Consider the following 54238-nt stretch of genomic DNA (forward strand, 5'->3'; position numbering starts at 1 on the left):
GTAGTCGTAGCCCGTCGTGCCGGAGACGAAGACATAGTCCCCGTCGACGACGGCGCGCGAATAGCCGAAGGCGTGCTCGAAGGGCGAGCCGGTGGAGATCAGGCGACGCGTTTCGCTCATGATTCAGCGCCCCCGCAGCGCGCGCAGGACCTTCTCGCCCGGCCGCCCGGTCGGCGGCATGCCGAGCCGGCCCTCGACGTCGTGGATCGCGGCGCGGGTCAGCGAGCCGACCGCGCCGTCGGGCTCGCCGACATCGTAGCCGCGGGCGATCAGCAGGCGCTGCAGCTCGCGGCGCTGCTCGCGCGAGAGCGGCAGGTCGTCGGTCGGCCACTGGCCCTGCACGCCGGGGCGACCGCGCAGCCGGTCGGAGAGCAGCGAGATCGCCAGCGCATAGGAATCGGCGCCGTTATAGCTGAAGGCGGCGTCGTAGTTCTTGAAGACAAGGAAGGCCGGGCCGTTGCGCCCAGCCGGCATCAGCAGCCCTGCATTGCCGCCACCCGACAGCGCCGAGCCGTCGAACTTCACGACGCCCTGCCCGGCCCAGTGGGAGACCGGGCGCTTCGGGTTGCGGCCGGTGCCGCCGGAATAGCTGCCCGGCACACGGACCTCATAGCCCCAGCTGGCGCCGGTGACCCAGCCGGCCCGGCGCATGAAATTCGCGGTCGAGTGCAGCGCATCGGGGATCGAATCGACCAGGTCGCGCCGGCCGTCGCCGTCACCATCGACCGCCAGCCGCATATAGGTCGACGGGATGAACTGGGTGTGGCCGAAGGCGCCGGCCCAGGAGCCGACCAGCTGCTCCAGACGCAGGTCGCCGCGCTGGACGATCTGCAGGGTCGAGATCAGCTCGTTGCGGAAGAAGGCGTTGCGCCGCGGCGCCAGGCAGGCCCCGGTCGAGAGCGCCTGGACCAGCGGCCAGCGCCCGCGCGCCTTGCCGAAATCGCTCTCCACGCCCCAGACGGCGACGATCGTGTGCCGGTCGACGCCGAAGCGCTTCTCGGCCGCCGCCAGCGTGCCGGCGTGCTGGCGCAGCATGCGGCGGCCCTCCGCCACCTTCTCGTCGTCGACCAGCGTGCCGAGATAGTCCCAGATCGGCGTCTTGAACTCGGGCTGGTTGTTCATCGCCTCGATGATCTTCATGTCGGGCGTGACGCCCGACATAGCCCGGTCGAAGGTGGCGGCGCTGACGCCCTTCGCCATCGCGGCCGAGCGCAGCCCTGCGACGCAGGAGGCGAAATTCGCCGATGCGGCCGAGGCAGCGAAGACGACGGGCAGGGCGAGGATCAATGCGCGCATGGGTCCACCTGAACGAGACAATGCCGCCAAACTACGGCGCGATCCTTAAGAGAGGTTAACCATGCGGGGCGAGACGCACCGCGCCTGGATGCGCTATGTAACCGTGAAGCGACACGATTCCGCCTTTTCACCGCCATGACCGCAGCGCTCTGTCCGCGATCCGGCCCGCCTCCCCCGGCCGGACGACGCACCGCGACAGAGCGTCGCCCCTCCGATTCTCCCTCTCCCTCCGTCAAGGGTCTCCCGCCATGCCGGCCCTGAGCTCCGCCCATCTGCTGCCCGTCCTCATGCTGGTCGGGTCGAACATCTTCATGACCTTCGCCTGGTACGGGCATCTCTCCTACAGGGGCGCCGCGCTCTGGATCGTCATCCTGACCAGCTGGATGATCGCGCTGCCGGAATACATGCTGGCCGTCCCCGCCAACCGGATCGGCTACGGCGTCTATTCGGCCGCCGAGCTCAAGACGATCCAGGAAGTGGTGACGCTCACCGTCTTCGCGCTGTTCTCGGTGTTCTGGCTCAAGGAACAGCTCACTTGGAGCCATGCCGTCGGCTTCGCGCTGATCGCGGCCGGCGCCTTCTTCATCTTCCACGCCAAGGCCTGACCAGCCACCCGATCGGACCCGCCGCCCCTCGCCGGGGCCGCGGGGGCTTCGTCACGCCCTGACCCCGCCCAGGAACAGCCCATGCCCAACCGCCTGCCGCTCTCGCTCGCCCTCGTCCTCTGCGCCGCGCCGGCGCTCGCCGGCCCGACCTGCGCGCCGGCCGATTCCAGCGCCCAGATCCTCGCCTCCGCGACGATCGACGACGTCCATCCCGACTGGCGCAGCCGCAAGGTCGGCTATGGCTGGTCGGTGCAGGTCCGCCGCGACGCCCATGACGATGCCGGCATTACCTATCATGTCGGGGATCTCTACGACACGCGCGGCAAGCTCGCCGCGCGCAACGTCTTCATCGTCGAGCACCAGTGGGATTGCGGCCCCTGAGAGGACCATCGCCTCACGGGGCGGGGCGCACCCGCAGCACGCGCCCCTTCGCATCGTCGCTGAGCAGGTAGAGATAGCCGTCCGGCCCCTGCCGCACGTCGCGGATGCGCTCGCCGAGCCCGTCGAGCAGGCGCTCCTCGCCGGTCACCGCCTCGCCTTGTGTCGAGAGCCTGACCAGCATCTGCCCGGCGAGCCCGCCGACGAAGAGCGAGTTCTTCCAGCCCGGCCAGCGCTCGCCGGTGTAGAAGGCGGCGCCCGAGGGCGCGATCGAGGGATCCCAGTAGAACAGCGGCTGCTCCATGCCGGCCTTGGCGGTGCCTTCGCCGATCTTCAGCCCCGAATAGTCGACGCCATAGGTGATGACGGGCCAGCCATAGTTCAGCCCGGCCTTGGGCGTGTTGATCTCGTCGCCGCCGCGCGCGCCGTGCTCGGCGGTCCAGAGCTGGCCGCTCTGCGGATGCAGCGCCGCGCCCTGGACGTTGCGATGGCCGATCGACCAGATCTCGGGCTGCCAGCCCGGCTTGTTGGGATTGTCGGCCGGCACGCTGCCGTCGGGCCTGATGCGGATCACCTTACCGATATGGTTGGCCGGGTTCTGCGCCTCGTCGCGCTGGCCGTAGCGGTCGCCCGTGGTGACGAAGAGCGCGCCCGTCCGGTCGAAGACCAGCCGCGAGCCGAAATGCATGTTGCTGTTGATCGTCGGCATCTGCCGGAAGATCACCGCGACCTGCTCCAGTGCCGTGTCGGCCTGGTTCAGCTTGCCGCGCGCCACGCTGGTGCCGTTGCCGCCGGCGCGCGGCTCGGCGAAGGAGAGATAGATCAGACGGTTGCCGGCGAAATCCGGATCGAGCGCCACGTCGAGCAGGCCGCCCTGGCCGCGGCCGGTGACATTGGGCGTATTGGCGATGGCGGCCGAGAGCTTGCCGTCGGAAGAGACCAGCCGCAGCCGGCCGGCGCGCTCGGTGACCAGCATCCGCCCGTCCGGCAGGAAGGCGAGGCCCCAGGGGTTCTGCAGCCCCTCGGCAACCGTCTCGACGACGAGGTCGCCGGCGCTGGACTTGAAGCGTTGCTGCGCCTGCGCGGGGAGCGCGGCGAGGCACAGTGCGAGAGCGGCGACGAAGGCTGGGCGCATTCCGGTTCTCCTCCCTGGACGGCCACAGGCTCGCGCGGCTTCGTGACGACAGCGCGGCAGGCGCCGCGCCGTCGTGCTGGTCGTGCTCAGGCCGGCTGGACGCCCGCCTCCTTGATGATCTTCTCCCAGGTGGCGATCTCCTGGAGGTGATAGGGCTTGAACGCTGCCGGATCGCGCACCTTGAGCGTGAAGCCGAGCTTCAGGATCTTCTCGCTGATCTCCGGCTTGGACAAAGCCGCCATCACCGATTTCGAGAGGGCGTCGAGCACCGGCGCCGGCACCGCGGCAGGCGCGAAGAAGGCGGCCCAGGAATCGGCGTCGGCATCGCTGACGCCCTGCTCGCGCAGCGTCGGAATGTCCTTGGCGCGCGGATTGCGCTCCGGCGAGGCCAGCGCCAGCGCCCGCATCGTGCCGGCATTGATCTGCTCGAGCACCGAGGGCAGCGTCGAATTGGCGATGTCGATGCGCCCGCCGACGAGCTCCTGCACCAGCGGCGCCGCGCCGCGGAACGGCACATGCGTCATCTTGATGCCGGTGCGCTGCATGAACAGCTCCATCGCCAGATGCGAGCCGGAGCCGACGCCGGTCGAGCCGTAGTTGAGCTTGCCGGGCTCGGCCTTGGCCAGCGCCACCAGCTCGGCGATCGACTTGGCCGGCAGGTCGTTGCGCACGACAAAGGCATGCTCGAAGGCGCCGACGCCGCAGACCGGTGCGAAGTCCTTCACCGCGTCGTAGCCCGGGTCCTTCAGCAGGAACATGTTGTTCCCGTGGGTCTGGTTGTTGCCGAAGATGAAGGTGTGCCCGTCCGGCTCGGCCTTGGCGACGGCGCGGGTGCCGACCGCGCCCGAAGCGCCGGCCCGGTTGTCGACCACGACGTTCTGGCCGATCGTGCCGGACATCTCCTGCGCCACGAAACGGGCGATCGCGTCGGTCGGCCCGCCGGCGGGATAGGGCACCACCAGCGTGATCGGCCGCGACGGGAAGCTCTGCGCCCGCAGCACGGACGGCGCGAAGACGGCCCCGGCGACGAGGCCGAGCGTGGTACGGCGGGTGAACGACATCGAGATCCTCCCTGGGCCCGCCGCTCATGCGGCGCGGCTTTGCTCGCGGCGAGGATTACGGAGAAAGCGCCGGCCCGTCCAGCCGAGGGCCGAAAGGCACCCGCGCGCGCCCGTTTCAGGCGCGCAGCCCGGCCCGCTTCAGCCGCTGCACCGCGACCTCCAGCGCCTGGAGGAAGGCGGAGCGGTCTCGGGGCGAGAACGGCTTCGGCCCGCCGCCCGCCATCCCCATGGCGCGTAGATCCTCCATCATGTCGCGCGTCGCCAACGCCATGCCGATCGAGGCGTCGGTGAAGGGCTTGCCGGTCGGGCCGATGACCTCCGCCCCGGCCTTCAGGCAGCGATCGGCCAGCGGGATGTCGGCAGTGATCACGATGGCGCCGCGCGCGGCCCGCTCGGCGATCCAGTCATCGGCCGCGTCGAAGCCGCCCGAGACCGTCACGCGCTCGATCCCCGGCTCGCGCGGCACCGCGATCATGCTGTTGGCGACCACGAAGACGCGCAGCCCGTGCCGGCCGGCGACACGGTAGATCTCCGGCTTCACCGGGCAGGCATCGGCATCGATATAGATCGCGATGCGGGGGCTGTTCTCGTCCATGGCTGGGCCATCGCAGCCGGAGGGCTCGGACGCAAGCCGCGCGACGCGAAACCTGCCCTCCCGATGCATGCCCATTCGCTTCCTTTCTGGCTGGTATCACCGGCTCTGGCTTGCGGAGCCGTGCTCGTAAGCCTAAACCACGCCCGCGCCGGAGCAGGCGCCCCTCATTCCCGGAGATCTGGACCATGGCTTTTCTTGCCGACGCCCTGAAGCGCGTGAAGCCGTCTGCGACCATCGCCATCACGCAGAAGGCCCGTGACCTGAAAGCGCAGGGCAAGGACGTGATCTCGCTCTCCGTCGGCGAGCCGGACTTCGACACGCCGGACAACATCAAGGAAGCGGCCATCGCCGCCATCCGCCGCGGCGAGACGAAGTACACGCCGGTGGCCGGCATCCCGCAGCTGCGCGAGGCGGTCGCCCGCAAGTTCAAGCGCGAGAACGGCCTCGACTACAAGCCGTCGCAGACCATCGTCTCGACCGGCGGCAAGCACGTCATCTACAACGCCCTGCTCTCGACGCTGAACCCCGGCGACGAGGTGATCTGCGTTGCGCCCTACTGGGTCAGCTACCCGGACATGGTGCAGCTCTGCGGCGGCGTCGCGACCTTCGCCCACACCACGATCGAGAACGACTTCAAGCTCCAGCCGGAAGAGCTCGAGCGCGCGATCACGCCCAAGACCAAGTGGGTGATCATGAACTCGCCCTCGAACCCGTCGGGCGCGGCCTATACCCGCGACGAGATGAAGAAGCTCACCGACGTGCTGATGCGCCATCCGCATGTCTGGATCCTCTCGGACGACATGTACGAGCACCTGGTCTATGGCGACTTCCAGTTCGTCACCCCGGCCCAGGTCGAGCCCGGCCTCTACGAGCGCACGCTGACCATGAACGGCGTCTCGAAGTCCTACGCCATGACCGGCTGGCGCATCGGCTACGCGGCCGGCCCGCAGCATCTGATCACCGCCATGGACACGGTGCAGGGCCAGCAGACCTCGGGCACCTCGGCGATCTCGCAATGGGCCGCGGTCGAGGCGCTCGACGGCACGCAGGAGCACATCCCGGTGTTCAAGAAGGCGTTCGAGCGTCGCCGCGACCTCGTCGTCTCGATGCTGAACCAGACCCGCGGCCTGAAGTGCCCGGTGCCGGAAGGCGCCTTCTACGTCTACCCGGACTGCTCGGAGCTGATCGGCAAGACCATGCCGAACGGCAAGAAGATCGAGACCGACGAGGACCTCGTCCTCGGCCTGCTGGAGACCGAAGCGGTCGCCGCCGTGCACGGCTCGTCCTTCGGCCTCGGCCCGAACTTCCGCATCTCCTACGCCACGGCCGACGAGACGCTGGAAGAGGCCTGCCGCCGCATCCAGCGCTTCTGCGCCGAGCTGCGCTGAGACCTACTCCTCGGGAAGCGAGCGCCTGATCTCCGCGGTCAGGCGCTCGACCCGGGCGAGATAGTCCCGCGAACCGGAGCGGCGGAAGGTCTCCGCCGCCTCGACCAGCACGGCGAGCGCGTCCCTGCGGCTCCGCGCCGCGACCGCCGAAAGCTCCGCCCGCCGCGTCTCCTCCTCGGCCGGCACCTGCCCCGCCAGCCTGTCCGCCGTCTGCGCCATCTGCGACAGGCCGAGCGCCAGCCGATAGCGGCCATAGGCGGCGTCCAGCCGCTCCTCCCCCGCCTCGAAGGCCGCGATCGACTCGCGCTGCTCGCGCAGCCCCTGCTCGTGGATCGCGAGATCGGCCGCCGCCAGCCCGAGCTGCCCGCGCGCCGCGCCCATGTTCGACATCGACCGCGCCCAGGAACTCCGGTTCCGCGTGCGGTCGAACAGCGGCAGGCTCTTTTCGTAGAGCGCGAGCCCGCGCTCGAAATCGCGGCGATCGCCGGTCAGCACGCCGCGATCGACATAGGCCGCGCCGAGATTCTGCCAGAGCTTGCCGGAGTCGAAGGACGGCGCCTGCGCCTCTGCATAGGGCAGTTCCGCTTCATACGCGGCGATCGCCCGCGCGATCAGCGGCACGCGCTGCTCGGGTGCCGCGAAAGTCGAGGCGTAGCTGTAGGCATTGCCGATATCGTTGGCGAGGTCGAAGCGGTCCGCCGCCGCGATGGGCGTGCGCATCGTCGCCTGCGTCGAGGCCAGCAGCTCCGCCGCCGCCTGCAACCGCCTGGCATCGTTGAACCAGCGCCCGGCCGCGACGAGGCTGCGGCCGGCCGATTGCAGCGCCACCATACGGCAATCGTCGTCGTCCTCGTCACACAAGCCGGCGCTCGCCTGTGCCAGCTCGGCGGCGATCTCGTGGACGCGCCCGTTATCCGCCTGGTCCGCCACGCGGCCATAGGCGAAGGCCGGCAGGTTCGGCGTACCGGCGAAGGCCCCGCTGCGCAGCCCCATCAGCACGAGCCCGTTGGCGTCGCGCAGGCGGGCGAGGCGCTCGGCCGGGTTCGCCTTGCCCGCGCCTTCCAGCACGACAGCGGCCTGCAGCAGCGCCGCATCGCCCGGCGGGAAACCCGCCACGACGCGGCCGCAGGCATTGGCGCGCCCCTCGTCGGAAGACTCGGTGCAGAGTTCCTCGCGCGGCGTCGCGCCGAAGCGCTGGAGCGCGTCGAGCCGCAGCAGATGGGTGCGGCCGGCGATCGTGATGCGCAGCGGCTCCGGCTCGGCTAATCTGGGCGGCAGCGACGGGCGCGACTGGCCCGGCACCGCATGCCACAGCTTCGTCAGCAGGCGCCTGGCGTCGTGCGGCGCGATGGCGGCGATCAGGACGGCGGCGAAGGCGATGTACAGAAGCAGACGCATGCAGGATCACCCTAGCACGACGCGGCGCCGGTTCGTCTCGGGCCTCGCCGCGCTGCCCCTCGCCGCGGGAACGGCATCCGCACAGGCTCCGGCCTCGCTACCGGTGCGCGAGGCGCTGGCCGCGGCCGAGGCCGGCCGGCTGACGCTCGTCGACATCCGCACGCCCGACGAATGGGCCGATACCGGCGTACCCCGCGGCGCGCGCCCGCTCGACGTGACAGGCTCCGCCTTCGAGGTCCGGTTGGCGGGCTTGCGGCTCGATCATCCCGGCCGGCCGATCGCCCTGATCGACCGCAGCGGCGCGCAGTCCTCCGCCACGGTGCGCAAGCTCGCCGGGCGCGGCTGGCGCGATCTCCTCGCGGTGCGCGACGGCATGCTCGGCCCCGCGGGCTGGCTCGCCGAGAAGCTGCCGGTGACGGCCTATCCCTGATCGCGGTCGAGCAGGTCGGGCCGGCGCGTCCGGGTGATCGCCTCGGCCTGCTCGCGCCGCCAGCGCGCGATGCGCGCATGGTCGCCCGAGAGCAGCGCCTCGGGCAGGCCCCGCCCCTCCCATTCGCGCGGGCGGGTGTAGTGCGGATATTCGAGCAGCCCGTTCTCGAAGCTCTCCTCCTCGCCGGAAGCCTGCTTGCCCATCACGCCGGGAATCAGGCGGACGCAGGCGTCGAGCAGCACCATGGCGGCCATCTCGCCGCCGGAGAGGATGTAGTCGCCGATCGAGACCTCGGTCAGGCCGCGCCCCTCGATCACGCGCTCGTCGACGCCCTCGAAACGCCCGCAGACGATGACCACGCCGTCACCCGCCACATAGTCGCGCACCATGGCTTGGGTCAGCGGCCGCCCGCGCGGCGACATCAGCAGGCGCGGGCGGGTATCGCCATCGGGCACGGCCGCGTCGATCGCCGCCGCCAGCACGTCGCAGCGCAGCACCATGCCGGCGCCGCCGCCGGCTGGATTGTCGTCGACCTTGAGATGCCGGCCGATGCCGTGCTCGCGGATCTGGTGCGCGGCAAGCGACCACAGGCCGGTGCGAAGCCCCTCCCCCGCCAGCGAATGGCCGAGCGGGCCGGGGAACATCTCGGGATAGAGCGTGAGGACGGAGGCGCGAAACGACATGCGCCTCTTCTGGCACGAAACGGCGGCCGCGTCACCCGTGCAACACGGCCGCCGCGCCCGGCTCAGCCCGGCTGGACGTGCGTCGTCCAGTAGGCGTGCAGCCCGTCGACATCGCCGCTGGTTAGGAGCGGCATCGCGCCGCGCAGGGCCTCGTCGCTCCAGTCCCACCAGGCGAGGTCGAGCAGCAGCGCGATATGGCGGTCGTCGAAGCGCTTGCGGATCGTCTTCGCCGGGTTGCCGCCCATGATGGCGTAGGGCTCGACGTCGCGGGTGACGAGCGCCCGCGTGCCGATCACCGCGCCATGGCCGATACTGACTCCCGGCATCACGATCGCCTCGGAGCCGATCCAGACATCGTTGCCGATCACCGTGTCACCGGCGGGCAGATAGCCGTCGCGCGCGCCGGCGAAGCTCGGCTCGTCGGGCAGGTAATGGAACGGAAAGGTGCTGATCCAGTCGTTCCGGTGGCCCTGATTGCCGGCCATGATGAAGGCCGCACCCGAACCGATCGAGCAGAAGCTGCCGACGATCAGCCGGTCCGCGCCCTCCTGCGGCAGCAGGAAGCGGGCGCAGTCGTCGAAGCCATGGCCGTGATAATAGCCGGAGTAATAGCTGTGGCGCCCCACCATGATATTGGGATGGCGCACCTGCGCGGTCAGCGGAATGCCCTTGAAGGGGCTCTCGAACACATTGGTCATTGGGGACAACTCGCATCGGCGCGCCCGCCGCGAGGCAGGTCGTCGCCATTCAGACATGAGGAAGGGCGGGCGCCCGGTGCGACCGGGGCCCGTCAGGCCTGGCGTCCGGCGCCTCAGGCGAGGCGGGACGCGATGGAGCTGGTACAGTGGGCCTGCTTCATGGTGCGGGCAGTCTAGCGGGCGGCCCGGCCGCCCGCAATGCGCGGCGGTTCAGGCGAAGGAGAGCGCCGGCAGATCGGCAAGCGCGGTGAAGTCCTGCGCGGTGGCGATCACATTGGGGTAGCCGGCGAAGGCCTCGGCCGGCAGCATGGTCAGCAGCGCGACGGCGCGCATGCCGGCCCGGCGGGCGGCTTCGACGCCGTTCGGCGCGTCCTCGAAGACGATGCAGTCCTGCGCCGCCACGCCCATGCGCTCGGCGGCCGCCAGGAACAGGTCGGGATGCGGCTTGCCGCGGAAACCCTGGCTCGGCGAGACGATGGTGGCGAAGCGCTCGCGGATCGCCAGCGTGTCGAGGATCAGCCCGATATTGGCCGGGGCCGCGGCGGTGCCGACGGCCATCGGCACGCCATGTCTGCGCGCCTTGTCGAGCAGCGCCGGCAGCCCGCCGAGCGCCGCGACATGCGGGCGATAGGTCTCGCGATAGAGCGCTTCTTTCTCCTCGGCGAGCCGGTCGAGCTCGGCCGCGTCGGCGGCGGGGAAATGCGGGCCGATGATGTCGGAGATCGCCATGCCGGCCGTGCGCGCCGAGAAGGTCTCGCGCTCGAAGGGCAGGCCGTAGCCGCGATACCAGCTCTCCCAGGCATCGTCGTGGAAGCGCATATTGTCGACGATGGTGCCGTCCATGTCGAAGATCAGCGCGCGCGCCGGGGTCTCAGCCTTCATCGTCGTCCTCGAACAGACCGGCGGGCGGGTCCGCCTCGATACGCTTGCCGGCGATGTCGATGCGCGGTGTGCAGGCCTTGGTGAAGGGCATCAGCACCGAGCGCCCGTCGGGCGTCGCGATGTCGAGCAGGTCGCCGGCGCCGTAATTGGCGACGGCGGAGACGGTGCCGAGCACGGCACCATCGAGGCCGACGACCGTGCAGCCGACGAGATCGGCCTGCAGGAACTCGTCCTCGTCCTCGGGTGGCGGCAGCTTGGCGCGGTCGACCAGCAGCTCGACGCCGGTCAACGCCTGGGCGGCCTCCCGGCTGGTCACGCCCTTGAGCCGCGCGACGACCACCTCCTTGGCGGGGCGGATCGCGGCGATCTCGAAGCGGCGGCCCTGGCGGTCGACCAGCGGGCCGTAATCGGCCAGCGAAAGCGGATCGCCGGTGAAGGCCTTGATCCGCACCTCGCCATGGACGCCGTGCGGCGCCCCGACGATGCCGAGCAGGACGAGGGTGTCCTCAGCCATGGGCGTCATGCCGCGGCAAAGCCCCGGCATCTCCCGACGAGAGCTTCACCGGCCCGCGCACAGCGCAGGCCGGGAACGACGACCATGTCGGCACGGACCTCACTCGGCGGCGGCTTCGCCGGCACCGGCCTTCTCGGCGCGGGCAGCGGCGCGCTCCTTGGCCTTCTCGCCGGGCTCGGCCTTCTTCGGGTTGTTGCGCGAGGGGCGCTTGGCGATGCCGGCGGCATCAAGGAAGCGCAGCACGCGGTCGGTCGGCTGGGCGCCCTTGGCGAGCCAGGCCTTGGCCTTCTCGACGTCGAGCACGACGCGATCCTCGGCGTCCTTGGCCTTCATCGGGTCATAGGCGCCGATCTTCTCGATGAAGCGGCCGTCGCGCGGCGAGCGGGCGTCGGCGACGACGATGCGGTAGTACGGGCGCTTCTTGGCGCCACCACGGGTCAGGCGGATCTTGAGAGACATGGTCTGTTTCCTTATGCGTCGTTCAGTCGTTTCATTTCGGCGATAGCCGCTTCCAGCTCCGCCTCTCCTTGCATCGGCGTCGACTTGAAGACCTCGAAGTCGAGATCGCCGTCTTCGCGAATGTCGATTTCCCACTTCTCTCCCGGCACGTTCGCCACGATCGAAACCGCGTCGTACCGGTAGACGACCAGGGAATGGTCGATCTGGGCAGCCTTCAGCTTGGCCTGGAGGCTCCAGAGCTTTTCCAGCATCGCCTCGGCGCTGATGGAAGGGCTCACTTCTTCTTCCCCCCGAACGGGCCTCCGAGGCCCGGCAGGCCGCTCTTGCCGCCCAGTCCGGGCAGCTTCGGCATCATGCCCGCCGGGGGCGTCACGCCCTTGGGCAGACCGGGCAGGCCGCCGGGCGGGAAGCCGGGAAGGCCGCCGCCACCGCCGCCGAGCTGCTTCTGGAGCTCAGCGAGCTGTGCCGGGTCCATCTTCGACGGGTCGGGCATGCCGGCCGGCAGGCCGCCCATGCCGCCCATGCCGCCCATGCCGCCGCCGATGCCGAGCATCTGGCCGAGCTTGCCGAGCATGCCGCCCTTCTGCCTGGCCATCATCTTCATCATGTCCGCCATCTGGCGGTGCTGCTTGAGCAGCCGATTGATCTGTTCCGGCGAGGAGCCCGAGCCGGCGGCGATGCGCTTCTTGCGGCTGTTCTTGAGCAGGTCGGGGTTCTTGCGCTCGGCCGGCGTCATCGAGTCGATGATCGCGATCTGGCGCCGGATCATCTTGTCGTCGAGCTTGGCGTTGGCGAGCTGGCCCTGCATCTGCTTCATGCCGGGCAGCATGCCCATCACGCCGCCGAGGCCGCCCATCTTCTCCATCTGCTGGAACTGGGCGCGCATGTCGGCGAGGTCGAAATTGCCTTTGGCGAGGCGCTGGGCGACCGCCTGGGCCTGCTCGGCGTCGATGGTCTGCGCCGCCTTCTCCACCAGGCCGACGATGTCGCCCATGCCGAGGATGCGGTTGGCGACGCGCGAGGGATGGAACTCCTCGAGCGCGTCGGTCTTCTCGCCGGTGCCGACGAGCTTGATCGGCTTGCCGGTGACGGCGCGCATCGACAGGGCCGCGCCGCCGCGCCCGTCGCCGTCCATGCGGGTCAGCACGATGCCGGTCAGGCCGAGGCGGCCGTCGAAGGCACGCGCGGTGTTGACCGCGTCCTGGCCGGTCAGCGCGTCGGCTACCAGCAGGACCTCGTGGGGATCGGTCGCCGCCTTGACCTCGGCGACCTCCGCCATCAGCGCTTCGTCGAGCGTGACGCGGCCGGCGGTATCGAGCATCACCACGTCGTAGCCGCCGAGGCGGCCGGCCTCCATGGCGCGCCGCGCGATCTGCACGGCGGACTGGCCGGCGACGATCGGCAGCGTCTGCACGCCGACCTGGCCGCCGAGCACCGCGAGCTGCTCCATCGCGGCCGGACGGCGCGTATCGAGCGACGCCATCAGGACCTTCTTCTTGTCCCGATCGGTGAGTCGGCGCGCGATCTTGGCGGTCGAGGTGGTCTTGCCCGAGCCCTGCAGGCCGACCATCAGGATCGCGACCGGCGGCACCGCGTCGAAGGAGATGACCTCGCCCTCGCCGCCGAGCGTCTCGATCAGGACGTCGTTGACGATCTTGATGACCTGCTGGCCGGGGGTGACCGACTTCAGCACCTCGGCGCCGACGGCGCGCTCGCGCACCTTGTCGGTGAAGCTGCGCACGACCTCGAGCGCGACGTCCGCCTCGAGCAGCGCGCGCCGCACCTCGCGCAGCGCGGCGTTGACGTCGTCCTCGGTCAGCGAGCCCCTGCGGGTCAGGCCCGAGAGGATGCCGGAGAGTCTGTCGCTCAGCGTGCCGAACATGCGGCCCCTTGTCGGTTGCGGTTGGCGCCCGGCCCGGCATCACCGTCACGCATCCGTCCAAGCGGTTTCGCGCCCGAGGGCGCAGCGCGCTGTCGGGCGTTGACCTCCGGGCTCGTGAAGCTGCTGGCAGCGGCCCGGTCGGCGGATGGGGTTTCGGCGATGTCGGCGAAACGAATGCCGGGGTTTAAGCGGGAGAATGCAGCAAAAGTCAAGATTGCCCGCTCGCACCCGCGCAGGGGCGGAGACAATCGCGCCATGATCGTGCTCTAGGGCGGGTCGTTCGTCCATCCCGCCGCACCGCCCGCCCAGGACTTCCGGACCGCGCATGAAACTCGCCCTGCCCGCCGTCATCGCCCTCCTGCTCGCCGGCTGCGCCGGAACCCAGCGCGAGACGACACAGCCGAATCCCCGCACCGTCCAGCGCCTGGCGAGCGTCAGCGTCGATCCGGCCGAGGCCGTGCGCATCCTCAACGCCCACCGGGCCGGCCGCGGCCTCGGCCCTGTCAGCCTCGACCCGACGCTGACCGCGATGGCGCAGAGCCAGTCGGACGCGATGGCGCGCGCCGATTCCCTCTCCCACAGCGTCGGCGGCAGCTTCGGCTCGCGCGTCCATGCCGCCGGGCTCGACGCCGGCTACTCGGCCGAGAATCTCGGCGCCGGCTATTTCTCGACGCAGGAGGCCTTCGACGGCTGGAAGAAGTCGACCGGACACGCCGCCAACCTCGTCATGCCGCAGGTCACCCGCATCGGCATCGCGCTCGCGAAGAACCCGCAGACCCGCTACGGCGCCTGGTGGACGCTGGTCCTGGCGGGCGAGGCGGCGCCGCGCCGCGAGCTCTCGACGGGCCCGCTGGCTCCGGCCGGCGGCCGCACCACCTTCCGCTGGGGCTCCTGAGCCCTTTACAAATCCGGAGCCTTGGTGATGGCTGGTGCCGGGATAGCAGCATCTTCCGGACAGAGAGGCCGTCATCATTAGCATCGAAACCTGGCTGGCCTTCGCGGGCGCGAGTGCCGTTCTCCTCGTCATTCCGGGGCCGACCATCCTGCTGGTCGTCTCCTATGCGCTCGGCCAGGGCTGGCGCACCGCCATGCCGATGGCGGTCGGCGTCGCGCTCGGCGATTTCACCGCGATGACGTTGTCCATGCTCGGGCTGGGCGCGCTGCTCGCCACCTCGGCGACGGTGTTCACGGCGCTGAAATGGGTCGGCGCCGCCTATCTGATCTATCTCGGGGTCAAGCTCTTCCGCGCAGGCGGCGAGCTCGACGCCAAGCCGCGCCATGACGCCACCTCCGCCGCGAAGATGCTCGGCCATGCCTGGCTGGTCACGGCGCTGAACCCGAAAAGCATCACCTTCTTCGTCGCCTTCCTGCCGCAGTTCCTCGATCCGGCCGCCGATTTCTGGACGCAGATGCTGATCTTCGAGACGACCTTCGTCTGCCTCGCCTTCGCCAACGCCTTCGGCTACGCGCTGATCGCCTCCCGCGCCCGCTCGGTGGTCCGCAATCCGCGCGCCATCGCCCGCTTCAACCGGGCCGGCGGGCTGGCGCTGATCGGCGCCGGCATCGCGACGGTGGCCGTCCGCAGCGGCAAGTCCTGATCTGCGCCGGAAGATCCCGTGCGACAGCGACTAGCCCCGAGGACACGAGACTATGCCGACCGACGAGACACTCGGGTTCTACGCCCGCGAAGCCGAGGCCTATGCGACCCGTGCCCGCGAAGCGGACATGGAGCGGCTGCGCCGCTTCGCCGGCGCGATCCCGCCGGGCGGGCGCGTGCTGGAGCTCGGCTGCGGCGGCGGCCATGACAGCGAGGAGCTGATCCGGCTCGGGCTCGACCTGTTGCCGACCGACGGCTCGCCCGAACTGGTCGCGCAGACCGCGCGGCGGCTCAGGCGGCCCGCCGAGCTATTGCTCTTCGAGGACCTCGCCGACGAGAACCTCTATGCCGGCATCTGGGCCAATGCCTGCCTGCTGCACGTGCCGCGTGCGGCGCTGCCGGGGATCCTCGCCCGGATCCACCGGGCATTGCGCCCCGGCGGGCTGTTCCAATCGAGCTACAAGGCCGGCGAGCGCGAGGGTCACGACCGCTTCGGCCGCTTCTTCAACTATCCCTCGGCGGACTGGCTGCGCGGCGTCCACCGCGACGCAGACTGGGCCGCCGTCACGATCGAGGAGGATCTCTCCTCCGGCTATGACGGCGAGCCGACGCGCTGGCTGCACGTCACCGCGGTCAAGAGGGCGTGAACCGGGCGGCCGGCTCTGACGCCGGCGCGGTTTCGGACTACATCTCCCCTGCCATGAACCGTCGCAAGCTCCTCCGCGCCCTCGCGCTTCCCGCCCTTCTCGGCGGCTCCGGCGTCGCCTGGGCCTCCTATCGCCGCAGCAACAATCCCTATTACCAGGGCCCCGTCAGCGACCATTTCAACGGGGTGGTGTTCAGCGACGGCCGGCCGATCCGCAAGGGCCTCACCGATTTCCTGCGCTGGCAGATCAATCGCGCGCAGGAGGCTTTCCCGGCGCAGTATCCCACCCCGCCGCAGGACCGGCCGCCGGCCCGCGTCGCCGGCGCCCGCCTGGTCCATCTCGGCCACGCCTCCTTCCTGCTGCAGGCGGGCGGCCTCAATATCCTGATCGACCCGGTCTATTCGGAACGGGCGAGCCCATTCTCCTTCTTCGGCCCGAAGCGTGTGAATGCGCCGGGCGTCGCCTTCGCCGACCTGCCGCCGATCGACGTGGTGCTGGTCAGCCACAATCATTACGACCATCTCGACGTCGAGTCGCTGGCGCGGCTCCACACCCGCGACCGGCCGCGCATGATCATGCCGCTCGGCAACGACACCATCGTCAAGGCGCGCGATCCGGCGATCCGGGCCGAGGCGCATGACTGGGGCGCCAGGCTCGCGCTGTCGGACGATGTCGCAGTCACGCTGGTGCCGAGCTATCACTGGTCGGCGCGCGGGGCCTTCGACCGGCGCATGGCGCTGTGGTGCTCATTCGTCATCGAGACACCGGCGGCGAAGCTCTTCCATGTCGGCGACACCGGATTCCATGACGGCTCTCTCTACGAACGCCTCGGCCGCGAGCACGGGCCGTTCCGCCTCGCCGTGCTGCCGATCGGCGCCTATGAGCCGCGCTGGTTCATGGGCGACAACCACATGAATCCGGCCGAGGCGGTCGAGGTGATGCGCCTGCTACGGGCCGAGCAAGCGCTCGGCCACCATTGGGGCACCTTCCAGCTGACCGACGAAGGCATCGAGCGGCCGATCGAGGCGCTCGCTTCGGCGCTCGACGCCGCAGGCCTGCCGCAGGAGCGCTTCAAACCGATGCGGCCGGGGCTGGTCTGGGAGGCGTAACGGCGCGCCCGTGCCCGCCGCCGTCTCAGCGCGGCTGGACGTAGACGTTGATCTCGAGATTCGGGTCGCCCGGATCGGTCAGCTCGCCGACATATTCCTCCAGGAACGCGTCCTTCACCGTGATGCCCTTGGCGTCGAGATAGGCGGTGATGGTCTCGTAGGTGGAATCGATGTCGTCATAGGGCGCGACATGGACGAAGCGCAGCGAACGCCCGGCCGGTGACTGGCCCTGGCGGATGCCCTCGCCCAGCGTCGCCGCCGCGGCCGGATCGAGCACGCGATCTACCGGCAGCATCGCCTCGAAGCGGAAGCCGTTATCGTCGGTCTCGACGAACAGGGTGAGCGGCCGGCCGGCCTGCTTGAGCCCGGCCTTTTCGGCGGCGGCGCGCAGGCGTGTCGCGCTCTCCGAAAGCTGCTTGAAGCCATCGTCCCAGCTGGCGCGGCCCGCCAGCATCAGGACGGTGCGCGGCTTGAGGTCGACCTCGTCAACGTCGGAAGCGTCGCCCGGCTTGCCGGCCAGTGTCGATTTCGGATCCGGCGCGCCGCTCTGCTGCTGTACCGGTGGCGCCGGCGGCGGGGCGGTCAGCGGCGGCGCCGGAGGCGGCTGCACCGGCTGCGGCTCGAGCGGCACCTGCGGCGTCGGCGGCGGCTTCACAGGCTCGGGCATGGCGGGAGCCTGCAGGGTCGGCGCCGGCTGGACCGGCTGCGGCCCGCCGGGAACCGGGGCCGGCGGCGTCGCGGGCTCGGAAGGCGCAGGTTCGGGCTGGGCGGGCGGCGACACGGTCTGCGCGATCGCGGCGGGCGCGACGGCGGCCATGGCCAGCGTGAGGACGACGACGCGAAGAGAGGACCGCCGCATGGCTGACATTCCCGAAAGGGCACGATCGATTCGCACCGCCATTGGTGACGATACGCCGAACGCCGCTCGGCAAGAAGATCGCGAAGGGTGGCGTTTTTTCGACGGTTCAGTCATAGAGCCGCATCATCAAGGACCTGTGACATGAACGCCCTGGCCAATCGCCGGTTCCTCGCCATGAACGGGCTCGGCAACGAGATCACCGTGCTCGACCTGCGCGGCAGCCGGCATGTCGTCAGCGCGGCGGAAGCCCGCGCCATCGCCGCCGCGCCGGGCGGCCATTTCGACCAGCTGATGGTCCTGCACGATCCGCGCACGGACGGCACCGACGCCTATGTCCGCATCTACAACACCGACGGCTCGGCCGCCGGCGCCTGCGGCAACGGCACGCGCTGCGTCGCCTGGGCGATGACGGCCGATTCCGCCATGGCGATCCCCGGCCGGGAGCGGCTTCTGCTGGAGACGAAGGCCGGCCTGCTGCCCGCCACCCGCGAGGCCGATCTCGTCTTCACGGTCGACATGGGCGCGCCGCGCCTCGCCTGGGACGAGATCCCGCTGGCCGAGCCCTTCGCCGACACCAGCCGCATCGAGCTGCAGATCGGCCCGATCGACGATCCGGTGCTGCACACGCCCTGCTGCGTCAGCATGGGCAATCCGCACGCCGTCTTCTTCGTCGACGATCCCTATCGCTTCAATCTCGCGCAAATCGGCCCGCTGCTCGAGAACCACCCGATCTTTCCCGACCGCGCCAATATCGGCCTCGCCGCCGTCACCGCGCCGGACCACATCGAGCTGCGCGTCTGGGAACGCGGCGCCGGCATCACCCAGGCCTGCGGCTCGGGCGCCTGCGCGGCATTGGTCGCGGCCGTGCGCCGCGAGCTCAGCGACCGCAAGGCCACCGTCAGCCTGCCGGGCGGCGACCTCGTCATCGCCTGGCGCGAGAGCGACGGTCATGTGCTGATGACCGGCCCGGTCACCTTCGAGCGCGAAGGCAGGCTGGATCCTGCCCTCTTCGGCGCGCTGGGCTAGGATGGGCGTCGAGGTCCGCACCTTCGGCTGCCGGCTCAACCTCGTCGAGGGCGAGGCGCTGGAGGCGCAGGCCAAGGCCGCGGGCCTGCGCGACCTCGCGGTGGTCAACAGCTGTGCCGTCACGGCCGAAGCGGTGCGCCAGGCGAGACAGGCGATCCGCCGGCTCAAGCGTGCCGCGCCGCAGCGCCCGGTCGTGGTCACCGGCTGCGCCGCACAGATCGATCCGAACGCCTTCGCCGCCATGCCGGAGGTGACGCGCGTGCTCGGCAACACCGAGAAGCTCGACCCCGCCCAATGGCGCGCGCTGGCCGGCGCCAACCGCCCGCCCGACGATGCCGCGGCACCGGCGGACAAGCTCGCTGTCGGCGACATCATGACGGCGCGCGGCGCGAGCGCCTGGCGCACGCGCCCGCTCGCCGACCATACGCGCGGCTTCCTGCAGGTGCAGAACGGCTGCGACCATCGCTGCACCTTCTGCGTCATCCCGCTCGGCCGCGGCAATTCCCGCTCGGTCGCGCTGGCCGACGCGGTGGCACAGGCCCGGCTGCTCGTCGCGGACGGGGCGCGCGAGATCGTCCTGACCGGCGTCGACCTGACCAGCTATGGCCGCGAGGACGCGGCAGCGCCCGGCCTCGGCACGCTGGTCCGCGCCATCCTCGACGCCGTCCCCGAACTGCCGCGCCTGCGCCTCTCCTCGCTCGACGCCGTCGAGATCGACGACGAGCTGCGCGCCCTGATCGCCGGCGAGCCGCGGCTGATGCCGCATCTGCATCTCTCGCTGCAATCGGGCGACGACCTCATCCTGAAGCGGATGAAGCGCCGGCATGGCCGCGACGATGCCGTGGCCTTCTGCGCCGAAATGCGCCGTCTGCGGCCGGAGATCGTCTTCGGGGCAGACCTGATCGCCGGCTTCCCCACCGAGGACGAGGCGATGTTCGCCCGCACCCTCGCGCTGATCGAGGATTGCGGGCTGAGCTATGTCCACGGCTTCCCCTACTCGGCCCGGCCGGGCACGCCGGCCGCCCGCATGCCGCAACTCCCGGCCGCGCTGGTGCGCGAGCGCGCGGCCAGGCTGCGCGAGGCGGCGGATGCGGCGCAGGCCCGCCATCTCGCCGCCCGCATCGGCCGGCCGCTCACCGTCCTGACCGAGCGCGGCGGCACCGGGCGGGCCGAGGATTTCACGCTGGTGCGCTTCGCCGCCGCGCCGCCGCCCGGCCGAATCGTGCCCGTCACCGCCGGCGATTGGGCCGGCAAGGCTCTGCTCGCGGCTTGACGCTGCGCCCGCGAGTGACCATTCAGACCGTCACCGGCGTCTCGCCGAGGCCGCAATTCGGGACTAGCGCATCGCCATGACCAGCAGACTTCGCATGTCCGCCCTCCTCGTCGCCGCTCTCGCGGCCGGCCCCGCCCTGGCGCAGTCCTATGGCGACGCCGCCACCGGCCTATCGATCTCGCCGCCGGCAGGTTTCGCCGCCAAGGTGGGCAGGGCGCGCGGGCAGTACGACGCCGCGATCGACATCTCCGCGACCGGCGCGGGCGCGCCAAAGCCGTCCGGCCGCGACGGCGTGCTCTGCACGCTGGGCTTCAAGGCCGGCCCGCAGAACGCGGAGGTCACCCGCGAGGCGATCAACGAGCAGATGCTGCGCCCGGAATGGCAGCAGCTCTATCGCGACATGTTCGGCAAGATCGGCACGGTCTCGGAGCTGGTCGCCTTCGAGCACCAGGGCTTCAACGGCATCGAGGCGGTGGTGACCCCGCAGGTCGACGGCAAGCCGGCCCCCAGCCGCCTCGCCGTCTTCGCGCTGGAGACCCCGCGCGGCCGCACCGTCCTGAGCTGCGGCCTCGACGCCGCGGGCTTCGACAAGGCCCTGCCGCAGCTGCGCCAGCTGCGCGAGACCATGCACGCCCCGGAATGAGGCTCAGACGCCGCGGCTGCGTTCCGCGGCGACCTCCTCGCGCAGCGCGCGGCGCAGCACCTTGCCGACATTGGTCTTAGGCAGGCTGTCGCGGAAGATGATCTGGCGCGGCACCTTGTAGCCGGTCAGCTCCTGCTTGCAGAAGGCGCGCAGCGCATCGGCCGTCACCGCCGGATCGCGCTTCACCACGAAGGCGGTGACAGCCTCGCCCGAATGCTCGTCCGGCAGGCCGATCACCGCCGATTCGCCGACGCCCGGATGCGCGGCGAGCACATCCTCGACCTCGTTGGGATAGACGTTGAAGCCGGAGACGAGGATCATGTCCTTCATCCGGTCCACGACCTTCACCTGGCCGTCCGGCTGCATGATGCCGACATCGCCGGAGCGGAAGAAACCGTCCGGCGTCATCACCTTGGCCGTCTCGTCCGGCCGGTTCCAGTAGCCCGCCATCACCTGCGGCCCGCGGATGCAGATCTCGCCCGCCTCGCCGAGCGGCATGTCGTTGTTCTCGGCGTCGCGGATCGCAATGTCGGTCGAGGGCAGCGGGAAGCCGATCGTGCCGGTGAACTCGCCAATGTCGGGCCGGTTGACCGAGGCCATGGGCGAGGTCTCCGAGAGCCCGTAGCCCTCGATGATCGGCTTGCCGGTCACGTCCTTCCAGCGGCGCGCCACGATCGCCTGGGTCGCCATGCCGCCGGCCACCGCGAAGCGCAGCTCCGAGAAGTCGACCTCGCGGATCTGCGCATGGCCGGCCAGCGCGTTGTAGAGCGTGTTCACGCCCGAGAAGAGCGTGAAGCGGCTCGACTTCAGCGTGCGGATGAAGCTGGTCAAATCGCGCGGATTGGCGATCAGCAGGCATTTCGCGCCGATGCGCTGCATGAACAGGCAGCAGCAGGTCAGCGCGAAGATGTGGTAGAGCGGCAGCGCCGTGACCATGACGTGCTGGTAGTCGCTGCGCCCGAGCGGCGGCTCCATCGCCCAGCCCAGCCAGAGATTGGCCTGCTCGACATTGGCGGCGACGTTGCGATGCGTCAGCATCGCGCCCTTGGCCACGCCGGTGGTGCCGCCGGTATATTGTAGGAAGGCGACGTCGTCGGGGGCGATCGCCACCGATTCGGGCGTATCGGGCCCCACCAGCACGCTCTTCAGCGTGATCGAGCCCGGCAGCGCGAAGGGCTTGACGATCTTCTTGATCCGCCGGGCGACGAAGTTGACGATCGCGCCCTTGAAGCCCATCAGGTCGCCGGCCGAGGCGACCACGATGGCGTCGAGCTTGAGGTTCGGCCGCGCCTCCTCGACGACATGGGCGAAGTTCTCGATGACCACGAGCACGCGCGCTCCGGAATCGGCCAGCTGGTGGGTCAGCTCGCGGGCGGTGTAGAGCGGGTTGACGTTGACGACCGTGTAGCCGCCGATCAGCGCGCCGAAGAGCGCCGCCGGATAGGCCAGCACGTTCGGCATCATCAGCGCGATGCGGTCGCCCTTGCGGAAGCCTTGCGCCTGCAGCCAGGCGCAGAAGGCACGCGCCGCCCGGCCGGTCTCGGCGAAGGTCAGGTTCTTGCCGAAGCTCTCGAACGCCTGCCGCTCGGGATAGGTCTCCCAGGCGGAGCGCACCAGCTCGGCAAGCGTGCCGGCCCTGGCGTCGTCGATGGTCGCAGGTACCGCCATCGGATAGTGCGCCAGCCAGGGACGAGCGTCTGCGCCTGCCGGCTTGGCGGAATTCGCCGTCATCCTCGTCCTCCCTCGGGTCCCGACGCCCTGTGACCGGGCTTTCTCGGGCTCACCATCGACGCCTCCCCGCGCGGACCTGCCGGCGGGACGCGACCATCAGCCATCGTCATCGCCGTCCAGAGTGGAAGAAGCCCGCCTCCGGCGCAAGCTCCGGGCGCATCGGCACGCGGGAGAAGCGCGCCGATGCAAGCAAACCGGTCGTCGTAGCCGCGCCGGAACGCCTCCGGCGCGCTCAGCGGCCGTGCGCCGACACCACAGCCTCCGCCTGCCGCCCCGCCAACTCGGCGAGATGGTCGAAGCGGCTGCTGAACGAGCCGACGCCGGCGGTGGCCGAGCGCAGTTCGACGATCAGCCCGGCGGTCTCCGCCTCGGGTATCAGCGCGCTGATCCGGTCCCAGCCGCGCCAGCCCGGCCGCGCATCGTAGCTCTGGATGCGTCCGCGTCGGGCCGCGACCAGGGCCGAGGCGCGCGCCATCGCCTCGGACGGCACGACGATCTCGACCGCGAGCACCGGTTCCAGCAGCACCGAGCCGGCCTGCGCACAGGCCTCCGTCATCGCCAGCCGCGCCGCTTGCCGGAACGCCATGTCGGAGGAATCGACCGTGTGATAGGAACCGTCGGTCAGCGTCACCGCGAGGTCGACCAGCGGGAAGCCGAGCGGGCCACGTGCGCAGTATTCGCGCACGCCCGCCTCCACCGCGCCGATATACTGCTTCGGCACGACGCCGCCGGTGATGCGGTCGACGAAGCGGAGACCCTCGCCGCGCGGCAGCGGCGCCACCTCCAGCACCACATCGCCGAACTGGCCGTGGCCGCCACTCTGCTTGCGATGGCGCCCGCGGGCGGAGGCCGTGCCGCGCAGGGTCTCGCGATGGCCGACCGCGGTCACGCCGCCCTCGACCGCGACGCCGTAGCGGCCGCCGAGCCGTTCCAGCGCGACGCGCAGATGCATCTCGCCCTGCCCCGCCAGCCGCATCTCGCCGATCTCGGGCAGATGAGCCAGCACGAGCGCCGGATCCTCCTCGACCAGCCGCGCCAGGGCCGCGGCGAGGCGGACATCGTCCTTGCGGTCGCGCACCGCGATCGCCAGCGCATGCACCGGCTCGGGCGGCGCCACCGCGCTGATCGCGTCGGGCCGGAGCTTGCCAGCGGCGATCGCATCGCCGGTCCTGACGCTGTCGAGCCGCGCCAAGGCGACGACCTCGCCCTCCTCCGCTGCCGGACGGCGCTGCTGCTCGGCGCCCTTGAGCGCCAGCACGCCGCCGATGCGCGCCTCGGTCCCGCCCGAGGAGACCACCGCATCGCCCTCCGCCAGCCGCCCGCGCAGCACGCGCGCCAGCGAGAGCTTGCCACCCTGCCCGGCGTGCCAGGTCTTCATCACCAGCGCGAGCGGCGCGCCGCCGTCGACCACGCCGTTGCGCGCCCGCGTCGCAGCGAGCCCCGGCACCTCGTGGCGCAGCGCCTTGAGCAGCCGCGTCACGCCGTTGCCGCGCTCGGCCGCCCCGATCAGCACCGGCACGACATGGCGTTCGCGCAGCTCGCGGGCGAGATCGTCGAAGACGAGATCGCGCGGCGGCTCGATGTCGCCGAGCAGGTCCTCCATCAGCGTGTCGTCATAATCCGCCAGCCGCTCCAGCATGGAGAAGCGGGCGTCGCGCTCGCGCTCGATCTCGTCGGTCGCCAGCGGCACCACCTCGCTCGGCGCGTGCTCGCGGTAGATGAAGGCCCGTTCCAGGGCGAGATCGATGAAGCCGACCGCGATGCCGTGCCGCCAGATCGGGATCTGGCGCAGCAGCAGCGGCGTGCGCGAGGCGCGCTGCAGCAGGCCGAGCGTCTCGCGCACCCGGCGCGCCGCGGCGTCGATCTTGTTGAGGAAGAGGAAGCGCGGGATATCCGCCTCTTCCAGCTCGCGCAGCACGAGCTCCAGCGCCGGCGCCTTGCGGTCGTCCGCCTCGCAGACCACCACCGCGGCATCCACCGCCGGCAGGACATGGCGCATCTCGTGCAGGAATTCGATCGAGCCGGGACAGTCGATGAAGGTGAAGCGCTCACCGAGAAACTCGACGGTGGCGACGTTCGGCTCCGTGCTCATCTGATGGGCGCGCGCCTCGGCGGAGGCATCGCCGCAACTGTTGCCGGCCTTGACGGCGCCGGGGCGCGAGATCGCACCACAGCGGGCGAGCAGGCTCTCGAACAGGGTGGTCTTGCCGCTCTGGAAGGGGCCGACCAGCGCGATGCAGCGCGGCCCCCCCGATCTGGTGCCGGGGGACCGTGCCTCCTGGCCGGACGCTTCTGCCATCTCGTCCTCCTTCGTCTGCTGCCGCAGCCACGAGGGGCGAGAGGCCTCCCGTCGCCGCGGAGGTGGACCGGCAGGCCGGCGCGAAGCGGCCATGCCGGGAAGGCGGCGGTCGCTCCGGCCCGACGAGGTCGGGCGGCCGTCGAAGAGGAAAGTCGGGGGCAGGTTCGCGCCGATGGCGAGCCGGCGCAAGGGCAAAACGCTGCTGACGCCCGCGGGCTGACGGCCGGCTAGGAGAGGCGCCAATCAGGACCAGCAACACGGGAGCCGGAAGACGACATGCTCAAGGTGATCGCACGCGACTTCATCAAGCCGGAGGCCATCGGGATCGTGACCCCGCTCTATGACGAGCTGGTCCGTCTCACCCGGATGGAGGAGCGCTGCATCGCCTACGACCTCTTCGTCGACCAGGATGATCCGGGGCATTTCGTCTTCGTCGAGGAATGGCCGGATCGGGCGGCGCTCGAGGCGCATTGCCGCAGCGAGCACTTCACCCGCCTCGTCCCGCAGATCGACGCGCACCAGCGCCAACCCGGGCGCTACATCCTGATGGAGCCCTTCGCGGCAGCGGTGCCCGGCTGAGGCCGGGCACCGTCAGCGGGTCTCAGCGGTTGCGGCGCTGGCCGCGCAGGGTCGGCAGGCCGATACCGACGGCGTCGAAGCCGCCATCCACGGCGAGCACCTGGCCGGTGACGTAGCTCGCGCGCTCGCTGCACAGGAAGAAGATCGACTCGGCAAGCTCCTCCTCCAGCCCGTAGCGGGCGAGCGGGATGGCGTCGTGATAATCGGCGCGGATCTCGGCGCTGTGCACGGCCTTGGCCATCGCGGTCTCGACCGGTCCGGGCGCCACGGCGTTGACCCGGATGCCGAGCCCGGCGAGCTCGGCCGCCTGCTGCTTGGTCAGATGCGCCAGCGCCGCCTTGCTGGTGCCGTAGGCCACCCGCAGCGTCGAGGCGCGCAGGCCAGAGATCGAGGTGATGTTGACCACCGCCCCGCCGGCTCCGTCCGCCATCACCGGCGCCACGGCCTGGGTCATCAGGAAGGGGCCGTCGAGATTGACCTCCATCACCCGGCGCCATTCGGCATGGGTTGTCTCCAGCAGCGGCTTGAACACCGCGGTGCCGGCATTGTTGACCAGCGCGTCGATCCGCCCGAAACGCGCGACCGTGGCGTCGACGGCGGCCGAAACCTCGGCGGGAACCGCGACGTCGCAGGTGATCATCATGGTGGCGCTCGGCGCGTCGAGCGCGGCCATCGCCCGCGACAGCTCCGGCCCGTCGATGTCGAGGAGCACGACGCGCCAGTCGTCGGCCAGGAAGCGGCGCGCGGTAGCAAGCCCGATGCCGCGCGCGGCACCGGTGACGAGGGCGACCTTGAGATGATCCATAGGCATGACGATGGAGCGTTTCCCTGACGTTATGAGGCGGCGAGGTTAGGCCGCCTCGCCCGGCGAAGGAAAGCCCGGCGCTCGACAAATGCCCCCGCCTCGGCTATGGCCACGGCCTCAACTGAAAACAGCGAGCCGTAACGCCCGCGCCCAGCGCGAACACGGCCATGGAGAGACCCATGAACATCATCGAGCAGATCGACCAGGAGCAGATCGCCAAGCTCCTCGACGGCAAGGAAATCCCGCATTTCCAGCCCGGCGACACGGTGCAGGTCAACGTCAAGGTCAAGGAAGGCGAGCGCAGCCGCGTCCAGGCCTATGAGGGCGTCGTGATCGCCCGTGACGGCGGCGGGCTCAACGAGAGCTTCACCGTCCGCAAGATCTCCTATGGCGAGGGCGTCGAGCGCGTCTTCCCGCTCTATTCGCCGAACCTCGATTCCATCAAGGTCGTCCGCAAGGGCAAGGTGCGTCGCGCCAAGCTGTATTACCTGCGCGATCGTCGCGGCAAGTCGGCCCGTATCGCCGAGCGCATCGACGCCAAGCCGGCCAAGGGCGCCAAGGGCAAGTGATCGGCTGAGCGATCGCGGACGGCGGTCTTCGACACCGCCGCATCCGCCCCTTACGGCATCGGATTTGACGAACGCGGCCCCTGCGGGCCGCGTTCTGCGTTTCAGGCCTCAGCCGGCATAGCGCAGGATCGCCGCCAGCGTCTCGGCGCCCTCCGGCAGGTCGGCCTTGCGCACGGCCAGAACCCGGCCACCGGCCGCCAGCACGCGCCCTGCGATCTCGTCCACCACGCCATAGGCGACCGCATCATCGGTCTCGGCGAAGGCGACGACGCCGTCCTCGTCGACCGTGCCGGGCACCACCGCATCCATGTCGACCATCAGCACGTCGATCTGGCCGCGCGTCGCCGCGCGCGCCGCGTCGGAGATGTCGGTCATCGCCCGGCCCTGCCCGTCGCGCTGGGCGAAGAGATCGCACAGGCCGGACAGCTCGGCCGCATAGGCGTTGTCGAGCAGCGGGATCGCCGCCTGGGCCAGCTCGGCATCGCTCATATGGTCCGGGCTCTGCCGGATCACCTCGGGCAGCAGCCCGTCATAGCGGTTCACCGAGGGGTAGACCTGCCCGAGCGGATCGACCGCCGCGACGATCAGCGGGATGCCGCTGCCGCCGATGACGGGGCGCAGCGCCGAGTCGATCGCCCGGCAATACTGGATATGCAGCCGGCGATTCGATTCTGAGCCATGGCTCTTGCTGATCGAGGACAGGCGCGCATGGCTGGCGGCGTCCTTGGGCAGACCCTCGACCTTCACCGGCTCGGGCGGCAGGTCGGAGGAGATCTCGATCAGCCGGACATGGTTCTCCGACAGCGCCAGGATATAGGCCTCGTGCGCGAAGGTCACGGCCCGCAGTAGCGGCTTCAGGTGGAAGCGGTCGGAGACCTGCACCATCTCCGGCAGGCGGTTGGCGAGGCGGTGGACCCGGATCGTCTCCGGCGTCGCGAACACGGCGAGGCTGTGCGCCATGTGCCGCCAGAGCGCGTCGTCCTCCGCCACGGCGTCGAGTTCCTCCTGCAGCGGCCAGATCCGCCGCTTGTCGAGCCCGCCGGCCTCGAGCTGGCCGATCGCCTCGCGCACCAGGTTGCGGAAGGCGATGCGGCTGGCGCCGACCTCCTCGGTCAGGGGCGTGGTCGGCACGTAGATCGACACGCAGGCGTCGGAACGGGCCCCGTTGAGCCTGACGATCTCGGCGTGGCTGGGCGTGTCGACATAGAGCATTGCGCATCCTCCTGTGCTTCGGTTGCCTAAGGATAATGCACGGAAGCGCCGCCGGTTCGCGACGCTGCGTCACCGTGACGCCTCCGGCGATTGTTTCTCGCCGGACTCGCTGATATGAAGACGAGCCAGTTTGGAACCGATAGAACGAACCCATGACGACGGGACGGCAGGAACGGGGGGCAGTTCGCAGTGTGGTGCGCCGCACGCTGAACCCGCGCCGTTTTCCGACCACACAGGGTTTCGCCGCGCTGCACGACCATGCCCGTCTGCCTTGGCGCTTCTTCGGACGCTTCACCGCATCGCTCGCAGCGGGCCTTAGCAGGGCCTGAGACCGGCCGTCCGGCCGGCCGAAGGCCCGCTCACGCTCCGCACCGGGCCGCCTCGGCCCCATCGTCATTCCCACGACAGAAGACAAGAAGCCATGACTGCGTCCAAAGCTCCGACCACCTTGTACGACAAGATCTTCGAGGATCACGTCATCGACCGGCAGGAAGACGGCACCTGCCTGCTCTATATCGACCGCCATCTGGTCCATGAGGTCACAAGCCCGCAGGCCTTCGAAGGCCTGCGCATGACAGGCCGCAAGGTGCACGCGCCAAGCAAGACCCTCGCCGTCGTCGACCACAACATCGAGACGACCGACCGCTCGAAGGGCATCCAGGAAGAGGAAAGCCGCATCCAGGTCGAGGCGCTGGCGCGCAACGCCAAGGACTTCGGCGTCGAGTACTTCAACGAGCTCGATATCCGCCAGGGCATCGTCCACATCGTCGGCCCCGAGCAGGGCTTCACGCTGCCCGGCACCACGATCGTCTGCGGCGACAGCCACACCTCGACGCATGGCGCCTTCGGCGCGCTGGCCCACGGCATCGGCACCTCGGAGGTCGAGCACGTGCTCGCCACCCAGACGCTGATCCAGAAGAAGGCCAAGAACATGCTCGTCCAAGTGGACGGCACCCCGGCCCCGGGCGTCGGCGCCAAGGACATCACGCTCGCCATCATCGGCGAGATCGGCACCGCCGGCGGCACCGGCTCCGTCATCGAGTACGCCGGCGAGGCCATTCGCGGCCTGTCGATGGAAGGCCGGATGACGGTCTGCAACATGTCGATCGAGGGCGGCGCCCGCGCCGGCATGGTCGCGCCCGACCAGAAGGCGTTCGACTATCTGAAGGACCGTCCGCGCGCCCCCAAGGGCGAGGCCTGGGCGGCCGCGCTGCGCTACTGGGAGACGCTGCGCACCGACGAGGGCGCGCATTTCGACCGCGTGGTGAAGCTCGACGCCAGCAACCTGCCGCCGATCGTTTCCTGGGGTACCAGCCCCGAGGACGTGATCTCGGTCGCCGGCGTCGTGCCGGATCCGGAGCAGATCGAGGACGAGGTCAAGCGCGCCTCGAAGAAGCGGGCGCTCGACTATATGGGCCTGACCGCCGGCACGAAGATGACCGACATCCCGCTCGACGTGATCTGGATCGGCTCCTGCACCAATGGCCGCATCGAAGACCTGCGCACCGTCGCGAAGATCGTCGAGGGCAAGAAGGTCCATGCGAGCCTGGACTACGCCATGATCGTCCCGGGCTCCGGCCTGGTGAAGCAGCAGGCGGAGGCCGAAGGCCTGGACAAGATCTTCCTGGCCGCCGGCTTCGAATGGCGCGAGCCGGGCTGCTCGATGTGCCTCGGCATGAACCCCGACCAGCTCAAGCCCGGCCAGCGCGCCGCCTCGACCTCGAACCGCAATTTCGAGGGTCGCCAGGGCTATCGCGGCCGGACGCATCTGGTCTCGCCGGCCATGGCGGCGGCGGCGGCGCTGACCGCCCGCTTCGTCGACGTGCGGACGCTCGGCTGAACCGGCGGGTGCGCGGGAGGCGGCGATGACGAACGACCCCCGCGAGACGGCCCGCTCCACCGAGGCCGACGCGGCGCTCGGACGCGTGAAGCGCGATTCCGAGAGCCTGCTCGGCTCCTCGATGGGGCGTGCCGCCGATCACTTCGCCGGCCGGGATGCGCCGGAGGACGACCGGATCGAGCTCTGGGGGCGGCGGATCGGCCGCGCCCTCTCGCTGGTCGCCTTCATCGGCCTGTCCTGGTGGCTCGGGCATCAACTGAAGTTCTGGTGATGGGCAGCAGCGTTCCCCCGATCAGGCGCTCCAGCGCCGAGGGCCCCCTCGACCAGGCCGCGTGGGACGGCCTGCGCGCGCCTTCGGTCGATGCGCTGGAGGATCTCGCCCAGGCCGCCTTCGACCGGCTGCCGGCCGAGTTCCGCCAGCTCTGCGCCGATCTGGTGATCAACGTCACCGACTTCCCGGAGGACGAAGTCCTCAAGGAGCTCGAGGCGGAGAGCCCGTTCGACCTGCTCGGGCTCTTCTCCGGCGTCGGCCTGCCGCAGCAGGGCTTTGCCCCGCAGACCGGCCAGATGCCCAACACCATCCATCTCTACCGCCGGCCGATCCTCGACTACTGGGCGGAGCACGACGAGAGCCTCGGCGCCATCGTCACCCATGTGCTCGTCCACGAGATCGGCCATCATTTCGGTTTCGACGACGACGACATGGACGCCATCGAGCGCGCGGCGGGCTAGCCCGCGCCGCACCGCGTCCGCCCCGACAAGGAGCAAGAGACATGCAGCCCTTCACCACTCTGACCTCGACCCCTGCCCCGCTGAAGGTGATCAATGTCGACACCGACATGATCATCCCCAAGCAGCACCTGAAGACGATCAAGCGCACCGGCCTCGGCACCGCGCTGTTTTCGGAGATGCGCTATCGCGAGGACGGCTCAGAGAACCCGGACTTCGTCCTGAACCAGCCGGCCTACCGCCAGTCGCAGATCCTCGTCGCCGGCGACAATTTCGGCTGCGGCTCCTCGCGCGAGCACGCGCCCTGGGCCCTGCTGGACTTCGGCATCCGCTGCGTGATCTCCACCAGCTTCGCCGATATCTTCTACAACAACTGCTTCAAGAACGGCATCCTGCCGATCAAGGTCAGCCAGGAAGACCTCGACAAGCTGTTCGACGACGCCGATCGCGGCGCCAACGCCACGCTGACGGTCGACCTCGAGAATCAGACGATCAAGGGCCCCGATGGCGGCGAGCTGCATTTCGAGATCGACCCGTTCCGCAAGCACTGCCTGCTGAACGGCCTCGACGACATCGGCCTGACCATGGCCAAGTCGAGCAAGATCGAGGCCTATGAGGAGAAGCTCAAGGAGCGCGCCTGGGCCTGATTCCCGCGCGTCCCTCGGGGCGCGGCATAGACATGACGAAAGGGCCGCTCGCGCGGCCCTTTCGCATTTCGGTTGGCCGATTGGCACCTCCGGCCTGCGCGCCGCGTGACGGGGCGGGCGCCGCTCAGGCCACCAGACCCTGCATCGGCGCCAGAGCGCCCGTGCCGGGGAAGACGCGCTCCGCCAGCACCGGACCCGAGAGGCCGAACAGGTCCGAGACCACGCCCTTGGCGACGGCGCGGATATCGGTCGTCGGACGCAGGTCGCGCTGCTCGTGCAGTTGTGAAAGCTTCAGCCCCGGCCAGTCGGCGATCACCCGCCGGCCGCGCACCGCCCCGCCGACGAGGAAAGCCACCGTGCCGGTGCCGTGATCGGTGCCGACCGTGCCGTTCACCCGCGCCGTCCGGCCGAACTCCGTCACCACCATCACCACCGTGTCCTTCCAGACCGACTTCAGCCCCTCCTCGAAGGCGGCGAGCGCGCCGTCCAGCCCGCCGAGCAGGGTGCCGAGCCGCCCCTTGGCGCCGCCTTCATTGGCATGGGTGTCCCAGCCCTCGAAGGCCAGCGCCGCGATGCGCGGCCCGTCCTCGGCCGCGACGATGCGCGCTGCGCCCTCCGCGATGCGGCGCATGCCCTCGGCGGTATCCGGCCCGCCGCCGCCGCGCGGCCGCTCCATGCCCTGCCGGTTGGCGATCGTCTCGGTCTCGACCGCGCGCGCCAGAGCCTGCGCCAGCCCGGGATCGCGCTGGCCGTAGAGATCGCCGAGGCGCTGCACCAGGTCGGAGCCGGCCCGCGCCATGCGCGGCGGCGCCCAGCCGAGAACCGGTGCCTCGCCCCGCACGATCAGCGGCGGCACCACGCCGACGCCGAGCGCGCCATGGCGCGCCACCGCCTCGCCCGGCGGCAGCGCCGCCAGCAGCCGGTTGAGCCAGCCGCTCTCCGTCCGGCCAGGACCGCCCTGCCCGCTCTCCAGCACGTCCTGCCCGTCGAAATGCGAACGCTCGCGATAGCCGGTGGCGCTGGCATGGACGATCGCCGCCTGCCCGCCGGCATAGAGCCGTGCCAGCTGCGGCATCGCCGGATGCAGGCCGAAGAAGCCGTCGAGCGGCAGGGCCGCGTCCGCGCCGTCGCGGCTCAGGGCGATGCCCTCGCGTAGGCCGACATAATCGGGATCGCCGAGCGGCGGCACGGCGGAGAGCCCGTCCATGGCGCCGCGCAGCACCACCAGCAGGAAGCGGCAGTCGCGCGCGCCGGCCGCATGCGCGAAACGCGGCATGCAGGACCAGGCGAAGAGGGCGCCCGCCGCGCCGAGCACCGCCCGGCGCGAAGGGGTCATGCGTTCGCAGTCGTCATCGTCGGCGGCCATGCTCACCTCCGCTGGAATTCGGGCGACATCAGCAACAGCGCGATCGCCTGCGGCTTGCTCTCGGCACGGGCGACGGCCTGGCGCGTCTCGGGCGAGGCGAGCGGCCCCAGGATCGTATCGAGCAGCGCCCGCGGGTCCGGCACCGTCTCCGCCGCCTGCCGGCCGAGCGCGGCCGCGACGTCGATGCGCGTCTTGATGCCCTCCGGCGTCGCCCAGGCGGCATTGCCGTCCGGATAGCCGTCCGGCCCCGAGGGCTGCCAGAAGGGTTGTCCCATCGCGCCGAGCGGCCCGGCGATCTGGCCGTAATCCGGCTTGCGGGCGAGCGCCCGGAAGGCCGCGAGCAGGAACTCCTGCGGCGAGCGCAGCTTCTGGGCAGGCGCTTCCCAGGAGGCCGGCGCGGTCAGGAGCGTGCGCGCCAGCGCCGCGAGATCGCCCTGCGTCTCGAGGAAGGCCCGCTCCAGCGCCGCGACCAGCGGCTTCGGCGGATCGTCGGCGATGAAGTGCCGGGCGAGCTTGCGCGCGACGAAGCGGGCGGTGCTGGGATGGCGGGCGAGATCGGCCAGCGCGGCCAGCCCTTGCGTCCGTCCCTCCTGCCGGTAGACGCGCCCGAGCAGGCGCTGGCCACCGGGCTCGTGCACGCCGGGATTGAAGGCGAAGGAGCCGGGGAAACCGAGGCGCCCGTCGCGCCCGGCCACGCCCCAGCCGGTGATGATACGCGCCAGGCTGGTGACATCCGCCTGGCTGTAGCCGCCCGAGACCCCGAGCGTGTGCAGTTCCATGATCTCGCGGGCGAGGTTCTCGTTCAGCCCGCGCCCGCGCCGCCGCCCGGCCGGCGAGCTCGGCCCGACCGAGAGCTGGTTGTCCAGGAAGGTCAGCATCGCCGGATGGCTCTCGACCGCGACCAGCATGTCCTCGAAGCGGCCGAAGACATGCGGGCGGATCGCCTCGCGCTCGAAGGCACCGGCCATCGCCCGGACGAAATTGCCCTTGGCGACCGAGACGCAGAAATGGTTCGACCAGAAGGCGACCAGCCGCTCGGTGAAGCCGCAATCGGCCTCGAGCGCCACGGCGACGCGGGCGACCATCTCCTCGCGCAGCACCCTCTGCGGGAAGGGCGGCTCGGCCGGCGCCTGCTGGCGCGGCGGCTCCGATGGACCGGTCGGCGGCGGCACCTGCGCCAGCTGCACGCCGGCCGGCTTGCCGGCCTCGGCGACGCGCCGTTCCCGCGCGGCACGTTCGGCATCCTCGAAGGCATACAGCGCACGGCCGATCGGCGCCGCGCCGGAAAAGCTCACCGCCGGCGCAGGCGCCCCGCCCTCCCGGCCGATCTCGGCGAGCAGCCGCTCGCGGGCCTGCGCCGCGGAGGCGCGCTCGTCGCGGCGCGGCCCCAGGCCGAAGCGCCGCAGCGCCGCCATGTCGCCGAAAGCCTGGTCACTGAGATTCGGGTCGGACCGATCCGCCATGATCCCGCTCCCTTGGAGAAGCTAGGCTCAAGGTTTCCCCGCACTATGGCGAAAGCCGGACCGACCGGCGGCTTTTGTTCGGACGGCCCGGGCAACTCCTCGAGGCCGTCAGACCACCACGGTCACCGTCTGCGCCGCCCTAGTCAACCCGGTATAGAGCCAGCGGTCGCGATGCTCGCGGAAGGCGAAGCTCTCGTCGAACAGAACCACGTCGTCCCATTGCGAACCTTGCGCCTTGTGGACGGTCAGGGCGTAGCCGAAGGTGAACTCGTCGGTATGCCGGCGCAGCTCCCAGGCCACCTCCTCCTCCGTCCCGTCGAAGAAATTCGGCAGCACCGAGACCTTCACCGGCTTGCCGCCGGTATCGTCCTCCGGAGTGACCCGCATGGTGACGAGGCCCTTCTTCGAGGTCTTGAGCTCCTGCACGATCCAGGCGCCGCCGTTGAGCAGGCCCTTGCTCTTGTCGTTGCGCAGACAGACCAGCTTCTCGCCCACCGCGGGCACCGTGCCGACATGCCCCATCAGTTGGCGCATACGGGCATTGTAGAGGCGCCGGGTCTTGTTCATGCCGACCAGCACTTGATCGGCGCCGAGCACGATCTCGGGCGTGATCGCGTCGCGGCGGATCACCCGGCTCTCGCCATAGTCGCCGAGCGCCAGCCGCCCGCCCTCGCGCACCGTCATCGACATCCGCACGATCGGGTTGTCGGCCGCCTGGCGATGGACCTCGGTCAGCATCACGTCGGGCTCGTGCTCGGTGAAGAAGCCGCCGCCCTTGACCGGCGGCAGCTGCGCCGGGTCGCCCAGCACCAGCACCGGCGTGCCGAAGGAGAGCAGGTCGCGACCCAGCTCCTCGTCGACCATCGAGCATTCGTCGATTATGATCAGCTTGGCCTTGGCCGCGGCGCTCTCGCGGTTGATCACGAAGGTCGGGCTTTCCTCGTCGACCCCGCGCGAACGGTAGATCAGCGAGTGGATGGTCTGCGCGCCTGCGCACCCCTTGTCGCGCAGCACGAGGGCGGCCTTGCCGGTGAAGGCGGCGAAGACCACCGGCCCGTCGACGCCCTCGGCGAGATGGCGGGCGAGCGTCGTCTTGCCGGTGCCGGCATAGCCGAACAGCCGGAAGACCTGGGGCGAGCCGGTCGCCAGCCAGGCGGAGACCGCTTTCAGCGCGCCATCCTGCTGCGGGGACCAGCTCATCGGAAGATCGAACACGTCGCGAACATGGCCGCCAGAAGGGCCCTGAGTCGCCGCCGGACGCAACCCCGCTCAGGCCGCCCGCAGCCGCCGCGCGAATTCGTCGGCCTCGCTGCGCAGCGCGGTGATGCGCTCGTCCAGCCCGCGGGCGCCGGAAGCCCCCTGCGCCGCGCGCTGGACCGAGAGCACATTGGCGTCGGCGATGGTCGACATCGCGCCAACCGCCTCGCCCGTCACCTCGGAGATGCGCGCGATCGTCTCGCCGAGCGATTGCAGCAGCCGCGAATGCGAGCCCACCATCGTGGCGATCTCGGTGCTGGCCTGCTCGACCGCCTCGACGCGCCCGACGATGTCGGAGATGCCGGTCGCGGCCTGCGACAGCGCCGCCTCGACCGCCGCGATGCGCCGGGCGATCTGCCCCGTCGCATCGCCCGTCTGGGCCGCCAGCGCCTTGACCTCGCCGGCCACCACGGCGAAGCCGCGGCCATGGGCGCCAGCCCGCGCCGCCTCGATCGTGGCGTTGAGCGCCAGCAGGTTGGTCTGCCGCGCCACCGCATCGATCAGCTCGACGACGCCGCGGATCTGCCCGGCATTCTCGGTCAGGCGCCCGACCAGGCCGACCGCCGCGGTGGCGTCCCGGGTGGCGAGCGCTGCGGTCTCCGAGACCCGCCCGATCTCACGGCTGATCTGGTCGACCACGTCCTCCAGCCGCACCGCCGCATCGCTGATCCGCTCCGCCTCGGCGCCGGCATGGGTGACCGCGCCGGCCGCCGAGCCGCTGCTCTGCGAGATCTGCTCGGCCTGCACCGCCGCGTCGTCCAGCGCCGCGCGCAGCCCCTCGCTGACCGTCGCGATCTCGGCGAGCAGCCGGCCGATCCGGCTCTCGAACGTCTCGGCGATCCGATGAAGCTCCTCGGTGCGGCGCTGCCGGTGCGTCTCCGCCAGGGCGGCCTGCGCCTCGCGGGAGGAGAGCTGCGCCCGCACCTCGCTGAGCGCCCGTACCGTGCGGGCGAGCTCGCCGATCTCGTCGCGGCGCTTGCGATGCGGCACCTCGACCACGGCGTCGGTCGAGGAAACCCGCTCGATCGTCTGCATCAACTGGCGCAGCGGCCGCGTCAGATGCACCCGCAGCAGGATGATCGCCAGGAGCGCGCCGGCGAGCGGCAGGCCGATCGCGATGAGCTGGACGCGCCGGCGCACATCCGCGGCCAGGATCTCGGCATCGGCGGCGGCGCGGCGTGCCGACTGGTCGAAGGAATCGCGCAGGGCGCCGGTGATGCCGATGATCTGGCGCACGTTCTCGCGCGCCGCCGAGGCTTCCGCCTCGATCAGCGCGGCCTTGGGCGAGACCCGCCGGCCGATATCGACGATGCCGGTCTGGAAGGCGAGGAAGGTGCCGATATGCGCGTTCAGCGCCGCGTTGTCCTTATGCAGCCGCGCGGGCAGCGCCGAGATCAGGCTGGCGCGGGCCGATTCGACCAGCGCGATCGCCCCATCGAGCTCGTCGATGGTACGCGCGATCTCCCGGTCGCCGGCTTCGGCCGGCAGGCGGCTGAGCAGCGAGGCCTGCGCCACGCGGCTCGACAGCAGCGCCGCGCTGTTGGCGAGGCGCTGGCCGGCGATCGCGTCGGCGTCGATGCGGTGGACGGCCTCCAGCCCACGCACCGCGCTGGCGAGCCCCAGCGCCGCCGCGATCCCGAAGAGCGCGAACAGCAAGGTGATCTTCGCCGTCAGTCCGAACCGCCGCATGCCGCCCCCGTCAAAGCCGAGCGGGGGCGTTTTCGCAGGCGAGAACGAACAGATGCTTAACGAAGCCAGCTAAGCATCTGTCATAATTGGCCTTTCGGCCGGATCAGGCCGAAACCCTCACCAGGGGATCGCCTGGCCGCGCCAGTCGCGGAAGCTGTTGCTCTGGGCCATGCCGGAGGCGTCGATGGTGCCGATCAGCCCGGCCGCGCTCTCCCCGGCGGCGATGTCGGCGCCCTCCCCGCCCATCTCGGTGCGTACCCAGCCGGGATGGAAGAGCAGGATCGCGATCTCGCGGGCGCGCAGCTCGTTGCCGAAGGCGACCATCGTCATGTTCGCCGCCGCCTTTGAGGAGCGATAGGCGATCATGCCGGAAGGGTTGGAGCCGATCGAGCCCATGCGGCTGGAGATGGTGACGATCTTGCGGCCGCTGCCGGCTTCGACATTGGGCAAGAAGCCCTGCGCCACGCGCAGCGGCGCATAGACGTTGACCTCGAACACGTTGCGCCAGGCGTCGAAATCCATGTCCTCGGCCGACTGGTGGCCGCGCGGGCCGAGCAGGCCGGCATTGTTCACCAGCACGTCGATCGGCCGGCCAGCGAGCGAGGCCTTGGCCGCCGCGACGCTGGCTTCGGAGGTGACGTCGAGTTCGAGGCCGGTACAGGCGCCGGGATAGGCCGCCGCCAGCTCGGCGAGCGCGCCGCCCCAGGGGTTGCGGGCCGCGGCGATCACCCGATCGCCGCGGCGCAGCAGTTCCATCGTCAATGCGAGGCCGATGCCGCGTCCGGCACCGGTGATCATCCAGGTCTGGGCCATGGGCGTCTCCTGATAGGAGACTCCAGCTAAGCCTCAGCCCTTCGGCTTTCCATACCCCCCGGCCGTCGGCGTGATCACCGTCACCGCCTCGCCGGCCTCCAGGAAGGTCTGGTCGGAGGGCTGCAGCTCCTCGACCGTGCCCGTCAGGCGCCGCACCAGGGTGCGGCCGAGCTCGCCGGCCTCGCCGCCCTTGATGCCGAAGGGCCTCACCCTGCGATGCGAGGCGAGGATGGCGCAGTCCATGCCCTCCCTGAAGCGGATGGTGCGGCTGGTGCCGTCGCCGGCGCTCCATTCGCCCTTGCCGCCGGAGCCGGCGCGGATGTGGAAGTCCTCCAGCACGACCGGGAAGCGCGACTCCAGGATCTCGGGATCCGTCAGCCGCGAATTGGTCATGTGGACATGGACGCCTGAGGTGCCGTCGAAGCCGGGCCCGGCCGGCGAACCGGAGCAGATGGTCTCGTAATACTGGTAGCGGTCATTGCCGAAGGTGAGGTTGTTCATGGTGCCCTGCGAGGCGGCCATCGCCTCCAGCGCGCCGAACAGCGTGTTCGTCACCGCCTGCGAGACCTCGACATTGCCGGCGACCACCGCCGCCGGATAGCGCGGCGCCAGCATCGAGCCCTCGGGCACGATGATCCTGATCGGGCGCAGGCAGCCGGCGTTCATCGGGATCGCGTCGTCGACCATGACGCGGAAGACGTAGAGCACCGCAGCCCGCGTCACCGGCGCCGGCGCGTTGAAATTGTCCTCCCGCTGCGGCGAGGTGCCGGTGAAGTCGACCGTCGCCTCGCGCGCCTCGCGATCGATCGAGATCTTCACCTTGATCGCGCAGCCCTGGTCCATCGGATAGGTGAACTCGGCGTCGTGCAGGCGCGTCAGCAGGCGCGCGACGCTCTCGGCCGCATTATCCTGGACATGGCCCATATAGGCCTGCACCACGTCGAGCCCGAAGGAGCGGATGATCTTGCGCAGCTCGGCGACGCCCTTCTCGTTGGCGGCGATCTGCGCCTTGAGGTCGTTGACGTTCTGAACCGGGTTGCGGGCCGGCCATTGCGCGCCGGTCAGGAGCCCGACCAGCTCGCTCTCGCGGAAGCGGCCCTGATCGACGATCTTGAAGTTGTCGATATAGACGCCTTCCTCGTCGATATTGGTGGCGCGCGGCGACATCGAGCCCGGCGCCGTACCGCCGACATCGGCATGGTGGCCACGGCTCGCCACCCAGAACAGGATCTGCGTCTCGGCATCGTCGAAGACCGGGGTGCAGACCGTGATGTCGGGCAGGTGCGTGCCGCCATTATAGGGCGCGTTGAGGCAGAAGACGTCGCCGGGGCGGATCACCGGGTTGTTGGCGATCACGGTCTCGACCGAGCGGTCCATCGAGCCGAGATGGACCGGCATGTGCGGGGCGTTGGCGACCAGCGCGCCGGTCTGGTCGAACACCGCGCAGGAGAAGTCGAGCCGCTCCTTGATGTTCACCGAATAGGCGGTGTTCTGCAGCGTCACGCCCATCTGCTCGGCGATCGACATGAACAGGTTGTTGAAGATCTCGAGCATGACGGGATCGGCCCTGGTGCCGATCGCCGCCTGCTGGACCAGCTCCTTCTCGCGCGTCAGCACCAGATGGTCGCGCGCGGTCAGCCGAGCGCGCCAGCCATCCTCGACCACGACCGTCTGGTTGGCCTCGATCACGATGGCCGGACCGGCGATGCTCTGGCCCGGCGTCATCGCCTCGCGGCGCACCACCGCCGCGTCGTGCCACTGCCCCTTGGCGAAGAAGCGGGTGCGCTCGCTCGGCTGCGGCTCGCCGGCGCCCTCGGCCAGCTCGGCCTCGGTGAAGCGGGCGCCGCCGCCGATGGCCTCGACCTCGACGGCCTCGACCACCAGCGCCTTGCTCTCGTCCATGAAGCCGAAGCGCGCCTTGTGCGCGGCCTGGAAAGCCTCGCGCATCGCCTCGGAAGAGCCGGCGGCGACCGCGATCGCCGTGTCGGTGCCGGCATAGCGCACATGCGGGCGCACATGCAGGGTGATGTCGGCCTCCGCCACGCCCTGCCCGGCGACCTCGGCGCGTGCATCCGCCGCCAGCTTCTCGGCGAGCGTGCCGATCGCCGCCTCGACGGCGCCGTCGAAAGGCACGTCCAGCGCCGCGGTGCGCGTAGCGCGGATCTCGGCGAGGCCCATGCCATAGGCCGAGAGCAGGCCGGAGAACGGGTGCAGCAGCACCGTCTTGATGCCGAGCGCATCGGCGACGAGGCAGGCATGCTGGCCGCCGGCGCCGCCGAAGGAGTTCAGCGCATAGCGGGTGATGTCGTAGCCGCGCTGCACGGAGATCTTCTTGATCGCCTCGGCCATGTTGGCCACCGCGATCTGAATGAAGCCGTCGGCGACCTCCTCGGGGCTGCGGCCGTCGCCGACCTCGGCCGCCAGCGTCGCGAACTTGCCGCGCACGGTCTCGACATCGAGCGGCTCGTTCTGCCCGGCACCGAAGATGGCGGGGAAATAGGAGGGGATCAGCTTGCCAACCATGACGTTGGCGTCGGTCACGGCGAGCGGGCCGCCGCGGCGATAGGCGGCGGGACCAGGATTCGCGCCGGCCGAATCGGGACCGACGCGGAAGCGCGCGCCGTCATAGTGCAGGATCGAGCCGCCGCCGGCGGCGACAGTGTGGATCAGCATCATCGGGGCGCGCATGCGCACGCCGGCGACCTCGGTCTCGAAGGCGCGCTCATACTCCCCGTCGAAATGGGCCACGTCGGTCGAGGTGCCGCCCATGTCGAAGCCGATGACCTTCTCGAAGCCGGCCGAGCGGCCGGTCTCGGCCAGGCCGACGACGCCGCCCGCCGGGCCGGAGAGGATGGCGTCCTTGCCCTGGAACAGATCGGCGGCGGTCAGGCCGCCCGAGGACATCATGAACATCAGCCGGGCGCCGGTGCGCGCCACGTCGAGCTCTTCCGAGACCTGCGCCACATAGCGGGCGAGGATCGGCGAGAGATAGGCATCGACCACGGCGGTGTCGCCGCGCCCGACCAGCTTGATCAGGGGCGAGACCTCATGGCTGACGGAGACCTGCGGGAAGCCGATCTCGCGGGCGATGCCGGCCACCAGGGTTTCGTGCTTCGGATAGCGATAGCCATGCATGAACACGATGGCGAGCGCCCGGAACCCGGCGTCGAACTGCGCCTGCAGCGCGGCGCGCACCGCCTGCGCGTCGGGCGTGCGCTCCACAGTACCGTCGGCCAGCACGCGCTCGTCGATCTCCTCGACCGCGTCATAGAGCTCGGCCGGCTTGACGATCTGCTTGGCGAAGATGTCCGGGCGGGCCTGGTAGCCGATGCGCAGCGCGTCGCGGAAGCCCTTGGTCGTCACCAGAAGCGTGCGGTCGCCCTTGCGCTCCAGCAGCGCGTTGGTCGCGACCGTGGTGCCCATGCGGACCTCGCCGATCAGCCCGGCCGGCATCGCCGCGCCGGCCGCCAGCCCGAGATGGTCGCGAATGCCCTGCACGGCGGCGTCACGATATGCACCGGGATTTTCCGAGAGGAGCTTGCGGGCATGCAATTTGCGTTCAGGATCACGGGCGATCACGTCGGTGAAGGTGCCGCCACGGTCGATCCAGAAGTCCCAGCGCTGCGCAGTCATGGCCCGTCTCCAACAAGTCGCCGATCACAGTGACGGATCATCGATAAATCGTCGATGTTTTATTGACAAGCCAAGACGGCCCGCTAGCATCGCGACAGCGCCGGCTAGCGTCCGCGCCAATGATCGGGCAAAGGGGCTGAGGGGCCCTTCCGGCATCTTGAGGAGAGAGCGATGACCGCACGCGTCGTGGGCGTTCGCCCGCATGGGGGGAAGAGCGCCGGTCTCGCGTACCGTCGCTCCGGTGCACCGCAGGCGAGCGCGCCGCAGCGAGGCGCCACGCCATGATCCGCCGCCTGCTCGACATGCTGTATTTCGGCGCCGGCGTGCTTGCCGCGCTGTTCCTGCTGGCGATCTTCGCCATGATGCTGCTGCTGCCGATCGGCCGCGAAACCGGCTTCAACATCCCCTCCGGCGACGATTTCACCGGCTGGGCGCTGGTCGCGATGTCCTTCCTCGGCCTGGCGCACACCTTCAAGCGCGGCGAGATGATCCGCGTGACGCTGCTGCTCGAGCGCCTGCACGGCGCCAAGCGCCGCATCGCCGAGCTCTTCGCGCTGTCGGTCGGCATCGCCTTCCTCGCCTATTTCACTTGGCAGTGCGTGATCCTCGCGCATGATTCATGGCGCTTCAACGACATGTCGACCGGCGTGGTCTCGGTGCCGCTGTGGATCCCGCAGTTCGGCATGGTGCTCGGCCTCGCGCTCCTGCTGATCGCGATGATCGACGAGCTGGTGATCGTGCTGCGGGGCGGCCGCCCGACCTATGAACCGGAACCAGCGAAGACCGCCGAGGAACTCGTCGAGCGCGTCGCGCAGGGTGGAGGCGTCTGATGGGTCTCGCTGAGCTGTCGCTCGTCCTCCTTCTCTTCCTGGTCTGCGTCCTCGGTGCCGGCGTCTGGATCGGCGTGGGTCTCGGCCTGGTCGGCCTGGTCGCAATGGCGCTGGTCACCGACGTGCCGATCGGCCAGGTGCTCGCGACCTCCGTCTGGAGCGCCTCGGCCTCCTGGACGCTGGCGGCCCTGCCGCTCTTCATCTGGATGGGCGAGATCCTGTTTAGGACCAGGCTGTCCGAGCAGATGTTCCAGGGCCTCTCGCCCTGGCTGCAATGGCTGCCCGGCCGGCTGGTCCACACCAACATCGTCGGCTGCGGCATCTTCGCGGCGGTCTCCGGCTCCTCCGCCGCCACCTGCGCCACCATTGGCAAGATCGCCCTGCCCGAGCTCAAGAAGCGCGGCTATGACGAGGGGCTGAGCATCGGCACCCTGGCGGGCTCCGGCACGCTCGGCCTGCTGATCCCGCCGTCCATCCCGCTCGTCGTCTACGCGATCACGGCGAACGTCTCGGTGCTGCAGGTCTTCCTCGGCGGCTTCCTGCCCGGCCTGCTCGTGATGGCGCTCTATATGGGCTACGTCATCGTCTGGTCGCTGCTGAACCCGGACAAGACCCCGCCGCGCGATCCGCCGATGCCGTTTCGCCAGAAGCTGCGCCAGTCGGCCAAGCTCGCGCCCTGCCTGCTGCTGATCGCGGCGGTCTTCCTAGCGCTGATCCTCGGCATCGCCACCGCCACCGAATGCGCCGCCTTCGGCGTGACCGGCGCGCTGGTGCTGGCCTGGTGGAGCGGCACGCTGAGCTGGGCGACCTTCCGCGAAAGCCTGATGAGCGCGACCCGCCTGACCTGCATGATCATGCTGATCCTGGCCGGCGCGGCCTTTTGCACGGCGGCGATGGGCTTTACCGGCATCCCGGCCGCCCTGGCGGAATGGGTGAAGGGCCAGGACCTCTCGCCACACATGCTCGTGCTGGCGATGACCGTGATGTACATCATCCTGGGCTGCTTCGTGGACGGCATCTCGATGATCGTGCTGACCGCCGTCATCGTGCTGCCCATGGTGAAGGAAGCCGGTTTCGACCTGATCTGGTTCGGCATCTACCTCGTCATCCATGTCGAGATGGCCCAGATCACCCCGCCCGTCGGCTTCAACCTGTTCGTGCTGCAGAACATGAGCGGCAAGGACATGTGGACGATTGCGAAGGCGGCGTTTCCGTTCTTCATTCTCCTCAACATCGCCGTGCTGATCATCACGACCTTCCCGGAGATCGTGCTCTACCTGCCCAAGCTCGCCTTCCCGGACTCCTGACCGGGCAGGCGCCGGACCGACCGTCGCGAAACCATAACCAGAAAGAGAGAGGAACAGCCTGATGCTCAACCGCAGAACCGCCCTCGCCGCGCTCGCGCTCGGCTGCAGCGCCTTCGCCATGGCCGCCCCGGCCGTGGCCCAGACCAAGTGGAACCTGCCGGCCGCCTACCCGGCCGACAATCCGCACACCGAAAACCTGATGCTCTTCGTCAAGGACGTCGACGCCGCGACCAGCGGCAAGCTGCAGATCACGGTCCATGCCGGCGCCTCGCTGTTCAAGGCCCCCGAGATCAAGCGCGCCGTCCAGACCGGCCAGGCCCAGATGGGCGAGTTCCTGCTCTCGATCCACGAGAACGAGGATCCGATCTTCGGCATCGACGTGGTGCCGTTCCTCGCCACCTCCTTCGCCGAGTCGAAGAAGCTCTACGTCGCCTCCAAGCCCGCGATCGAGAAGAAGCTCGAGAGCCAGGGCGTGAAGCTGCTCTTCATGGTCCCCTGGGCGCCGCAGGGCGTCTATTCCAAGAAGGACATCAACACGATCGACGACATGAAGGGCCTGAAGTGGCGCGCCTACAATGTCGGCACCGCGCGCCTGGGCGACCTGCTCGGCATGCAGTCGGTGACCGTGCAGGCGGCCGAGCTGCCGCAGGCGCTCGCCACCGGCGTGGTCAACTCCTTCATGTCCTCGGGCGGCACCGGCTACGATTCCAAGGCCTGGGAGTCGCTGACGCACTTCTACGACGTGCAGGCCTGGATCCCGAAGGACGCGACCATCGTCAACAAGGCCGCCTTCGACAAGCTCGACAAGCCGACGCAGGACGCGCTCCTGAAGGCCTCGGCCGCCGCCGAGGAGCGGGGCTGGAAGATGTGGGAGGAGAAGGCCGCCTGGTATATCGACCAGCTCAAGGCCAAGGGCATGAAGGTGCAGCCGCCGTCCCCGGAGCTGGCCGCGGGCTTCAAGAAGGCCGGCGAGACCCTGACCGCCGACTGGCTGAAGAAGGCCGGCGCCAACGGCCAGGCCATCCTCGACGCCTACCGCAAGATGTGAGCTGCGAGGCTCCGCCGCGCTTTTCCGGCGCGGCGGGGCCGGCGGACGCGAACGGGACGACATGACCCTCGGCGTTCTGATGCTGGATACCGGCTTCCGGCGTTTCCCCGGCGATATCGGGGCGCCGGAAAGCTTTTCGGGGCCCGTGATCTTCGAGCGCGTCCCGCAGGCGACCGCGCGCCGCATCGTCGGCATCGCCGATGACGGCTTTCTCGCGCCTTTCCTCGCCGCCGGCGAGCGGCTCGTCGCCCGCGGCGCCACCGCCATCACCACCTCCTGCGGCTTCCTGATCGCCTACCAAGCGGCGCTGGCCGCGCATCTGCCCGTGCCGGTCGCCACCAGCTCGCTGCTGCTGATCCCGATGCTGGCGCAGGCGCTGCCGCCCGGCCGGCGGGTCGGCGTGCTGACCTTCTCTCGCATGGGCCTCTCGGCGGCGCATCTCGCTGCGTCCGGCGCCGCCGCCGACACGCCCGTCGCCGGCCTGCCGGATGCGGGCGTCTTCCGCAGCGCCATCCTCGAGGAGCCCTGCGCCGACGGGTTCGCCGCCCGCGAGGCGGAGGCGGTCGACGCGGCGCGTGCGCTCGTCGCCGCCGCGCCGGAGATCGGCGCCATCGTGCTCGAATGCACCAATCTCTCGCCGCACCGCGCCGCGATCGCGGCCGCGACCGGCCGGCCCGCTTACGACCTCTGGCCGCTGGTCGGCATGATCACCCAAGGACGGACCCGCGATGTCAGATGCTGACCCGAAGCCCGCCCCCACGGGCCTGGGCCCGATCGTCTCCTCCGGGCACCTCGCCTCGGGCGCCATGCCGGCGCTCTCGGAGTTCGAATTCGCCCTGTCGATGACGGTGCACGCCTTCCATCGCTGGATCGTGCGCGGCATGACCGCGTCCGGCCTGCCCGAGCTGACCCCGATGGACGTGCTCGTGCTCCACAACGTCAACCATCGCGGCAAGGCCAAGCGCCTCGCCGACATCTGCCTGATCCTCAACATCGAAGACACGCATCTGGTGAACTACGCCCTGAAGAAGCTGGAGCGGCAGGGCCTCGTCACCAGCCGTCGCAAGGGCAAGGAGAAGATCGTCGCGATCACCCCCACCGGCGAGGAAGCGTGCAGCCGCTATGCCGGCATCCGCGAGCAGATCCTGGTGAAGTCCGTGCTGGCCTCCGGCATCGATCCGGGACGACTCTCGGAGATCGCCGCGGCGATGCGCTCGCTGTCCGGCCAGTACGACCAGGCGGCCCGCGCCGCGGCCAGCCTCTAGCGCCGCTCACGCCCCGCAGCCGGTGCGTCCGGCCCTTGCGTCAACATGGCTTGCGGAGACCGGGGCGCCGGGCCAAGACAGGCATCTCGCCACTCTTGGTCACTCTTGGCTCGTCAGGTCGATGGCTCCCCGCAACGCCTCCCTTGCCGGCATCATGATGATGCTGATCGGCATCCTGCTGTTCTCGATCAACGACGTGATGGGGAAATGGCTCGTCGCCACCTACACGGTCGGGCAGGTGCTGCTGCTGCGCAGCGCCGCCGCCCTCGTGGTGATCGCCCCCTTCGTCGTCAGGCAGGGCCTGTCGCGCACGCTGCGGCCTGAGCGGCCGGGCCTGCAATTGCTGCGCGTGCTGCTCGGCTCCTGCGAGGTCGCGCTGTTCTACTGGGCGGTGTCCTATCTGCCGCTGGCCGACACGATGACGATCTGGCTGGCCGCCCCGGTCTGGGCTGTGGTGCTGGCCGCGGTGCTCCTCGGCGAGAAAGTCGATGCCGGGCGCTGGCTCGCCGCAGTCGCCGGCTTCGTCGGCGTCGCCATCGCGCTCAACCCGTCGGGGCAGAGCCTGTCCATGCCGGCGATCATCGCCGTGGTTGGCAGCCTCTCCTTCGCGGCGCTGATGATCACCGGCCGCCAGCTCAAGGGCACGCCCGACGTGACGCTGGTCGCCTGGCAGACGCTCGGCGCGCTGGTCATGGGCCTGATCCTGCTGCCCTTCGGCTGGGTCACGCCGACGCTGGCCGACACCGCCCTGCTCGCTTTGCTCGGGATCGTCGCCATGGTGGCGCATCTGTGCGTCACGCGCTCGCTCAAGCTCGCCGAGGCCTCGGTGGTCGTGCCCTACCAGTACACGCTGATCGTCTGGGCACTGGTCTTCGGCTGGCTGGTCTTCAACGACTGGCCGACGCCGTCCATGCTGGTCGGTGCGGCGCTGATCGTCGCCGCCGGCTTGGCGCTGATGGTGCTGGAGCGCCGCAGCAGCGCCCCGGCCGAGGCGACGCAGCCGGTCGAGCCCGGCTGAGCCGCGCCTGGGGCGGGTCCGCGCCGGAGGCCCCTGCAACGAAAGCGCGCCGGTGGGGGTAGCCTCGCGGCGCGCGACAGGTCAAAAAGCCCCGCCCCCCAGTGAATGGCGGCGGGCGGGAGGACAGATATGGCGACGATCAACTACCTGACCACGATCCAGTTCGGCTTCGGCGAGCTCAAGGCCATCGCGGCCGGGCTCGAGGATCTCAAGGTCTCGCGCCCGCTGATCGTCACCGACCGTGGCCTGGCGGCGACCGACATCGTCGAGCAGCTGCGCGCCGCGGCGCCGGCACTCGGCAACGCCGCCATCTTCGCCGACACCCCGACCAACCCGACAGAGGAGGCCGTCGAGGCCGCTCTGGCGGTCTATCGCGAGAATGGCTGCGACAGCCTGGTCGCGATCGGCGGCGGCTCGCCAATCGACCTCGCCAAGGGCGTCGCCCTGCTCGCCGGCCATGACGGCCCGCTCGAGACCTATGCGGCGATTCTCGGCGGCATCCCGAAGATCACCGCCAAGGTCGCGCCGGTGATCGCGGTGCCGACCACCGCCGGCACCGGCAGCGAGGTCGGCCGCGCCGCGCTGATCACGCTGAAGGACGGCCGCAAGCTCGGGTTCATCTCCGGCCACCTCATTCCCAAGCTGGCGATCTGCGACCCCGAGCTGACGCTCGGCCTGCCCGCCGGCCTCACCGCCGCCACCGGCATGGACGCGGTCACCCACTGCATCGAGACCTATCTCAGCCCGCGCGACAATCCGGTCGCCGAGTCGATCGCCCTCGACGGGCTGAAGCGCGCGGTCGCCCATATCGAGCGCGCCGTCGCCGACGGCTCCGACCGCGAGGCCCGCAAGGAAATGCTGATGGCCGCGCTGCAGGGCGGCCTGACCTTCCAGAAGGGGCTGGGCGCCGTCCACGCGCTCTCCCACCCGCTCGGCGGCCTCAAGGACGTCTCGCTGCATCACGGCACGCTGAACGCCGTGCTGCTGCCGGCGGTGCTGCGCTTCAACGCGCCCTCCGCCGAGGCGAAATACGCCGAGATCCGCCGCACGCTCGGCCTCGCCCCCGATGCCGACCTGGCCGCGTGGATCGCCGGGCTGACCGCGCGCCTCGGCCTGCCGGCAACGCTGACGCAGATGGGCGTGCCGCGGTCCGTCATCCCCGCCATTGCCGAGGCCGCGACCAAGGACCATTCCAGCGCCTCCAACCCGCGCCAGGCCAGCGCGGCCGACTATGCCTCGATGCTCGAGGCCTCCTTCGGCTGAGGCCGGATCGAAAAGCCACAGCCGCCGCCGGTCCGCGCCGGCGGCGGCCATTTGTCTTGACCGCGACTCCCGCCCCCGCCATCGTGCCGGCAACGGATTCCCTCCCCCGCACGAGGCCTTCTCCATGCGCCGCCTCCCGCTGCTGACCACGTTCGCCGCCGCGCTCTGCCTGGCCGTCGTTGCCGCGCAGGCCGCCGGCACCCGCGCCGTCCACCCGGCGGACCGGGCCGAGAACCGCATCATCCCGATGTATGGCCATCTCCCGGCCTGCGAGGATCCGGCAGTGCTCGGCGAGATCTCCAATTCGTTCAATTCGCGCGAGGCCAAGTTCTGGGGCCCGCTGCGCGCGATCTCCTTCGACAGCGTCCGCCCGATCGCCTGGCGCCCCTGGGGCGACGACCTGATCCCGCGCCGCTTCTGCACCGCCCGGATGATGACGAATGAGGGCGTGCTCCGCCGCGTCGACTATTCGGTGCGCGAGAATCTCGGCTTCCTCGGCTTGACCTGGAACGTCAACTGGTGCGTCTCCGGGCTCGACCCGCTGCGTAGCTACGCGCCCGACTGCAAGATGGCCCGCCCCTGAGCCGTATCGCCCGCGCCATGCGCCTCGGCCGCCTCGCCCTCCTGCTCGCGACGCTGCTCGCTGTAGCCACGCCGGCTTCCGCACAGCGCGACCGGCGCGGCGGCTCGCCCGGCAATTTCGACTTTTACGTGCTGGCCCTGTCCTGGACGCCGGGTTTCTGCGCGCTCGGTGGCGACGAGCGGCGCGATGCGCGCGAGCAATGCGCCGACGGCACCGGGCTGGGCTTCGTCGTCCACGGGCTCTGGCCGCAATACGAGCGCGGCTTTCCCAGCGATTGCAGCGCCTTCGAGCGCTCGCCCTCGCGCATCGCCATGCGCGAGGCGGACGGGCTGTTCCCCTCGGAGGGCCTCGCCCGCTACCAGTGGCGCAAGCATGGCACCTGCTCGGGCTCCAGCCCCGCCGCCTATTTCGCCGATGTCCGCAAGGCCCGCGACAAGATCGCGATTCCGCCGCTGCTGACGAGCGTCGAGCGCGACCGCACGCTCGACCCGATGGCGATCGAGCGCGCCTTCACCGAGGCCAATCCCGGCTTGCGCCCGGACATGATGGCTGTGGCCTGCCGGCGCGGGACGCTGCAGGAGGTCCGCATCTGCCTGACCCGCGATCTGCGCGGCTTCCGCAGCTGCCCCGAGGTCGACCGGGCCGGCTGCCGTACGCGCGACCTGCGCGTCGACTCGATCCGCTGAGCCAAGATGAACTACCGCCACGGCTTCCATGCGGGCAATTTCGCCGACGTGCTCAAGCATGTCGTGCTGGCCCGCATCCTCCTGCACCTCGCGGCCAAGGACAAACCCTACCGCCTGATCGATACCCATGCCGGGGCCGGCCGCTATGATCTCGGCTCGGACGAGGCACTGCGCACCCATGAATGGCGGGACGGCGTCGCGCGGCTCGCCCAGTCGCCTCTGGCACCGGCCGTCGAGGAGCTGCTGGCACCCTGGCGCGAGGCCGTCGCCGCCGCCCGCGAGGCACACGGCTCCTCCGCCTATCCCGGCTCGCCCTGGATCTGCCGCCACGCCATGCGCGCCGAGGACCGGCTGATCGCGGCCGAGCTGCACGACAACACCTTCCGCAAGCTCAGCGAGGCGCTCGGGCGCGACCGGCGCTGCAAGGCGCTGGAGATCGACGGCTGGACGGCGCTGCGCGCCAATGTCCCGCCCAAGGAGCGTCGCGGCCTGGTGCTGATCGACCCGCCCTTCGAGGAGCGCGACGAGTTCGCCACCATGGCGCAGGCGGTGATCGAGGCCCATCGTAAATGGGCGAGCGGCATCTACGCCCTGTGGTATCCGCTGAAGGATCGCGACGGCGCCGAGGCGATGCTCGACGCGCTGCTGGAGGCGGGCATCGGCCGGCTGCTGCGGCTGGAGATCGAGGTCGACCGGCCGGAGGCCGCCGGCGGGCTCGGCGCCACCGGCATGCTGCTGATCAACCCGCCCTGGCGCCTCGCGGAGGAGGCGCAGATTCTCCTGCCGGCGCTGGCGGAACGGCTCGCCCAGGGCCCGCGTCCGCGCTATCGATGCGAGCCGATCCGCCCGGACGGCTGATGGTCCCCGCCAGAGAACGAGTGTGCCGATGTTGACCCTGCGCTCCTCCCCCGCCTCGCCCTTCGGCCGCAAGATCAAGATCGCGGCGGCGGTCCTCGGCCTGACCGACCGGATCACGGTCGTCGCCACCGACACCACCGACCCGCAGGATTCGATCCGCCGCGAGAACCCGCTCGGCAAGATCCCGACGCTGATTCTGGAGGACGGTACGACGCTGTTCGATTCGCGCGTGATCGCCGAATATCTCGACATGCTCGCCGGCGGCGGCATCATTATCCCGGCCGGGATGGCGCGCTTCCCGCAGCTGCGCCTTCAGGCGCTGGCCGACGGCATCGGCGACGCCGCGCTGCTGCAGGTCTACGAGACCCGCTTCCGCGAGGAGGAGCACCGCAACGCCGCCTGGGTCGAGAACCAGGCCGGCAAGGCGGCGCGCGGCCTCGCGGCGCTCGAAGCCGCCCCGCCCGCCTTCGACGACAAGCCCCGGATCGGCGAGATCGCGCTGGCCTGCACGCTCGGCTATCTCGACCTGCGCTTCGACGGCAGCTGGCGCAGCGGCCACCCGGCCCTCGTCGCCTGGCTCGACGCCTTCGCCGCCAAGGTCCCGGCCTTCGAGGCGACGCGCTTCAAGGGCTGACGCCGGCGCGCACGCGTGCCACGCGATCGCCCTGAAAGCCCAGAGCGCGCCGCGCTTCCCCTGGGAAGCGCGGCTTTTTTGCGCGTGGTGTTGCGCCGGCCTCGGTGCCACCGGCCGAAGGATCCGGGCATGCCTCGCCCCGCCCGCGCAGAGCCGGGGCGCGGGCGTCCGCACCGTCCACGCGACGAAAAAAGCCCCGCACGCTCGGCACGGGGCGTCATTCCATTTACGGCCGGGCTTGAAAGAGGCGACGCGCTGCCTCGCCCATGCACCAGACAAAGAAAAACCCGGTGGCCGAAGCCACCGGGTTCCGTTCGTCACACCTGAAGGTGAGACTAGAACTTGTAGTTCAGGCCGGCGCGGACGACCGAGAACTCGTGGCCGACCTTGGCAGCGGTGCCGAAGATGCTCTTCTTGTCGAGGTCGACGTAGAGGTACTCGCCACGGACGGTCAGGTTGTCGGTGATGGCGTACTCGAGGCCAGCGCCGACGGTCCAGCCGGAGTGGGTGTTGCTGTCGCCGTTGAAGCCGTTGATGCCGAGGCCCGGGGCCAGGGTGGTCTTCACGTTGCCGTAGGCGTAACCACCGGTGACGTAGGGCAGGAACCGGTCGAAGGCGTAGCCGATGCGGCCACGAACGGTGCCGAACCACTCGACCTTCGAGTTGCCGACGACGCCGAAGCCAGCCCAGCTCGGGCCGGCCTTCAGGTCGGCGCCCTGGAAGTCAGCCTCGAGGCCGAACACGGCCTGACCGACCTGGTAGTTGTAGCCGATCTGGCCACCGCCGACGAAGCCGTCGGTGTCGCCGAACAGCGTGCCGACAGCGTTCCAGCCGCGGCTCTTGACCTTGCCGAAGCCGTAGCCGGCGTTGGCACCGACGTAGAAGCCGGTCCAGGTGAAGGCGGGAACGTAGACCGGGGCGACGACCGGGCCCTTGCGGCTCGGAAGGTCGGCGGCCGAAGCGGCGCCAGCGGCGACGATGCCGAGGGCGGCAACACCCGAAAGCAGGATCTTCTTCATGACGTACTCCTTAGTCGTCGCGTTCGCCGACAGATGTCGGCCTGTGATTTCGATGACCCACTTATAGGCCAGGTGAGGCGCCCTGTCTGTTGCGGCCAAAACACAGCTGCATGCCAGACCAAGGCGAAATTGCGGCACAATCCGGAAGGGCGTCTCCACATTGCTCAATTCCGGTTAGTGATTGTTAAGGTTGGATAAATTGGTGAATCGAACCCTAACGCTAAGGCACCGGAGGGCCGTCGCGATTCCTCCAACGCCGCAACCGTCGCCCAGGTTCCGAAAAGCCTGAAAACACCGGGGCCGGCGGCGGGTTGCGGCCTGCGCCCGCCGGGCTTAAGCCGGGTTATCGACGACAGCCGAGACGACCTTTGGTGCCGCCTCTCTCCATCTTCATCATCGCCCGCGACGAGGCAGACCGGATCGGCCCGACCATCGCGGCGGTCCGCGCCCTGAGCGACGACATCGTCCTCGTCGATTCCGGCTCGACCGACGGCACGCGCGAGATCGCCGCCGCGCATGGCGCGCGCGTCATCGAGAACGCCTGGCCGGGCTACGGCCCGCAGAAGCGCTTCGCCGAGGAGCAGTGCCGGCACGCCTGGCTGCTCAACATCGATGCCGACGAGGTGATTCCCCCCGATCTGGCGGCCGAGATCGCAGCGCTGTTCGCAAACGGCGAGCCCGCGGCCGATGCCTACAAGATCCGAATCGCGGAGATCTTCCCCGGCGAAGGCGCGCCGCACCGATTCGCCTACGCCCTCTCGCCGGTCAGGCTCTATCGCGCCGACAAAGGGCGCTATTCCGCCTCCCCCGTGCACGACCGGGTCGATCTCGCGCCCGACGCCCGCGTCGCGGCGCTCAAGGGCACGATCCATCATTATTCCGTGCGCTCGCTGGGCGACCAGATGGCGAAGCTCAACGCCTACAGCGACGCGCAGGCAGACGATCTCGACGCGCGCGGCGAGACGCTCTCGGTCTTCCGCCTCGTCGCCGAGTTCCCGGCGAACTTCTTCAAGGCCTATATCGGCCGCCGCCACGCCCTGCGCGGCGTCTACGGCTTCATGACCGCGATGAACTATGCCTTCTACCGGTATCTGCGCGTCGCCAAGCACTGGGAGAGACGCATGCAGCGCCGCAGCCACCGCGCCGGAGGCGACCGCAATGAGCGCTGAGGTCGCGCTGGTCACCGGCGGCGCTCGTCGCATCGGCCGGGCCATCGTCGAGCGGCTGGCGGCCGAGGGCTACGCCATCGCCATCCACTGCCATCGCTCGCTCGCCGAAGCGCAGGCGCTCGCTGCGGGAATCGTGGCACAGGGCGGCCGGGCCTGTGCGCTTCAGGCCGATCTCGTCGATCCGGTGCAGGTCGAGGAGCTGGTGCCCGCCGCGGAGGCCGCGCTCGGCAAGGTGACGCTGCTGGTCAACAACGCCTCGAGCTTCCTCGTCGACGATCTGCGCCATCTCGAGGTGGCGCAGTGGAACCGGCAGTTCTCGATCAACCTGCGTGCGCCGTCCGTGCTGGCCGGCACCATGGCGAACCGGCTGCCCGAAGACCGCAAGGGCGCGATCGTCAACATCCTCGACCAGCGCGTGCGCAAGCTGACGCCGCAATACTATTCCTACACGCTGAGCAAGGCGGCGCTCCATGCCGCCACCACGACGATGGCGCAGACGCTCGCCCCGCGCATCCGCGTCAACGCCGTCGCGCCGGGCCCGACCTTCGCCAACCCGCATGACGGCGAGGCCGGCTTCGCGGCGGAAGCCGACGGCACGTTGCTCGGCCGGCCGGTCGATCCCGCAGCGATCGCCGAGGCGGTGATCTACCTGACGCGGGCCGAATCGGTGACCGGGCAGACGCTCGCCGTCGATGCCGGCCAGCAGATCGGCTGGCGCACGCCCGACATCCTCGGCTGAGGCGCCGGGCTGACCACCGTCCCCCGCCCCTCAGCGCGTGGCGTCGTTGCGATAGGGCGCGCGGCCGCTCGCCAGCGCATCGGCGAGCAGCTCCAGCCGGTCCTGGCCCCAGAACACCTCGCCGTCGAGGACATAGCTCGGCGCGCCGAACACGCCGGCCTCGATGGCACGCGACTGGTTGGCCTCGTAGCTGCTGCCGATCGCGTCGTCGCGCGCCGCAGCGATCAGCCCGGCCGGATCGAGCCCGGCGCGGCTTGCCGCCACCTCCAGCGCCTCGGGCTGCGACATGTCGCGCTCATGCGCCCAAACATCCGCCAGCACCTCGCCGATGAAGCCGGCGGGATCCTCGCCACGGGCGACCAGCGCCAGCACGCAGCGATCCGCCAGCGTGACGTCGTAAGGGAAGTGCTTCGGGAACAGCACCAGCGGCAGGCCGCGCTTCTCGCGCCAGCGCTGCAGTTCCAGCACGCGGTAGCGCTGCCGCACCGGATGGCGCTTCTGCAAGGGCAGGCCGCCCGTCTCGCCGAAGACCGAGCCGAGCGAGACCGGGCGATAGTCGACGGCGCGGCCATGGCGCCCGGCCAGCGCGACGAAATGGGCGTGCCCCAGATAGGTCCAGGGGGACAACA

Annotated in this window: 57 protein-coding genes (2 of these 57 running past the window's edge); 31 read left to right on the plus strand and 26 right to left on the minus strand. The window is 70.2% G+C overall.

What is annotated here, in order from left to right; genetic code table 11:
• Together ABE438_RS02140 and ABE438_RS02145 are read right to left on the minus strand one after the other, a co-directional pair.
• Window positions 1-120, minus strand: partial view of a RidA family protein gene (locus ABE438_RS02140; protein ID WP_346500731.1) — the beginning only. It extends 288 nt beyond the left edge of the window; the window shows 120 of its 408 coding nt (coding positions 1-120); the start codon lies at window positions 118-120; its stop codon lies off the left edge, out of view.
• 3 nt (window positions 121-123) lie between these two features.
• Window positions 124-1296, minus strand: coding sequence for a lytic murein transglycosylase (locus ABE438_RS02145; protein WP_346500733.1), 1173 nt, complete (start codon window positions 1294-1296; stop codon window positions 124-126).
• A gap of 248 nt (window positions 1297-1544) precedes the next feature.
• On the opposite strand from ABE438_RS02145, the gene ABE438_RS02150 reads away from it, so the two are divergent.
• Window positions 1545-1901 (plus strand): DMT family protein, encoded by a 357-nt coding sequence (locus ABE438_RS02150; RefSeq protein ID WP_346500735.1) that lies wholly within the window; start codon window positions 1545-1547, stop codon window positions 1899-1901.
• Between the two features lie 81 nt (window positions 1902-1982).
• Window positions 1983-2282, plus strand: a complete 300-nt coding sequence (locus ABE438_RS02155; RefSeq protein ID WP_346500737.1) for a hypothetical protein — start codon at window positions 1983-1985, stop codon at window positions 2280-2282.
• 13 nt (window positions 2283-2295) lie between these two features.
• Here the strand turns inward: ABE438_RS02155 and ABE438_RS02160 are convergent, their stop codons facing one another.
• From ABE438_RS02160 to ABE438_RS02170, 3 genes are all read right to left on the minus strand, one after another.
• Window positions 2296-3414, minus strand: coding sequence for a PQQ-dependent sugar dehydrogenase (locus ABE438_RS02160; RefSeq protein WP_346500739.1), 1119 nt, complete (start codon window positions 3412-3414; stop codon window positions 2296-2298).
• An 86-nt stretch (window positions 3415-3500) separates the two neighbouring features.
• Entirely contained in the window at window positions 3501-4475 is a 975-nt protein-coding gene (locus ABE438_RS02165; RefSeq protein WP_346500741.1) for a Bug family tripartite tricarboxylate transporter substrate binding protein, read from the minus strand.
• A 115-nt stretch (window positions 4476-4590) separates the two neighbouring features.
• Window positions 4591-5070 (minus strand): YaiI/YqxD family protein, encoded by a 480-nt coding sequence (locus tag ABE438_RS02170; protein WP_346500743.1) that lies wholly within the window; start codon window positions 5068-5070, stop codon window positions 4591-4593.
• 185 nt (window positions 5071-5255) lie between these two features.
• On the opposite strand from ABE438_RS02170, the gene ABE438_RS02175 reads away from it, so the two are divergent.
• Window positions 5256-6458, plus strand: a complete 1203-nt coding sequence (locus tag ABE438_RS02175) for a pyridoxal phosphate-dependent aminotransferase (RefSeq protein WP_346500745.1) — start codon at window positions 5256-5258, stop codon at window positions 6456-6458.
• Between the two features lie 3 nt (window positions 6459-6461).
• Here ABE438_RS02175 and ABE438_RS02180 read toward each other — a convergent pair whose 3' ends face one another.
• Window positions 6462-7856, minus strand: coding sequence for a hypothetical protein (locus tag ABE438_RS02180; RefSeq protein ID WP_346500747.1), 1395 nt, complete (start codon window positions 7854-7856; stop codon window positions 6462-6464).
• Between ABE438_RS02180 and ABE438_RS02185 the strand changes: the two genes are divergently transcribed.
• Window positions 7855-8286 (plus strand): rhodanese-like domain-containing protein, encoded by a 432-nt coding sequence (locus ABE438_RS02185; RefSeq protein ID WP_346500748.1) that lies wholly within the window; start codon window positions 7855-7857, stop codon window positions 8284-8286. The genes ABE438_RS02180 and ABE438_RS02185 overlap by 2 nt on opposite strands.
• On the opposite strand, the gene trmD is transcribed toward ABE438_RS02185, so the two are convergent.
• The 7 genes from trmD to ffh form a co-directional block, all read right to left on the minus strand.
• On the minus strand, window positions 8277-8969 hold the full coding sequence (gene trmD / locus ABE438_RS02190; protein ID WP_346500750.1) for a tRNA (guanosine(37)-N1)-methyltransferase TrmD: 693 nt from the start codon (window positions 8967-8969) through the stop codon (window positions 8277-8279). The two genes, ABE438_RS02185 and trmD, sit on opposite strands and share 10 nt — an antisense overlap.
• 62 nt (window positions 8970-9031) lie before the next feature.
• Window positions 9032-9667, minus strand: coding sequence for a type B chloramphenicol O-acetyltransferase (catB, locus tag ABE438_RS02195; RefSeq protein WP_346500752.1), 636 nt, complete (start codon window positions 9665-9667; stop codon window positions 9032-9034).
• A gap of 210 nt (window positions 9668-9877) precedes the next feature.
• Complete coding sequence (locus ABE438_RS02200; protein WP_346500754.1) at window positions 9878-10549, minus strand: HAD family hydrolase; 672 nt, start codon at window positions 10547-10549, stop codon at window positions 9878-9880.
• Window positions 10539-11063 (minus strand): ribosome maturation factor RimM, encoded by a 525-nt coding sequence (gene rimM / locus ABE438_RS02205; protein ID WP_346500756.1) that lies wholly within the window; start codon window positions 11061-11063, stop codon window positions 10539-10541. The genes ABE438_RS02200 and rimM overlap by 11 nt, the downstream gene beginning before the upstream one ends.
• Window positions 11064-11162: 99 nt before the next feature.
• Complete coding sequence (gene rpsP, locus ABE438_RS02210; protein WP_346500758.1) at window positions 11163-11522, minus strand: 30S ribosomal protein S16; 360 nt, start codon at window positions 11520-11522, stop codon at window positions 11163-11165.
• An 11-nt stretch (window positions 11523-11533) separates the two neighbouring features.
• The gene (locus ABE438_RS02215; protein ID WP_346500760.1) at window positions 11534-11800 is read right to left on the minus strand and encodes a hypothetical protein; all 267 of its coding nucleotides are present in this window, start codon (window positions 11798-11800) and stop codon (window positions 11534-11536) included.
• The gene (gene ffh / locus ABE438_RS02220; protein WP_346500762.1) at window positions 11797-13404 is read right to left on the minus strand and encodes a signal recognition particle protein; all 1608 of its coding nucleotides are present in this window, start codon (window positions 13402-13404) and stop codon (window positions 11797-11799) included. The genes ABE438_RS02215 and ffh overlap by 4 nt, the downstream gene beginning before the upstream one ends.
• 325 nt (window positions 13405-13729) lie before the next feature.
• Here ffh and ABE438_RS02225 point away from each other — a divergent pair, with 325 nt between their 5' ends.
• From ABE438_RS02225 to ABE438_RS02240, 4 genes are all read left to right on the plus strand, one after another.
• A complete protein-coding gene (locus ABE438_RS02225) occupies window positions 13730-14299 on the plus strand; it encodes a CAP domain-containing protein (RefSeq protein ID WP_346500764.1) in 570 nt (189 codons plus the stop codon).
• Window positions 14300-14375: 76 nt separating this feature from the next.
• Window positions 14376-15002, plus strand: a complete 627-nt coding sequence (locus ABE438_RS02230) for a LysE family translocator (RefSeq protein ID WP_346501033.1) — start codon at window positions 14376-14378, stop codon at window positions 15000-15002.
• A 52-nt stretch (window positions 15003-15054) separates the two neighbouring features.
• Window positions 15055-15648, plus strand: a complete 594-nt coding sequence (locus ABE438_RS02235; RefSeq protein WP_346500765.1) for a class I SAM-dependent methyltransferase — start codon at window positions 15055-15057, stop codon at window positions 15646-15648.
• A gap of 53 nt (window positions 15649-15701) precedes the next feature.
• Window positions 15702-16757 (plus strand): MBL fold metallo-hydrolase, encoded by a 1056-nt coding sequence (locus ABE438_RS02240; RefSeq protein WP_346500767.1) that lies wholly within the window; start codon window positions 15702-15704, stop codon window positions 16755-16757.
• Window positions 16758-16782: 25 nt separating this feature from the next.
• Here ABE438_RS02240 and ABE438_RS02245 read toward each other — a convergent pair whose 3' ends face one another.
• Window positions 16783-17616, minus strand: coding sequence for a GyrI-like domain-containing protein (locus tag ABE438_RS02245; protein ID WP_346500769.1), 834 nt, complete (start codon window positions 17614-17616; stop codon window positions 16783-16785).
• Here ABE438_RS02245 and ABE438_RS02250 point away from each other — a divergent pair.
• From ABE438_RS02250 to ABE438_RS02265, 4 genes are all read left to right on the plus strand, one after another.
• Window positions 17615-17761 carry a hypothetical protein gene (locus ABE438_RS02250; protein ID WP_346500771.1) on the plus strand — a complete coding sequence of 49 codons (147 nt, stop codon included), beginning with the start codon at window positions 17615-17617 and terminating at the stop codon, window positions 17759-17761. The two genes, ABE438_RS02245 and ABE438_RS02250, sit on opposite strands and share 2 nt — an antisense overlap.
• Window positions 17758-18642 (plus strand): diaminopimelate epimerase, encoded by an 885-nt coding sequence (gene dapF / locus ABE438_RS02255; protein ID WP_346500773.1) that lies wholly within the window; start codon window positions 17758-17760, stop codon window positions 18640-18642. The genes ABE438_RS02250 and dapF overlap by 4 nt, the downstream gene beginning before the upstream one ends.
• Window position 18643: 1 nt before the next feature.
• Window positions 18644-19915 (plus strand): tRNA (N(6)-L-threonylcarbamoyladenosine(37)-C(2))-methylthiotransferase MtaB, encoded by a 1272-nt coding sequence (gene mtaB, locus ABE438_RS02260; protein WP_346500775.1) that lies wholly within the window; start codon window positions 18644-18646, stop codon window positions 19913-19915.
• A gap of 94 nt (window positions 19916-20009) precedes the next feature.
• On the plus strand, window positions 20010-20558 hold the full coding sequence (locus tag ABE438_RS02265) for a hypothetical protein (RefSeq protein ID WP_346500777.1): 549 nt from the start codon (window positions 20010-20012) through the stop codon (window positions 20556-20558).
• 3 nt (window positions 20559-20561) lie between these two features.
• On the opposite strand, the gene ABE438_RS02270 is transcribed toward ABE438_RS02265, so the two are convergent.
• Together ABE438_RS02270 and ABE438_RS02275 are read right to left on the minus strand one after the other, a co-directional pair.
• Entirely contained in the window at window positions 20562-22289 is a 1728-nt protein-coding gene (locus tag ABE438_RS02270) for an AMP-binding protein (protein ID WP_346500779.1), read from the minus strand.
• A gap of 232 nt (window positions 22290-22521) precedes the next feature.
• On the minus strand, window positions 22522-24588 hold the full coding sequence (locus ABE438_RS02275) for an elongation factor G (RefSeq protein WP_346500781.1): 2067 nt from the start codon (window positions 24586-24588) through the stop codon (window positions 22522-22524).
• Window positions 24589-24864: 276 nt separating this feature from the next.
• Here ABE438_RS02275 and ABE438_RS02280 point away from each other — a divergent pair, with 276 nt between their 5' ends.
• Window positions 24865-25167, plus strand: a complete 303-nt coding sequence (locus ABE438_RS02280) for a putative quinol monooxygenase (RefSeq protein WP_346500783.1) — start codon at window positions 24865-24867, stop codon at window positions 25165-25167.
• A gap of 22 nt (window positions 25168-25189) precedes the next feature.
• Here the strand turns inward: ABE438_RS02280 and ABE438_RS02285 are convergent, their stop codons facing one another.
• Complete coding sequence (locus ABE438_RS02285; protein ID WP_346500785.1) at window positions 25190-25978, minus strand: SDR family NAD(P)-dependent oxidoreductase; 789 nt, start codon at window positions 25976-25978, stop codon at window positions 25190-25192.
• 173 nt (window positions 25979-26151) lie between these two features.
• Here ABE438_RS02285 and rplS point away from each other — a divergent pair, with 173 nt between their 5' ends.
• Window positions 26152-26541, plus strand: a complete 390-nt coding sequence (gene rplS, locus ABE438_RS02290; protein ID WP_346500787.1) for a 50S ribosomal protein L19 — start codon at window positions 26152-26154, stop codon at window positions 26539-26541.
• A 108-nt stretch (window positions 26542-26649) separates the two neighbouring features.
• Here rplS and ABE438_RS02295 read toward each other — a convergent pair whose 3' ends face one another.
• Window positions 26650-27753 (minus strand): baeRF11 domain-containing protein, encoded by a 1104-nt coding sequence (locus ABE438_RS02295; RefSeq protein WP_346500789.1) that lies wholly within the window; start codon window positions 27751-27753, stop codon window positions 26650-26652.
• 421 nt (window positions 27754-28174) lie between these two features.
• Between ABE438_RS02295 and leuC the strand changes: the two genes are divergently transcribed.
• From leuC to leuD, 4 genes are read left to right on the plus strand one after another with little or no spacing between them, the layout of a single operon-like run.
• Window positions 28175-29593, plus strand: coding sequence for a 3-isopropylmalate dehydratase large subunit (gene leuC, locus ABE438_RS02300; protein WP_346500790.1), 1419 nt, complete (start codon window positions 28175-28177; stop codon window positions 29591-29593).
• A 25-nt stretch (window positions 29594-29618) separates the two neighbouring features.
• Window positions 29619-29864, plus strand: coding sequence for a hypothetical protein (locus ABE438_RS02305; RefSeq protein WP_346500792.1), 246 nt, complete (start codon window positions 29619-29621; stop codon window positions 29862-29864).
• Window positions 29864-30325 (plus strand): metallopeptidase family protein, encoded by a 462-nt coding sequence (locus tag ABE438_RS02310; protein ID WP_346500794.1) that lies wholly within the window; start codon window positions 29864-29866, stop codon window positions 30323-30325. Before ABE438_RS02305 ends, ABE438_RS02310 begins: the two co-directional genes overlap by 1 nt.
• Window positions 30326-30366: 41 nt before the next feature.
• Window positions 30367-30969, plus strand: a complete 603-nt coding sequence (leuD, locus tag ABE438_RS02315) for a 3-isopropylmalate dehydratase small subunit (protein WP_346500796.1) — start codon at window positions 30367-30369, stop codon at window positions 30967-30969.
• A gap of 124 nt (window positions 30970-31093) precedes the next feature.
• Here leuD and ABE438_RS02320 read toward each other — a convergent pair whose 3' ends face one another.
• From ABE438_RS02320 to ABE438_RS02345, 6 genes are all read right to left on the minus strand, one after another.
• Window positions 31094-32335 (minus strand): DUF1501 domain-containing protein, encoded by a 1242-nt coding sequence (locus tag ABE438_RS02320; protein WP_346500798.1) that lies wholly within the window; start codon window positions 32333-32335, stop codon window positions 31094-31096.
• Window positions 32336-32337: 2 nt separating this feature from the next.
• Complete coding sequence (locus ABE438_RS02325; RefSeq protein ID WP_346500799.1) at window positions 32338-33798, minus strand: DUF1800 domain-containing protein; 1461 nt, start codon at window positions 33796-33798, stop codon at window positions 32338-32340.
• 108 nt (window positions 33799-33906) lie between these two features.
• On the minus strand, window positions 33907-34998 hold the full coding sequence (locus tag ABE438_RS02330; protein ID WP_346500801.1) for an ATP-dependent DNA helicase: 1092 nt from the start codon (window positions 34996-34998) through the stop codon (window positions 33907-33909).
• 69 nt (window positions 34999-35067) lie between these two features.
• On the minus strand, window positions 35068-36744 hold the full coding sequence (locus tag ABE438_RS02335) for a methyl-accepting chemotaxis protein (protein ID WP_346500803.1): 1677 nt from the start codon (window positions 36742-36744) through the stop codon (window positions 35068-35070).
• A 117-nt stretch (window positions 36745-36861) separates the two neighbouring features.
• Window positions 36862-37557 carry an SDR family oxidoreductase gene (locus ABE438_RS02340; protein WP_346500805.1) on the minus strand — a complete coding sequence of 232 codons (696 nt, stop codon included), beginning with the start codon at window positions 37555-37557 and terminating at the stop codon, window positions 36862-36864.
• A gap of 33 nt (window positions 37558-37590) precedes the next feature.
• Complete coding sequence (locus ABE438_RS02345) at window positions 37591-41190, minus strand: hydantoinase B/oxoprolinase family protein (RefSeq protein ID WP_346500807.1); 3600 nt, start codon at window positions 41188-41190, stop codon at window positions 37591-37593.
• 281 nt (window positions 41191-41471) lie between these two features.
• Here ABE438_RS02345 and ABE438_RS02350 point away from each other — a divergent pair, with 281 nt between their 5' ends.
• The 11 genes from ABE438_RS02350 to ABE438_RS02400 all read left to right on the plus strand — a co-directional run bounded on the left by ABE438_RS02350 (window position 41472) and on the right by ABE438_RS02400 (window position 50682).
• Window positions 41472-42020, plus strand: a complete 549-nt coding sequence (locus ABE438_RS02350) for a TRAP transporter small permease (protein WP_346500808.1) — start codon at window positions 41472-41474, stop codon at window positions 42018-42020.
• Window positions 42020-43327, plus strand: a complete 1308-nt coding sequence (locus ABE438_RS02355) for a TRAP transporter large permease (RefSeq protein ID WP_346500810.1) — start codon at window positions 42020-42022, stop codon at window positions 43325-43327. The genes ABE438_RS02350 and ABE438_RS02355 overlap by 1 nt, the downstream gene beginning before the upstream one ends.
• A gap of 61 nt (window positions 43328-43388) precedes the next feature.
• A complete protein-coding gene (locus ABE438_RS02360) occupies window positions 43389-44375 on the plus strand; it encodes a TRAP transporter substrate-binding protein (RefSeq protein ID WP_346500812.1) in 987 nt (328 codons plus the stop codon).
• Window position 44376: 1 nt separating this feature from the next.
• Window positions 44377-45117: an aspartate/glutamate racemase family protein gene (locus tag ABE438_RS02365; RefSeq protein ID WP_465248542.1), complete on the plus strand. Its 741-nt coding sequence runs from the start codon at window positions 44377-44379 to the stop codon at window positions 45115-45117.
• A complete protein-coding gene (locus ABE438_RS02370; protein WP_346500816.1) occupies window positions 45104-45640 on the plus strand; it encodes a winged helix DNA-binding protein in 537 nt (178 codons plus the stop codon). Before ABE438_RS02365 ends, ABE438_RS02370 begins: the two co-directional genes overlap by 14 nt.
• 121 nt (window positions 45641-45761) lie before the next feature.
• On the plus strand, window positions 45762-46658 hold the full coding sequence (locus ABE438_RS02375) for a DMT family transporter (protein WP_346500818.1): 897 nt from the start codon (window positions 45762-45764) through the stop codon (window positions 46656-46658).
• A gap of 129 nt (window positions 46659-46787) precedes the next feature.
• Window positions 46788-47921, plus strand: coding sequence for an iron-containing alcohol dehydrogenase (locus ABE438_RS02380; RefSeq protein WP_346500820.1), 1134 nt, complete (start codon window positions 46788-46790; stop codon window positions 47919-47921).
• A gap of 124 nt (window positions 47922-48045) precedes the next feature.
• Window positions 48046-48504, plus strand: a complete 459-nt coding sequence (locus tag ABE438_RS02385; protein WP_346500821.1) for a hypothetical protein — start codon at window positions 48046-48048, stop codon at window positions 48502-48504.
• A gap of 17 nt (window positions 48505-48521) precedes the next feature.
• Window positions 48522-49190: a ribonuclease T2 gene (locus ABE438_RS02390; protein ID WP_346500823.1), complete on the plus strand. Its 669-nt coding sequence runs from the start codon at window positions 48522-48524 to the stop codon at window positions 49188-49190.
• A 6-nt stretch (window positions 49191-49196) separates the two neighbouring features.
• Entirely contained in the window at window positions 49197-50048 is an 852-nt protein-coding gene (locus ABE438_RS02395; RefSeq protein ID WP_346500825.1) for a 23S rRNA (adenine(2030)-N(6))-methyltransferase RlmJ, read from the plus strand.
• Between the two features lie 28 nt (window positions 50049-50076).
• Window positions 50077-50682, plus strand: coding sequence for a glutathione S-transferase (locus tag ABE438_RS02400; protein ID WP_346500827.1), 606 nt, complete (start codon window positions 50077-50079; stop codon window positions 50680-50682).
• A 335-nt stretch (window positions 50683-51017) separates the two neighbouring features.
• Here the strand turns inward: ABE438_RS02400 and ABE438_RS02405 are convergent, their stop codons facing one another.
• Window positions 51018-51701: an outer membrane protein gene (locus tag ABE438_RS02405; RefSeq protein ID WP_346500829.1), complete on the minus strand. Its 684-nt coding sequence runs from the start codon at window positions 51699-51701 to the stop codon at window positions 51018-51020.
• Window positions 51702-52072: 371 nt separating this feature from the next.
• Between ABE438_RS02405 and ABE438_RS02410 the strand changes: the two genes are divergently transcribed.
• Together ABE438_RS02410 and ABE438_RS02415 are read left to right on the plus strand one after the other, a co-directional pair.
• Window positions 52073-52870: a glycosyltransferase family 2 protein gene (locus ABE438_RS02410; RefSeq protein WP_465248534.1), complete on the plus strand. Its 798-nt coding sequence runs from the start codon at window positions 52073-52075 to the stop codon at window positions 52868-52870.
• Entirely contained in the window at window positions 52860-53609 is a 750-nt protein-coding gene (locus ABE438_RS02415; protein ID WP_346500833.1) for an SDR family oxidoreductase, read from the plus strand. The genes ABE438_RS02410 and ABE438_RS02415 overlap by 11 nt, the downstream gene beginning before the upstream one ends.
• A 30-nt stretch (window positions 53610-53639) precedes the next feature.
• Here the strand turns inward: ABE438_RS02415 and ABE438_RS02420 are convergent, their stop codons facing one another.
• A protein-coding gene (locus ABE438_RS02420; protein WP_346500834.1) for a 2-hydroxychromene-2-carboxylate isomerase crosses the window boundary here: on the minus strand, window positions 53640-54238 show its 3' portion. The gene runs 31 nt beyond the window's last position; only the last 599 of its 630 coding nucleotides appear in the window; the start codon falls outside the window, past its right edge — the gene reads right to left on this strand; it ends in the stop codon at window positions 53640-53642.

This window comes from Allobosea sp. TWI1241, from assembly GCF_039673065.1.
GTDB lineage: Bacteria > Pseudomonadota > Alphaproteobacteria > Rhizobiales > Beijerinckiaceae > Allobosea.

Bases quoted from the DNA above. Each gene is read 5' to 3' on its own strand.
- ABE438_RS02265 (WP_346500777.1), top strand. From the start codon at position 20,010: ATGTCCGCCCTCCTCGTCGCCGCTCTCGCGGCCGGCCCCGCCCTGGCG.
- mtaB (WP_346500775.1), top strand. From the start codon at position 18,644: ATGGGCGTCGAGGTCCGCACCTTCGGCTGCCGGCTCAACCTCGTCGAG.
- ABE438_RS02380 (WP_346500820.1), top strand. From the start codon at position 46,788: ATGGCGACGATCAACTACCTGACCACGATCCAGTTCGGCTTCGGCGAG.
- rpsP (WP_346500758.1), bottom strand. From the start codon at position 11,522: ATGTCTCTCAAGATCCGCCTGACCCGTGGTGGCGCCAAGAAGCGCCCG.
- ABE438_RS02345 (WP_346500807.1), bottom strand. From the start codon at position 41,190: ATGACTGCGCAGCGCTGGGACTTCTGGATCGACCGTGGCGGCACCTTC.
- ABE438_RS02225 (WP_346500764.1), top strand. From the start codon at position 13,730: ATGAAACTCGCCCTGCCCGCCGTCATCGCCCTCCTGCTCGCCGGCTGC.
- ABE438_RS02185 (WP_346500748.1), top strand. From the start codon at position 7,855: ATGCAGGATCACCCTAGCACGACGCGGCGCCGGTTCGTCTCGGGCCTC.
- ABE438_RS02305 (WP_346500792.1), top strand. From the start codon at position 29,619: ATGACGAACGACCCCCGCGAGACGGCCCGCTCCACCGAGGCCGACGCG.
- ffh (WP_346500762.1), bottom strand. From the start codon at position 13,404: ATGTTCGGCACGCTGAGCGACAGACTCTCCGGCATCCTCTCGGGCCTG.
- ABE438_RS02155 (WP_346500737.1), top strand. From the start codon at position 1,983: ATGCCCAACCGCCTGCCGCTCTCGCTCGCCCTCGTCCTCTGCGCCGCG.
- ABE438_RS02270 (WP_346500779.1), bottom strand. From the start codon at position 22,289: ATGACGGCGAATTCCGCCAAGCCGGCAGGCGCAGACGCTCGTCCCTGG.
- ABE438_RS02175 (WP_346500745.1), top strand. From the start codon at position 5,256: ATGGCTTTTCTTGCCGACGCCCTGAAGCGCGTGAAGCCGTCTGCGACC.
- ABE438_RS02350 (WP_346500808.1), top strand. From the start codon at position 41,472: ATGATCCGCCGCCTGCTCGACATGCTGTATTTCGGCGCCGGCGTGCTT.
- leuC (WP_346500790.1), top strand. From the start codon at position 28,175: ATGACTGCGTCCAAAGCTCCGACCACCTTGTACGACAAGATCTTCGAG.
- ABE438_RS02150 (WP_346500735.1), top strand. From the start codon at position 1,545: ATGCCGGCCCTGAGCTCCGCCCATCTGCTGCCCGTCCTCATGCTGGTC.
- ABE438_RS02245 (WP_346500769.1), bottom strand. From the start codon at position 17,616: ATGCGGCGGTCCTCTCTTCGCGTCGTCGTCCTCACGCTGGCCATGGCC.
- ABE438_RS02160 (WP_346500739.1), bottom strand. From the start codon at position 3,414: ATGCGCCCAGCCTTCGTCGCCGCTCTCGCACTGTGCCTCGCCGCGCTC.
- trmD (WP_346500750.1), bottom strand. From the start codon at position 8,969: ATGTCGTTTCGCGCCTCCGTCCTCACGCTCTATCCCGAGATGTTCCCC.
- ABE438_RS02285 (WP_346500785.1), bottom strand. From the start codon at position 25,978: ATGCCTATGGATCATCTCAAGGTCGCCCTCGTCACCGGTGCCGCGCGC.
- leuD (WP_346500796.1), top strand. From the start codon at position 30,367: ATGCAGCCCTTCACCACTCTGACCTCGACCCCTGCCCCGCTGAAGGTG.
- ABE438_RS02390 (WP_346500823.1), top strand. From the start codon at position 48,522: ATGCGCCTCGGCCGCCTCGCCCTCCTGCTCGCGACGCTGCTCGCTGTA.
- ABE438_RS02330 (WP_346500801.1), bottom strand. From the start codon at position 34,998: ATGAGCTGGTCCCCGCAGCAGGATGGCGCGCTGAAAGCGGTCTCCGCC.
- ABE438_RS02360 (WP_346500812.1), top strand. From the start codon at position 43,389: ATGCTCAACCGCAGAACCGCCCTCGCCGCGCTCGCGCTCGGCTGCAGC.
- dapF (WP_346500773.1), top strand. From the start codon at position 17,758: ATGAACGCCCTGGCCAATCGCCGGTTCCTCGCCATGAACGGGCTCGGC.
- ABE438_RS02250 (WP_346500771.1), top strand. From the start codon at position 17,615: ATGGCTGACATTCCCGAAAGGGCACGATCGATTCGCACCGCCATTGGT.
- ABE438_RS02385 (WP_346500821.1), top strand. From the start codon at position 48,046: ATGCGCCGCCTCCCGCTGCTGACCACGTTCGCCGCCGCGCTCTGCCTG.
- ABE438_RS02370 (WP_346500816.1), top strand. From the start codon at position 45,104: ATGTCAGATGCTGACCCGAAGCCCGCCCCCACGGGCCTGGGCCCGATC.
- ABE438_RS02375 (WP_346500818.1), top strand. From the start codon at position 45,762: ATGGCTCCCCGCAACGCCTCCCTTGCCGGCATCATGATGATGCTGATC.
- ABE438_RS02340 (WP_346500805.1), bottom strand. From the start codon at position 37,557: ATGGCCCAGACCTGGATGATCACCGGTGCCGGACGCGGCATCGGCCTC.
- ABE438_RS02335 (WP_346500803.1), bottom strand. From the start codon at position 36,744: ATGCGGCGGTTCGGACTGACGGCGAAGATCACCTTGCTGTTCGCGCTC.
- ABE438_RS02165 (WP_346500741.1), bottom strand. From the start codon at position 4,475: ATGTCGTTCACCCGCCGTACCACGCTCGGCCTCGTCGCCGGGGCCGTC.
- ABE438_RS02145 (WP_346500733.1), bottom strand. From the start codon at position 1,296: ATGCGCGCATTGATCCTCGCCCTGCCCGTCGTCTTCGCTGCCTCGGCC.
- ABE438_RS02275 (WP_346500781.1), bottom strand. From the start codon at position 24,588: ATGGCAGAAGCGTCCGGCCAGGAGGCACGGTCCCCCGGCACCAGATCG.
- ABE438_RS02405 (WP_346500829.1), bottom strand. From the start codon at position 51,701: ATGAAGAAGATCCTGCTTTCGGGTGTTGCCGCCCTCGGCATCGTCGCC.
- ABE438_RS02415 (WP_346500833.1), top strand. From the start codon at position 52,860: ATGAGCGCTGAGGTCGCGCTGGTCACCGGCGGCGCTCGTCGCATCGGC.
- catB (WP_346500752.1), bottom strand. From the start codon at position 9,667: ATGACCAATGTGTTCGAGAGCCCCTTCAAGGGCATTCCGCTGACCGCG.
- ABE438_RS02235 (WP_346500765.1), top strand. From the start codon at position 15,055: ATGCCGACCGACGAGACACTCGGGTTCTACGCCCGCGAAGCCGAGGCC.
- ABE438_RS02400 (WP_346500827.1), top strand. From the start codon at position 50,077: ATGTTGACCCTGCGCTCCTCCCCCGCCTCGCCCTTCGGCCGCAAGATC.
- ABE438_RS02200 (WP_346500754.1), bottom strand. From the start codon at position 10,549: ATGAAGGCTGAGACCCCGGCGCGCGCGCTGATCTTCGACATGGACGGC.
- ABE438_RS02320 (WP_346500798.1), bottom strand. From the start codon at position 32,335: ATGGCCGCCGACGATGACGACTGCGAACGCATGACCCCTTCGCGCCGG.
- ABE438_RS02240 (WP_346500767.1), top strand. From the start codon at position 15,702: ATGAACCGTCGCAAGCTCCTCCGCGCCCTCGCGCTTCCCGCCCTTCTC.
- ABE438_RS02280 (WP_346500783.1), top strand. From the start codon at position 24,865: ATGCTCAAGGTGATCGCACGCGACTTCATCAAGCCGGAGGCCATCGGG.
- ABE438_RS02395 (WP_346500825.1), top strand. From the start codon at position 49,197: ATGAACTACCGCCACGGCTTCCATGCGGGCAATTTCGCCGACGTGCTC.
- ABE438_RS02355 (WP_346500810.1), top strand. From the start codon at position 42,020: ATGGGTCTCGCTGAGCTGTCGCTCGTCCTCCTTCTCTTCCTGGTCTGC.
- rplS (WP_346500787.1), top strand. From the start codon at position 26,152: ATGAACATCATCGAGCAGATCGACCAGGAGCAGATCGCCAAGCTCCTC.
- ABE438_RS02310 (WP_346500794.1), top strand. From the start codon at position 29,864: ATGGGCAGCAGCGTTCCCCCGATCAGGCGCTCCAGCGCCGAGGGCCCC.
- ABE438_RS02325 (WP_346500799.1), bottom strand. From the start codon at position 33,798: ATGGCGGATCGGTCCGACCCGAATCTCAGTGACCAGGCTTTCGGCGAC.
- rimM (WP_346500756.1), bottom strand. From the start codon at position 11,063: ATGGCTGAGGACACCCTCGTCCTGCTCGGCATCGTCGGGGCGCCGCAC.
- ABE438_RS02170 (WP_346500743.1), bottom strand. From the start codon at position 5,070: ATGGACGAGAACAGCCCCCGCATCGCGATCTATATCGATGCCGATGCC.
- ABE438_RS02180 (WP_346500747.1), bottom strand. From the start codon at position 7,856: ATGCGTCTGCTTCTGTACATCGCCTTCGCCGCCGTCCTGATCGCCGCC.
- ABE438_RS02295 (WP_346500789.1), bottom strand. From the start codon at position 27,753: ATGCTCTATGTCGACACGCCCAGCCACGCCGAGATCGTCAGGCTCAAC.